This window comes from Stenotrophomonas acidaminiphila (genome assembly GCF_014109845.1).
GTDB lineage: Bacteria > Pseudomonadota > Gammaproteobacteria > Xanthomonadales > Xanthomonadaceae > Stenotrophomonas > Stenotrophomonas acidaminiphila.
This window is the reverse complement of the sequence record NZ_CP043567.1, coordinates 3,329,780-3,386,793: the sequence shown is the minus strand read 5'-3', so window position 1 is coordinate 3,386,793 and position 57,014 is coordinate 3,329,780. Positions and strand designations below refer to the sequence as shown.

45 protein-coding genes and 1 riboswitch (2 of these 46 running past the window's edge) are annotated in these 57,014 nt (G+C 70.8%); of the genes, 21 read left to right on the top strand and 24 right to left on the bottom strand.

Going from position 1 to position 57,014, the window contains the following annotated elements; all coding sequences use genetic code 11:
• Together F0P95_RS15425 and F0P95_RS15420 are read right to left on the bottom strand one after the other, a co-directional pair.
• A protein-coding gene (locus F0P95_RS15425; RefSeq protein WP_182334967.1) for an acyl-CoA dehydrogenase crosses the window boundary here: on the bottom strand, positions 1-2,249 show its 5' portion. 223 nt of this gene lie to the left of the window's left edge; the window shows 2,249 of its 2,472 coding nt (coding positions 1-2,249); its start codon is at positions 2,247-2,249; its stop codon lies off the left edge, out of view.
• A complete protein-coding gene (locus F0P95_RS15420) occupies positions 2,246-3,136 on the bottom strand; it encodes an alpha/beta fold hydrolase (RefSeq protein WP_182334965.1) in 891 nt (296 codons plus the stop codon). The genes F0P95_RS15425 and F0P95_RS15420 overlap by 4 nt, the downstream gene beginning before the upstream one ends.
• A 182-nt stretch (positions 3,137-3,318) precedes the next feature.
• Between F0P95_RS15420 and F0P95_RS15415 the strand changes: the two genes are divergently transcribed.
• Entirely contained in the window at positions 3,319-3,921 is a 603-nt protein-coding gene (locus F0P95_RS15415) for a TetR/AcrR family transcriptional regulator (RefSeq protein WP_182334963.1), read from the top strand.
• 134 nt (positions 3,922-4,055) lie between these two features.
• On the opposite strand, the gene F0P95_RS15410 is transcribed toward F0P95_RS15415, so the two are convergent.
• The 3 genes from F0P95_RS15410 to hslO form a co-directional block, all read right to left on the bottom strand.
• Positions 4,056-6,884, bottom strand: coding sequence for a TonB-dependent receptor (locus F0P95_RS15410; RefSeq protein ID WP_182334962.1), 2,829 nt, complete (start codon positions 6,882-6,884; stop codon positions 4,056-4,058).
• A 244-nt stretch (positions 6,885-7,128) separates the two neighbouring features.
• Positions 7,129-7,992 (bottom strand): XOO1806 family protein, encoded by an 864-nt coding sequence (locus tag F0P95_RS15405; RefSeq protein WP_182334961.1) that lies wholly within the window; start codon positions 7,990-7,992, stop codon positions 7,129-7,131.
• Positions 7,993-8,111: 119 nt separating this feature from the next.
• Entirely contained in the window at positions 8,112-9,005 is an 894-nt protein-coding gene (gene hslO, locus F0P95_RS15400; protein ID WP_182334960.1) for an Hsp33 family molecular chaperone HslO, read from the bottom strand.
• Positions 9,006-9,079: 74 nt separating this feature from the next.
• On the opposite strand from hslO, the gene mtgA reads away from it, so the two are divergent.
• From mtgA to F0P95_RS15385, 3 genes are read left to right on the top strand one after another with little or no spacing between them, the layout of a single operon-like run.
• Positions 9,080-9,811: a monofunctional biosynthetic peptidoglycan transglycosylase gene (gene mtgA, locus F0P95_RS15395; RefSeq protein ID WP_182337035.1), complete on the top strand. Its 732-nt coding sequence runs from the start codon at positions 9,080-9,082 to the stop codon at positions 9,809-9,811.
• A 54-nt stretch (positions 9,812-9,865) separates the two neighbouring features.
• Entirely contained in the window at positions 9,866-10,885 is a 1,020-nt protein-coding gene (locus tag F0P95_RS15390; protein ID WP_182334959.1) for a glycosyltransferase family 2 protein, read from the top strand.
• Complete coding sequence (locus F0P95_RS15385) at positions 10,845-11,276, top strand: CBS domain-containing protein (RefSeq protein ID WP_182334958.1); 432 nt, start codon at positions 10,845-10,847, stop codon at positions 11,274-11,276. The genes F0P95_RS15390 and F0P95_RS15385 overlap by 41 nt, the downstream gene beginning before the upstream one ends.
• A 16-nt stretch (positions 11,277-11,292) precedes the next feature.
• Here F0P95_RS15385 and F0P95_RS15380 read toward each other — a convergent pair whose 3' ends face one another.
• From F0P95_RS15380 to F0P95_RS15365, 4 genes are all read right to left on the bottom strand, one after another.
• Entirely contained in the window at positions 11,293-13,203 is a 1,911-nt protein-coding gene (locus F0P95_RS15380; protein ID WP_182337033.1) for an AsmA family protein, read from the bottom strand.
• Between the two features lie 162 nt (positions 13,204-13,365).
• Positions 13,366-14,019, bottom strand: a complete 654-nt coding sequence (trhA, locus tag F0P95_RS15375; protein WP_182334957.1) for a PAQR family membrane homeostasis protein TrhA — start codon at positions 14,017-14,019, stop codon at positions 13,366-13,368.
• Between the two features lie 120 nt (positions 14,020-14,139).
• Positions 14,140-15,744 (bottom strand): peptide chain release factor 3, encoded by a 1,605-nt coding sequence (locus tag F0P95_RS15370; RefSeq protein WP_182334956.1) that lies wholly within the window; start codon positions 15,742-15,744, stop codon positions 14,140-14,142.
• A gap of 58 nt (positions 15,745-15,802) precedes the next feature.
• Positions 15,803-16,630: a M23 family metallopeptidase gene (locus F0P95_RS15365; RefSeq protein ID WP_182334954.1), complete on the bottom strand. Its 828-nt coding sequence runs from the start codon at positions 16,628-16,630 to the stop codon at positions 15,803-15,805.
• Positions 16,631-16,743: 113 nt separating this feature from the next.
• Positions 16,744-16,863, top strand: a riboswitch (SAM riboswitch).
• A gap of 67 nt (positions 16,864-16,930) precedes the next feature.
• Between F0P95_RS15365 and metX the strand changes: the two genes are divergently transcribed.
• From metX to F0P95_RS15350, 3 genes are read left to right on the top strand one after another with little or no spacing between them, the layout of a single operon-like run.
• Entirely contained in the window at positions 16,931-17,959 is a 1,029-nt protein-coding gene (metX, locus tag F0P95_RS15360) for a homoserine O-succinyltransferase MetX (RefSeq protein ID WP_182334952.1), read from the top strand.
• Complete coding sequence (locus F0P95_RS15355; RefSeq protein WP_182334950.1) at positions 17,956-19,200, top strand: O-succinylhomoserine (thiol)-lyase; 1,245 nt, start codon at positions 17,956-17,958, stop codon at positions 19,198-19,200. The genes metX and F0P95_RS15355 overlap by 4 nt, the downstream gene beginning before the upstream one ends.
• A complete protein-coding gene (locus F0P95_RS15350; RefSeq protein WP_182334949.1) occupies positions 19,197-20,261 on the top strand; it encodes a homoserine dehydrogenase family protein in 1,065 nt (354 codons plus the stop codon). The genes F0P95_RS15355 and F0P95_RS15350 overlap by 4 nt, the downstream gene beginning before the upstream one ends.
• Before the next feature lie 18 nt (positions 20,262-20,279).
• Here F0P95_RS15350 and F0P95_RS15345 read toward each other — a convergent pair whose 3' ends face one another.
• The 3 genes from F0P95_RS15345 to F0P95_RS15335 all read right to left on the bottom strand — a co-directional run bounded on the left by F0P95_RS15345 (position 20,280) and on the right by F0P95_RS15335 (position 25,811).
• The gene (locus F0P95_RS15345) at positions 20,280-21,149 is read right to left on the bottom strand and encodes a hypothetical protein (RefSeq protein ID WP_182334948.1); all 870 of its coding nucleotides are present in this window, start codon (positions 21,147-21,149) and stop codon (positions 20,280-20,282) included.
• A gap of 104 nt (positions 21,150-21,253) precedes the next feature.
• On the bottom strand, positions 21,254-24,277 hold the full coding sequence (locus F0P95_RS15340) for a ligand-binding sensor domain-containing diguanylate cyclase (RefSeq protein ID WP_182334947.1): 3,024 nt from the start codon (positions 24,275-24,277) through the stop codon (positions 21,254-21,256).
• A 151-nt stretch (positions 24,278-24,428) separates the two neighbouring features.
• A complete protein-coding gene (locus F0P95_RS15335; protein WP_182334946.1) occupies positions 24,429-25,811 on the bottom strand; it encodes an L-serine ammonia-lyase in 1,383 nt (460 codons plus the stop codon).
• Positions 25,812-25,909: 98 nt separating this feature from the next.
• Between F0P95_RS15335 and F0P95_RS15330 the strand changes: the two genes are divergently transcribed.
• Together F0P95_RS15330 and F0P95_RS15325 are read left to right on the top strand one after the other, a co-directional pair.
• The gene (locus tag F0P95_RS15330; RefSeq protein WP_054667076.1) at positions 25,910-26,134 is read left to right on the top strand and encodes a glutaredoxin family protein; all 225 of its coding nucleotides are present in this window, start codon (positions 25,910-25,912) and stop codon (positions 26,132-26,134) included.
• Positions 26,131-26,601: a hypothetical protein gene (locus F0P95_RS15325; protein WP_182334945.1), complete on the top strand. Its 471-nt coding sequence runs from the start codon at positions 26,131-26,133 to the stop codon at positions 26,599-26,601. The genes F0P95_RS15330 and F0P95_RS15325 overlap by 4 nt, the downstream gene beginning before the upstream one ends.
• A 24-nt stretch (positions 26,602-26,625) precedes the next feature.
• Here F0P95_RS15325 and F0P95_RS15320 read toward each other — a convergent pair whose 3' ends face one another.
• The 3 genes from F0P95_RS15320 to F0P95_RS15310 are packed head-to-tail and all read right to left on the bottom strand — an operon-like array spanning position 26,626 to position 28,492.
• Positions 26,626-27,192 carry a YceI family protein gene (locus F0P95_RS15320; RefSeq protein WP_182334944.1) on the bottom strand — a complete coding sequence of 189 codons (567 nt, stop codon included), beginning with the start codon at positions 27,190-27,192 and terminating at the stop codon, positions 26,626-26,628.
• The gene (locus F0P95_RS15315; protein WP_182334943.1) at positions 27,189-27,767 is read right to left on the bottom strand and encodes a cytochrome b; all 579 of its coding nucleotides are present in this window, start codon (positions 27,765-27,767) and stop codon (positions 27,189-27,191) included. The genes F0P95_RS15320 and F0P95_RS15315 overlap by 4 nt, the downstream gene beginning before the upstream one ends.
• Positions 27,764-28,492: a YceI family protein gene (locus F0P95_RS15310; protein WP_182334942.1), complete on the bottom strand. Its 729-nt coding sequence runs from the start codon at positions 28,490-28,492 to the stop codon at positions 27,764-27,766. The genes F0P95_RS15315 and F0P95_RS15310 overlap by 4 nt, the downstream gene beginning before the upstream one ends.
• Positions 28,493-28,775: 283 nt before the next feature.
• Between F0P95_RS15310 and F0P95_RS15305 the strand changes: the two genes are divergently transcribed.
• Positions 28,776-32,333 carry a hybrid sensor histidine kinase/response regulator gene (locus F0P95_RS15305; RefSeq protein WP_182334941.1) on the top strand — a complete coding sequence of 1,186 codons (3,558 nt, stop codon included), beginning with the start codon at positions 28,776-28,778 and terminating at the stop codon, positions 32,331-32,333.
• On the opposite strand, the gene mdtD is transcribed toward F0P95_RS15305, so the two are convergent.
• The 5 genes from mdtD to F0P95_RS15280 all read right to left on the bottom strand — a co-directional run bounded on the left by mdtD (position 32,334) and on the right by F0P95_RS15280 (position 36,993).
• Positions 32,334-33,755 (bottom strand): multidrug transporter subunit MdtD, encoded by a 1,422-nt coding sequence (gene mdtD / locus F0P95_RS15300; protein WP_182334940.1) that lies wholly within the window; start codon positions 33,753-33,755, stop codon positions 32,334-32,336.
• A gap of 133 nt (positions 33,756-33,888) precedes the next feature.
• On the bottom strand, positions 33,889-34,962 hold the full coding sequence (gene hemE / locus F0P95_RS15295) for a uroporphyrinogen decarboxylase (protein WP_182334939.1): 1,074 nt from the start codon (positions 34,960-34,962) through the stop codon (positions 33,889-33,891).
• A gap of 59 nt (positions 34,963-35,021) precedes the next feature.
• Positions 35,022-35,273 (bottom strand): WGR domain-containing protein, encoded by a 252-nt coding sequence (locus tag F0P95_RS15290; protein ID WP_054667062.1) that lies wholly within the window; start codon positions 35,271-35,273, stop codon positions 35,022-35,024.
• A gap of 71 nt (positions 35,274-35,344) precedes the next feature.
• Complete coding sequence (gene aroB / locus F0P95_RS15285) at positions 35,345-36,454, bottom strand: 3-dehydroquinate synthase (RefSeq protein WP_182334938.1); 1,110 nt, start codon at positions 36,452-36,454, stop codon at positions 35,345-35,347.
• On the bottom strand, positions 36,451-36,993 hold the full coding sequence (locus tag F0P95_RS15280) for a shikimate kinase (protein ID WP_182334937.1): 543 nt from the start codon (positions 36,991-36,993) through the stop codon (positions 36,451-36,453). Before F0P95_RS15280 ends, aroB begins: the two co-directional genes overlap by 4 nt.
• A gap of 98 nt (positions 36,994-37,091) precedes the next feature.
• On the opposite strand from F0P95_RS15280, the gene F0P95_RS15275 reads away from it, so the two are divergent.
• The gene (locus tag F0P95_RS15275; protein ID WP_054667057.1) at positions 37,092-37,295 is read left to right on the top strand and encodes a dodecin family protein; all 204 of its coding nucleotides are present in this window, start codon (positions 37,092-37,094) and stop codon (positions 37,293-37,295) included.
• Positions 37,296-37,301: 6 nt separating this feature from the next.
• On the opposite strand, the gene F0P95_RS15270 is transcribed toward F0P95_RS15275, so the two are convergent.
• The gene (locus tag F0P95_RS15270; protein ID WP_182334936.1) at positions 37,302-38,117 is read right to left on the bottom strand and encodes a kinase; all 816 of its coding nucleotides are present in this window, start codon (positions 38,115-38,117) and stop codon (positions 37,302-37,304) included.
• A gap of 42 nt (positions 38,118-38,159) precedes the next feature.
• Between F0P95_RS15270 and pdxH the strand changes: the two genes are divergently transcribed.
• From pdxH to F0P95_RS15255, 3 genes are read left to right on the top strand one after another with little or no spacing between them, the layout of a single operon-like run.
• Positions 38,160-38,759: a pyridoxamine 5'-phosphate oxidase gene (gene pdxH / locus F0P95_RS15265; protein WP_182334935.1), complete on the top strand. Its 600-nt coding sequence runs from the start codon at positions 38,160-38,162 to the stop codon at positions 38,757-38,759.
• Positions 38,756-39,121: a YqfO family protein gene (locus tag F0P95_RS15260; RefSeq protein WP_232528700.1), complete on the top strand. Its 366-nt coding sequence runs from the start codon at positions 38,756-38,758 to the stop codon at positions 39,119-39,121. The genes pdxH and F0P95_RS15260 overlap by 4 nt, the downstream gene beginning before the upstream one ends.
• Positions 39,118-39,909 (top strand): cobalamin-binding protein, encoded by a 792-nt coding sequence (locus F0P95_RS15255; protein WP_054667052.1) that lies wholly within the window; start codon positions 39,118-39,120, stop codon positions 39,907-39,909. The genes F0P95_RS15260 and F0P95_RS15255 overlap by 4 nt, the downstream gene beginning before the upstream one ends.
• Positions 39,910-40,044: 135 nt before the next feature.
• Here the strand turns inward: F0P95_RS15255 and bla are convergent, their stop codons facing one another.
• Positions 40,045-40,908 carry a subclass B3 metallo-beta-lactamase gene (gene bla / locus F0P95_RS15250; RefSeq protein WP_182334934.1) on the bottom strand — a complete coding sequence of 288 codons (864 nt, stop codon included), beginning with the start codon at positions 40,906-40,908 and terminating at the stop codon, positions 40,045-40,047.
• Positions 40,909-41,138: 230 nt separating this feature from the next.
• The gene (locus tag F0P95_RS15245; RefSeq protein ID WP_182334933.1) at positions 41,139-42,362 is read right to left on the bottom strand and encodes a citrate synthase family protein; all 1,224 of its coding nucleotides are present in this window, start codon (positions 42,360-42,362) and stop codon (positions 41,139-41,141) included.
• A gap of 113 nt (positions 42,363-42,475) precedes the next feature.
• Between F0P95_RS15245 and prpB the strand changes: the two genes are divergently transcribed.
• From prpB to pbpC, 7 genes are all read left to right on the top strand, one after another.
• The gene (gene prpB / locus F0P95_RS15240; protein ID WP_182334932.1) at positions 42,476-43,363 is read left to right on the top strand and encodes a methylisocitrate lyase; all 888 of its coding nucleotides are present in this window, start codon (positions 42,476-42,478) and stop codon (positions 43,361-43,363) included.
• 31 nt (positions 43,364-43,394) lie between these two features.
• Positions 43,395-43,994 (top strand): DUF1003 domain-containing protein, encoded by a 600-nt coding sequence (locus F0P95_RS15235; RefSeq protein WP_182334931.1) that lies wholly within the window; start codon positions 43,395-43,397, stop codon positions 43,992-43,994.
• A 25-nt stretch (positions 43,995-44,019) separates the two neighbouring features.
• Entirely contained in the window at positions 44,020-45,180 is a 1,161-nt protein-coding gene (gene prpC / locus F0P95_RS15230; RefSeq protein WP_054667045.1) for a bifunctional 2-methylcitrate synthase/citrate synthase, read from the top strand.
• Between the two features lie 154 nt (positions 45,181-45,334).
• A complete protein-coding gene (gene acnD, locus F0P95_RS15225) occupies positions 45,335-47,953 on the top strand; it encodes a Fe/S-dependent 2-methylisocitrate dehydratase AcnD (RefSeq protein ID WP_182334930.1) in 2,619 nt (872 codons plus the stop codon).
• 51 nt (positions 47,954-48,004) lie between these two features.
• Positions 48,005-49,192, top strand: a complete 1,188-nt coding sequence (gene prpF / locus F0P95_RS15220) for a 2-methylaconitate cis-trans isomerase PrpF (protein ID WP_182334929.1) — start codon at positions 48,005-48,007, stop codon at positions 49,190-49,192.
• Between the two features lie 124 nt (positions 49,193-49,316).
• Entirely contained in the window at positions 49,317-54,212 is a 4,896-nt protein-coding gene (locus tag F0P95_RS15215; RefSeq protein ID WP_425515939.1) for an alpha-2-macroglobulin family protein, read from the top strand.
• 153 nt (positions 54,213-54,365) lie between these two features.
• Positions 54,366-56,735 carry a penicillin-binding protein 1C gene (gene pbpC, locus F0P95_RS15210; RefSeq protein ID WP_182334927.1) on the top strand — a complete coding sequence of 790 codons (2,370 nt, stop codon included), beginning with the start codon at positions 54,366-54,368 and terminating at the stop codon, positions 56,733-56,735.
• A gap of 135 nt (positions 56,736-56,870) precedes the next feature.
• Here pbpC and F0P95_RS15205 read toward each other — a convergent pair whose 3' ends face one another.
• On the bottom strand, positions 56,871-57,014 hold the 3' end of the coding sequence (locus F0P95_RS15205; RefSeq protein ID WP_182334926.1) for a ferritin-like domain-containing protein. Its footprint extends 432 nt past the window's final position; 144 of the gene's 576 nt are visible here — the last part of the coding sequence; its start codon lies beyond the right edge, outside the window; its stop codon occupies positions 56,871-56,873.

Here is a 57,014-nt window from a genome sequence, read left to right as displayed (position 1 = left end):
AACTTGCGCTCCACCGGCTCGGCCATGACCGCCTTGGTCAGGTAGCTGGCGATGCGGCCACCGGGGTTGTTCTCGCACGGGGTCAGGAACACGCCCTGGGCCAGCCGGTCGCGGGCTTCGTTGGGCGACATCAGGGTGGCGGCGACGCGGCGGCTCAGGCGGTCGCCCGGGGCCTCGGCGCGGCGGCCGAACGGGAAGATCAGCGCCCACATCAGCCAGCCGATCGGGCGGATCGGGAAGTTGCGCAGCGCCGCCGACAACGCTTCCTCGATGCGGTGCACGCTGTCGTGGAACGCCCACGCCAGCAGCGGCTGGTCGGCCGTCGGCGCGCCTTCGTCGTGATAGCGCTTGAGCATCGCGCTGGTCATGTAGATGTGGCTGAGCACGTCGCCCAGGCGGCCGGACAGCGATTCCTTGAACTTTAGCTTGCCGCCCAGGGTCATCATCGAGATGTCGGCCATCAGCGCCAGGTTGGCGGAATAGCGGTCCAGCTTGCGGAAGTAGCGGCGGGTGTAGGCGTCGCCCGGGGCGGCACCGAAGCGTGCGCCGGTGAGCCCGAACCAGAACGAACGCACGGCGTTGGAGATGCCGAAGCGCACGTGGCCGAACAGCGCCTGGTCGAACTCGCGCAGGCCGGCCTTGCGGTCCTCGTCCTGGGCGGCCTTCATTTCCTTCAGTACCCACGGATGGCACAGGATCGCGCCCTGGCCGAAGATCAGCAGGCTGCGGGTCATGATGTTGGCGCCTTCCACGGTGATCGCGATGGGCGCGGCCTGCCAGCTGCGGCCGGCGAAGTTGCGCGGGCCGAGGATGATGCCCTTGCCGCCGATGACGTCCATCATGTCGCTGATGCACTCGCGGCTCATGTTGGTGCAGTGGTACTTGGCGATGGCCGAGGGCACCGACGGCACGTCGCCGCGGTCCACCGCCGCAGCCGTGGCCTGGGACAGCGCGCTGATCTTGTAGGCCTTGCCGCCGATGCGGGCCAGCGCTTCCTCCACGCCCTCGAAGCGGCCGACCGACAGGCCGAACTGCTTGCGGATGCGGGCGTAGGCGCCGGTGATCACCGCGCCGGCCTTGGCACCGCCCGAGGCGGTGGACGGCAGGGTGATCGAGCGGCCCACGGCCAGGCACTCGTTGAGCATGTTCCAGCCCAGGCCGCGCTTCTCCGGGCCACCGATGATCTGGCTGAGCGGAATGAACACGTCCTTGCCGCGGATCGGGCCGTTCTGGAACGGCGAGTTCAGCGGGAAGTGGCGGCGGCCGACCTCGACCCCGGGGGTTTCGCGCGGCAGCAGCGCCAGGGTGATGCCGATGTCCTTGGTATCGCCGAGCAGGCCATCGGGGTCGTACATGCGGAACGCCAGACCGATCAGCGTGGCTACCGGCGCCAGGGTGATGTAGCGCTTGTCGAAGGTCAGCCTGAGGCCCAGGACTTCCTCGCCGTTCCAGGTACCCCGGCAGACGATGCCGAAGTCGGGGATGGAGGTGGCGTCGGAACCGGCGAACGGGCCAGTCAGGCCGAAGCAGGGCACTTCGGTGCCTGCCGCCAGCCGCGGCAGGTAGTAGTCCTTCTGTTCCTGGGTGCCGTAGTGGTTGAGCAGTTCACCCGGGCCCAGCGAGTTGGGCACGCCGACGGTGGAGCTGACCACGCTGGAGATCGAGGCCAGCTTCTGGATGACCTTGTGGTGCGCCAGCGCGGAGAAGCCCAGGCCGCCGTACTGCTTGGGAATGATCATGCCGAAGAACTTGTTGTTCTTGATGAACGTCCACAGCTCCGGCGGCAGGTCGGCATGGACGTGGGTGATCTCCCAGTCGTTGACCATCCGGCACAGCTCCTCGACCGGGCCGTCGAGGAAGGCCTGTTCCTCGGCGGTGAGCTGCGGCCTCGGGTAATCCAGCAGCTTCTGCCAGTCCGGGTCGCCGGTGAACAGTTCGCCTTCGAAGCCGACCGAACCGGTCTCCAGCGCGATGCGCTCGGTCTTGGACAGCGGCGGCAGCACCTTGCGGAACACCCCCATGAACGGCGAGGTGATCAGCGGCTTGCGCAGGAACGGCAGCAGCACCAGCGCGCTGACCAGGGCCAGGATCGCCGTGGCGACGATGACCGCGGTCGGGTTGACGCCGGCGAACCAGCAGATGCCCAGCAGCACGGCGCCGATCACCGTCCAGGCGACCAGCCGCATGCGGTGGTAGGCAACGAAGGCCGCTGCCAGCAGCAGGGCCAGGAAGGGAACGACAGTACTCATTGACTTGCTCCGGTAACGTGCTCGGTTCGGGCGGACGCTGCGGCGGCAGCCGGGGGCAGTGCGTCCAGATAGTTCAACACGGCGGCGGTAAACGCGTCGTTGTCATCGCCTGCCACCATATGCGTGGCGTCGGGCAGATGCACGTGCCGCGCATGCGGCACCAGCGCCAGGAATTCTGCCACCGTCTGCGGGGTGACGAGGTCGCTGCGGCCGCCGCTGACCAGCATCACCGGGCATTCGACGCGGCGTGCGGCCTCGGCGATGGCGTCCTGGTGCTGCTCGCTGTCGCGCGCCAGTTCCTCCACCAGCCGCGGATCCCAGTGCCAGCTCCAGCGGCCGCTGCCGGTGGGGCGCAGCAACGCGCGCAGCGCGTCCTCGCTCTTGCGCGGGCGGTGCGGCATATAGGCGGCGATGCTGTCGGCGGCCGCTTCCAGCGATGCGAAGCCGTCCGGATGCGCGCTCATGAAGGCGAGGATGCGCTCGACACCGCGGGTTTCCCAGCGGGGGGTGATGTCCACCAGCACCATGGCCGCGAACAGGCCCGGCCAGCGCGCTTCGGCCATCAGCCCGAACAGCCCGCCCATCGAAGCGGCGACCAGCACCGGCGGCCGCCGCAGCTCGCCGGCGACCACGATCAGGTCATCGGTGAATTGTTCGCCGTGATAGGGCAGGTCGGACGGATTCCAGTCCGAGCCGCCGTGGCCGCGTGCATCGAAGGCCAGCGTGGCATGGCCGGCGGCATGCAGCGCCGCGGCGGTCGCGGTCCAGGCGCCACGGGTCTGGCCGAAGCCGTGCGCGAGCAGGATCGGCGACTTGCTTCCGCTGGTTTTCGAGGCGGCCAGTCCGATGCCGTGGGCACCTTCCAGCCGGGTGTCTTGCGCGTGCATGCGGCTCTCGGGGATATAACCGTACCCGATGGTATGGATACGCGGGGGCGTCGTCAATACTGGTGGGTATGGATTGGCGCGCCTTGTCCGGCAGGGCTTTGCCGGGTATCGATGGCCTGTCGCGCAGGACGCGGGTGCGGCGCATACTGCAACCAGTCCCCGGCGTATGGTTAAATCAGCGGATGAACGAATCTTCAGCTTCCCCGGCGGAACCCCGCGGTACACGCAACAGCCGCCTCAGCGCGGACGACTGGGCCCAGGCCGCCCTGGACCTGATCGCGGAGCAGGGGGTCGGCGCGGTTGCGGTGGAGCCGCTGGCCCGCCGCCTCGGCGTTACCAAGGGCAGCTTCTACTGGCACTTTCCCTCGCGCGACGCGCTGCTGCAGGCCGCGCTGGAGCGCTGGGAGCTGGTCGAGCAGCAGCAGGTGTTCGGCAGCCTGGAGGAAGTGCCCGATCCACGCACGCGCCTGCGCGCGCTGTTCCAGCTGGTCGCGCACGAAGTGACCCCGCATGTGATCTACAGCGAGCTGCTCAAGGCGCTCGACAACCCGCTGGTGCGGCCGGTGATCGACCGTGTCTCGCAACGCCGGCTGGAGTACCTGATGGCCTCGTTCCGCCAGGCCGGGCTGAGCTCCACCGACGCGCGCCACCGCGCGCGCCTGGCCTACGCGGCCTACGTGGGCTTCCTGCAGTTGTCGCTGCAGCTGCAGCAGCCGAAGCAGGCGCGCGAGGAATTCGAGTCCTACGTCGAGCACGTGATCGAGACGCTGATCCCGAACGGGTGAATGCAGCTGCGATGGACGATGGAAGAGCCGCGCATGTCGCGGCTTTTTTTTGCGTCCTCGCCGCGTTCTGCTTCCCGCAAAAAGACAACGGCCCCTTGCGGGGCCGTTGCTTGAAACGCTGATCAATCAGCCGATCAGAACTTCTGGTTGTACTTCAGGTACAGGAAGCGGCCGGTATCGAAGCCACCGTAGTACGAGAAGTTCGACGCAGCCTGGCTGTACATGATCGGACCAACGCGGTTGAACACGTTGTTCGCGCCGATGGCGATGCGGGCATTCCACGGAGCCTGCCAGGAGACCTGCACGTCGTGGAACGTGGTGGCACCCAGGCGGTTCTGCGGAAGGACCTTGTTCGCGGTCGGGCTGAAGTAGTTCGGATCCGAGCAGATGTCGTCGTAGGAGCAGTCTTCCTTGGTGCTGGAGTAGTAGCGGATGCCGTAGTTGGCAGACCAGTCACCCTTGTTCCAGCCCAGGCTCAGGTTGGAACGAATGCGGAAGTACTCTTCGAAGCCATTGACCTGGCTCGGCTTCGTGCCCGGGTCATTGGTGCTCTTGATCTCGAACTTGCTGACGTAGGTCGTCGCCCACTTGGCGCTGAAACGACCCCAATCGGTGTCCAGCGAATAGTTGGCGTCGAAATCGAAACCTTCGGTCAGGTAGTAACCGGCGTTGCGGGTGCCGTAAGTGAGTTCGCTGACGATGTTGCTCTGGGCCGGATCACGCTTGAACATGGCGCAGCGCGACTCGATCAGGTTGACATAGCAGTCGTCCATGATCGCGTTCGGCGAGTCCGAAACCACGGTGTCGTCGATGCGCACCTTCCACCAGTCCAGCGCCATGGTCAGGCCCTGCACGAACTTCGGGCTGTAGACCAGGCCGATGGTCTTGGAGGTGGACATTTCAGGCTGCAGGTTGGGATTGGAACCGGACACGAACGGAACCGGGGTCTGGTTGCCATTCGGGCCGGTGATCGGCACGAAGCCCTGCTTCAGCTGGCGGAAGTTCGCACCGACGTCCTTGAGGCAGCGTGCCGAGTTGGCGGCCTTGCCGTAAACGACGTCGCACGGATCCTGGAAGCCGGTGGCGAAGGTCTGCGAGCCGCCGCCGTACAGGTTGCCGATGGTCGGGGCGCGGAAGCCCTCGGCATAGGTGGCACGGACCAGCAGGTCGTCCATCGGGCGCCACTTCAGGCCGAACTTGTTGTTCGTGGTGTTGCCGAAGGTATCGAACTTCGAGTAGCGGGTAGCCGCGTTGAAGGTCAGTTCCTTGGCGCCCGGCAGGTCGGCCAGGACCGGCACGTTCAGTTCCAGATAGCCTTCATCGACCTTGTACGAGCCGTAGGTCGGGCCCGAGGCGAGGTTGGTCGAATTGCCGGACTGGGCGATGGCGTCCGGGGTGAAGCCACCTTCTTCCTTGCGGTGCTCGTAGCCCAGTGCGAAGCCCAGGTCGCCGGCCGGCAGGGTGATGATCGAACCCGCCAGGTTGACGAAGTAGTCCTGCGTCTTCGTCTTGCCCACGGCGTGTTCTTCCTTGTACAGGAAGTTGCGCACCGCCGGGTCGTCCAGCGAATTCTCGACGGCACCGGTACCGAAGCCGGCGAACGGGTTCCACGGCACGCAGCCGGCGATCACGTTGCCCGGCGTACCGCAGACGATCTTGCCCGTGGTCGGATCCTTGAACGACGGACCCACGGCAGCCTTGACCGACGGGATGTAGAAGTTGCCGTTGTTGATGATGCTGGTGTCGGCCTCATTGAACATATAGCCGGCGTCCCAGTCGAAATACCGGTCACCAATCTCGAACGAACCTTCCAGCGCCGCGGTGAAACGCCAGGTCGTCTGGTCGGTATTGGTGGTGCGCGGAATTTCCCAGCCACGACGACGCCAGTCAACCGCGCTGGCACCCGCGGTCGGGTTGAAGTAGCTGTCCTTCGACATCGGAGCGCCGACCGCAGCGGACTGCAGTGGGTAGCCCGCGATCTGACGGTCCGACGACCGCTTGGTGTAACCCATGTCGCTGGTGAAGCGCACGTTGTCGGTGATGTCGTAGCTCGCGTTGACGAACAGCGAGCGGCGCTCCAGCGGCGTCAGCAGCTGCATCTGGTCGATGGAGTTGCTGGTGTCATTGCTGTTCTGCGGGTGGAAATTGCCAGCGCCGATGGCGCTGCTGCCGCGGTTCGGAGCCTGCCAGGCGCCGGTGCTACCAGACGGACGCCAGTTGCCCCACTGGCCGACGGTGGTGTTGTTGCCACCCGGATCACGCGGATCGGCTTCGGCGGTGTACCAGCGGTCGCGTGCCCACACCGGATCTTCCTTGTGGTATTCGGCACCGATGGTGACCGAGCCGCGCTCGCCGGAGAAGCCGACCATGAAGTCGTAGGTCTGCTTCTGGCCATCGCCTTCGCCATACTGGCCGGTGTAGACATTGGCTTCGGCACCGTCGAAGTTCTTGCGGGTGATGATGTTGATCACGCCGGCCATCGCGTCGGAGCCGTAGATCGCGGAGGCGCCGTCCTTCAGGACCTCGATGCGCTCGACGATGACGGACGGGATGGAGGAGATGTCCTGGTAACCGGCCGGGCTGATGCCCAGGCGCTTGCCATTGACCAGCACGAGGGTGCGCTGGGCGCCCAGGTTGCGCAGGTCGATGTACTGGCCGCCCGCTTCCTGGTTGGAGGTCAGCGGCGAGGCGCGGCTGAACGTGGGGCTGCCGGCTGCGGAGATGTTCTGCAGGATGTCGGCGACGGAGCTGAAGCCCTGGTTCTCGATTTCCGCACGGGAAATGGTCAGAACCGGCTGGGCGGTTTCGACGTCGACCTGACGGATGCGCGAACCGGTGACTTCGATGCGGTCGAGGTTGGTGGCGCCGCTGGTGTCCTGGGCGAAGGCAGTGCCGGTGCTGCCGACGCCTGCGACCAGGGCCAGCACCACTGCGTCACGCAGCTTGTTGGACTTGCAATACATGGGCTCTCTCTCCAAGTGATCTTGGTAGTTACAAGTGGTAGCGCCTGCGCGGCGGGGCGAAAGATTCGGTCCCAAAATCCGTGAGGCTGACCCGATAGTACTTCCGTCTCTTCTGAAATTAAAGCTTCGTTAATGAATTGCGTGGGTTTGGTGAAATTCGGCAAAGTGAATGTTGCAGGTGCAACAAAAACGCCTCCTTGCGGAGGCGTTTTGATGAATACGGGAGCCGTCTGACGAAGAGAGTTCAGAGATCCTGCTCGTAGCGCACGTAGGGGATCGCCCCCTCGTCGTTGTTCTCGTTGCGCGGGGAGAACGGGTTCTTGCCGCGGGTGATGACGTTCTCCGCGCCCACGGTGAGCTGCCCGCTCCAGGGCGTGCGCCAGGTCAGGCCGAGGCCGATGCCTTCCCACTTGCCGGCCTGGCCGGGGACATCGACGACGCGGCCGATGATGTTGGCGCTGAACGGGCCGTAGCCGCCGCCGATGCTCAGGCTCTTGCTGTCCCATTGGTCGACGAGGGCGGGCGAGGCGTCGCTGAGCGGAACCAGGCGCGCCTTGGCGTAGGTACCGCCGATGGAGACGAAACCCTCGCGGCCGATGTTCTTCTGGCCGAACACGGTCAGGTCGTTCTGCTCCACCCGCGCGGCCGGCGCCTTGGCGTTGCCCGACAGCCATGCGGGCAGCGTGTCGCGGCCGGTGCCGGCGCTCAGGCCGACGCGCCCGCCGGGGCGGTTGAAGGTGGTGGTCGCCGACAGGTGGCGGCCGGGACCGGCGTCGTCATCGTCGCCCAGGCTGGCCAGCATGCAGTGGCTGGCCAGTCCGCTGATGCTGCTGCCGCGGCTGCTGTTGCACAGCAGGCCGAGCGAGTCGCCGGAGGAGAGCCCGAAGGCGGCGTCGAGCGAATTGCGGCCGAAGTTCCAGCGCGCGCCGGCCACCTGTTCGCCGGTGGGCTCGAGGTACAGCAGGGCCTCGACCTTGCCGCTGCCCTTGTTCCATACCGGCAGCACGGTGCTGTCCTGGGGGGCGCGCGGCTTGCTCTGCGCATGCGCGCCCGTGGCCACCCCAAGGGCGATCAGCAAGGCCAGCGGCAGGCGCAGGAAGGTGTTCATGGACTCAATCAGACAGGGCAGGGGCCGGGAAGTTCCCGGCGCGTGAGATTCTGATCGTATGTTGTTTATGTTTTCTTAACAAGTCTCCGTCCTCCCCGGAACGTAGCTCGTCGGTGCCGTTACTGCAGCCGCTCTGGAGCGGCCTGACTGGCAGGTATGACGGCAAACAATACGCCGAATTCGGTCAAAGGGAAGTGATACTCGCGCCCGCAGAACTCGCAGCGCACCTCGACCTGGCCGCTGTCCGCGGCGGCGGCGCGGGCTTCCTCCTCGCCCAGCGACTGCAGCATGCCGATCACCCGCTCGCGCGAACAGGAGCAGCCGAAGCGCAGCGGCTTGTCGCCCATCGTCTCGACCTGTTCGTCGTGGAACAGGCGATGCAGCAGCTCGGGGCCGCCCACCGCCAGCAGCTCGTCGCGTCCCAGGGTGTCGAACAGCGCCCCGGCGCGGGCCCAGCCGTCCTCGTCGCCCTGGTCGCCCGGGAGCTTCTGCAGCAGCAGGCCCGCGGCGCGGTCGCCGTCGGCGGCCAGCAGCAGGCGCGTGGGCAGCTGCTCGGAATGGCGGAAGTAGTCCTCGAACGCTTCGTCCAGGCTGCTGCCCTGCAGCGCCACAAGGCTCTGGTAGCGCTGCGGTTCGCGCGGGTCCAGGCCCGGGTTCTCGATGGTGATGGCCAGCAGCGCGCCGTCACCGAGCCGGGACAGGTCGGGCGGGGCGTCCTGGCCGTCCTCGACCTGGGCGATGCCGCGCAGGGTGCCGGCCGAGGTGCACTCGGCGAACAGGGTGCGCAGCGGCGAACTGCTGCGCAGCTGCACGGACAGGCGGCCGTCGATCTTGATGTGGCCGGTGAACAGGGCCGAGGCGACGCAGGCCTCGCCGAGCAGGCGCGTGGCCGAGGGGCGGTAGCTGCCGTGGGACAGGATTTCGCGCCAGCTGCCGGCGAGCTGGACATGGACGCCGCGCACGCCGGCCTCGGGCAGGAGGAAGCGGACAAGGAGGTCGGACGTTTCGGTCATGGGAATCTGCACGTATGGGGACGCCGGTGCCGGATAATGCACCGATGTCGGGATTCATGGGGTCAGGCGACCAGATGGGGACGGAGCAGGACAAGCGCAAGGTGCGGCCCCGGCGCAGGTGGCGGCGCTGGTTGTGGATCACCCCCTGCGCGCTGGCGGTGTTCAGCATCGTGCAGGTGGCGGTGTTGCGGTTCGTCGACCCGCCGTTTTCCACGGTGATGGCGCTGCGCCAGGTCGAAGCCTGGGGGCAGGGCGACTGGGGATTCCGCATCCACTACCAGTGGCGCGACCTGGACGCGATGGCGGCCAGCGTGCCGATCTCGCTGGTGGCGGCCGAGGACCAGCGGTTCCCGCTGCACAACGGGTTCGACCTGGACGCGATCGAGAAGGCGATGGACCACAACGCCCGCGGCAAGCGCCTGCGCGGTGGCAGCACGATCAGCCAGCAGGTCGCCAAGAACCTGTTCCTGTGGCAGGGCCGCAGTTGGCTGCGCAAGGGCCTGGAGGCCTGGTACACGGTGCTGATCGAGGCGCTGTGGTCGAAGCGGCGGATCCTGGAGATGTATGCCAACGTCGCCGAGTTCGGCGATGGCGTCTACGGCGTGCAGGCCGCTTCGCGGCAGTTCTGGGGCAAGGATGCGGCGCGGCTGTCGGCGGCCGAGAGTGCGCGCCTGGCGGCGGTGCTGCCATCGCCGCGGCGCTACAGCGCGACCCAGCCGGGCCCGTTCGTACAGCGCCGCGCCGCCTGGATCCAGCGCCAGGCGCGGCAGTTGGGCGGTCCGGGCTATGCCGTGGATGGAGAGTGACCCCGCCGCCGTGACGGGGCGGGGCGTGCGTTCCATCTTCCGTAGAATGCGCGCATGACACACCGCGACCGGCTGACCGTCGTCATCGCCGCCTGCAACGAGCAGGACGCCCTGCCGTTGCTGCACCAGCGCCTTGGCGCCGAGCTCGAACGCCTGCCCGATATCGATGGCCGGGTGCTCTACGTGGACGATGGCAGCACCGACGCGACCTGGTCGCTGATGCAGCAGCTGGCGGCGGGCGACCCGCGGGTGGCGGCGCTGCGGCTGTCGCGCAATTTCGGCAAGGAGGCCGCGCTCACCGCCGGGCTGGACCTGGTGGACGAAGGCGCGGCGCTGATCCTGGACGCCGATGGCCAGGACCCGCCGGAGCTGATCGCGCAGTTCGTCGCGCTGTGGCGGCAGGGCCATGACGATGTGTATGGCGTGCGCCTGGCGCGCGAGGGCGACGGATGGGTGAAGCGCGCCACCGCGTCCGCGTTCTACCGGGTGATGGGGCGCCTGTCGAAGACGCCGATTCCCGCCGATACCGGCGATTTCCGCCTGTTGTCGCCGCGCGCGCTGGCGGCGCTGCGGCAGCTGCGCGAGCGCCAGCGTTTCATGAAGGGCCTGTTCGGCTGGGTCGGCTTCCGCCGGGTGGCGCTGCCTTACCGGCGCGCGCCGCGCGTGGCCGGGCGCAGCAAGTTCGGTCTCTGGAAGCTGTGGAATTTCGCGCTGGAAGGCATCACCAGCTTTTCCACCGCGCCGCTGCGGGTGGCGACCTATCTCGGGCTGCTGACCGCCGCCTCCTCCTTCCTCTTCGCCGCCTGGGTGGTGGGCAAGGCGGCGCTGTATGGCGACCGCGTCGCCGGCTGGCCGACGATGATGGCGGTGATCCTGTTCCTGGGCGGCGTGCAGCTGATCGCGCTGGGCCTGATCGGCGAGTACCTCGGCCGCCTGTACGTGGAGGCCAAGCAGCGGCCGCTGTACCTGGTTGACACCTGGCGGCCGGCCGACGTGGCACTATCGGACGCATCCGCCAGCAAGGGAGAACGCCATGCAGACCGTTCGTCAGTTGCTCGGGACCAAGTCCCCTGAGATCCATGCGGTAGCGCCGGACAGCGCGGTGATCGATGCGATCCGGCTGATGGCCGAAAAAGGCATCGGCGCGGTGCTGGTGATGGACGGGGCACGGCTGGCCGGCATCCTTTCCGAGCGTGATTACGCGCGCAAGATCGTGCTGCGCGACCGCTCCTCGCGCGATACCTCGGTGGCGGCGATCATGACCGCCGAGGTGGTCACCGTGACGCCTGCGGACACGGTCGAGGACTGCCTGCAGCTGGTGACCGACCGCCGCATCCGCCACCTGCCCGTGGTCGAGGGCGCTGCGGTGCTGGGGGTGATTTCCATCGGCGACCTGGTCAAGTCGGTGATCGAACAGCAGCGCCGCGAGCTGGGCCAGCTGCAGCAGTACATCGTCGGCGGCTGAGCCGGCAGCGGCGGCCTCACCGGGCGTACCGCCCGCCGCAGTCGACATCCTTGCCGGGCCCGGTCTCGACGGTGGCCAGCAACGCCGCCGGCGGGGTGATGCTGCCCAGGGTCAGGGCGATGGCGCCGCGCAGTCCCAGTGCCTTGAAGTCGGGGCGGAACGACGGGTCCTTGAAGGTGCCGCCGATGCGCAGCGGCGAGCGCAGGGCGAGAATGCTCCTGTCCTTGGGCCGCGGCCGCAGCAGCAGGTCCAGGGTTTCGCGCCCGAGGCTGATGCTGCCTTCGCCCACCACCAGGGTGTCGCTGGTGTCGAAGGCCAGTGCGCGCGCCTGCATCAGGCCGTCCTGCACCTGGAAGTCGGCGAAGGCGCAGCGCAGCGGGATCTGGCGGTCGCCGGTGAACAGGAACTTCAGCGATTCGGCCACGTCCAACCCGGCCAGTTCCATCAGCAGGTTGCCGACATGGCCGCGGCCCATGCCGATGGCCACCTCGCCATCGCTGCTGCCGAGCATGGCGGCCACCGAGTTGCCGTGGCCGGACAGGCGCAGGTGGCCGCCGATGCCGCCGGAGGCCTGCTGCGCAAGGCGCGCGCCGGGAAACAGCCGGCCCAGCTGCACGCCGCGCACGCGGGCGCCGAGCGTGGTGGCGATGCGCGGCTGTCGTGCATCCATGCGCACGCTGCTGCGGATGTCGCCGCCGGCGACGCCGACGTTCAGCGGTTCCAGGCGCAGCAGGCCGTCGTCCAGCAGCAGGTGCGCATCCATGTCGTCCAGCGGCAACGACGGCGAATCGATGCGATGGGCCTTCCAGCGCACGTCCGCGTCCATCGCGCGCAGCTTGGCCAGGTCGTAGGGCGTATCGGGCAGTACCGTGGGCCTGGCGTCCCGCGCCGCGGCCGCGGCCTTCTGCCCGGCGTTGGCGCTCTCGCCGCCAGCGGTTGCCGGGGGCGCGCCGACGAAACCGGCGAGGTCGTCGAAGTCGAGCCGGCGCGAGACCAGCTCGGCGGTCAGCCGCGGGCGTTCGCCGCCGACGTCGATGCGCACATCGCCGGCCAGATCGCTGTCGCCCACCAGGCCGCTGAACTGCTCGTAGCGCCAGGTGTCGTGGTCGCGCCTGAGCCGGCCGTCGAGGCGATACGGGGGCGAGGAGGGCATGGCGATGCCGAGCAGGGGATACAGGTCGCCCAGGTCCTTGCCGCCGAGGCCGAAGCGCAGGTCGAACACCTGCAGCTGGAACGGATTGGTCAGCGTGCCGCTGGCCGTGGCGTGGGTGTCGCCGGCATGGGCATCGAGGTGCAGGCGGAACGGGTGGTCGCTGTCGGACAGTTGCAGCGGCGATTCGGTGCCGCCGCGCACGCTGAACGAGACGCCGCGCCAGCGCCCATTGCCCTGCAGCAGCAGCGGTGGCGCGGCGTTGGCCTGCTTCGGCGCACCGCTGTGGACGGCAAGCTGGATGTCGGTTCGACCCGGCGCGTCCACGAACCGCAGGGTACCGTTGTCTACGCGCAGTCGCTTGAGCGGCAACGGCCGGTCTGCGTCGCCGCCGCCGAGGAAATCCCAGTTCCCCGGTTCGCCGGGGCGCGGTGCGGTCTGCAGCAGCACGTCCGGGCGGACCAGGCGCACCTCGGGCAGCTGCAGGTCGCCAAGCAGCAGCGGCCACAGCCGCAGGTCGATCTCCACGCGGTCGGCGCGCGCCATGTCCGCCTGTTGCGCCCACGGCGCATTGGCGAAACCGACGCGGTCGGCGCGCAGCGTGCTGGTACTGCCCAGTTCGACATCGAGGTGGCCGATATGCAGGGCGCGGCCGGTGCGCGCCTGCACCATGCGTTCCAGCGGCCCCTTTAACCAGTTCCAGTCCCACAGCAACAGCAGCACGACGAACGCGGCGAGCAGCAGGCCGGCCACGGCCAGCCAGCGCTGGCCACGCATGCCGGGACGGCGGAGGCGCCAGCGCGACGCGCGCGGCGTGGCGGGGGCAGGTGCGGTATCCACGCGGGCATGGTTGCCGTGCGCTCGTGCACGCGGCGCGAAGCGTTCATTGGCATGGCGTGCAGGCGGTGTCGCCGCGGCGTGCGCGGCGCGCGCCGGGTGCTACAGGATCTGCGCGGTCACCGAGACGAAATGGCAGACGCTGCCGGCGATCACGAACAGGTGCCAGATGGCGTGCGAATAGCGCACCGATTCGCGGTGGTAGAAGTACGTGCCCAGGGTGTAGAACACGCCGCCGGCCAGCAGCCAGCCCAGGGTGAATCCATCCAGCGAATTCCACATCGGCTCGATCGCGACCACCACCAGCCAGCCCATGGCGATGTAGATGGCCGTGGACAGCCGCTTGAAACGGCCGGTGTAGAACAGCTTGAAGATCACCCCGCCCACGGCCAGCGTCCAGATCGCGGCGAACAGCCCCCAGCCCCATGGCCCGCGCAGGCCGATCAGGGTGAACGGCGTATAGGTGCCGGCGATCAGGATGTAGATCGCGCAGTGGTCGAAGATCTTCAGCCGGCCCTTGGCCACCGGGTGCTGGATGGCGTGGTACAGGGTCGAGGCGGTGTAGAGCAGCAGCAGCGCGATGCCGAAGACGATGGCGCTGGCCAGTTGCCAGCCGTCGCCGTAGATCGCGGCCAGCGTGATCAGCACCGCACTGGCGCCCAGGGCGGTGACTGCGCCCAGGCCGTGGGTCAGGGCGCTGGCGATTTCCTCGCGGATGTTCACGACGTGCTGCGGCAGGGGGGCGACGGTAGGCATGGACAGCAACTTACCGCAATGCAGCACGGGGTGCATCCCCATGCCCGCCGGCGGTTGGGGATGCCGTCATGCAGGGGGCAGGAGCGCACCGTGGCGCGCCTGCCGCCTGCCGCCTGCCGCTTACGCCACCGAGACGGTATGCGCGGCTTCGCGCGTGGCCGAGAAGCGCACGTCCGGCGCCCGTTCCTGCGCCAGCTGCAGGTTGACCCGGGTCGGGGCGAGGTAGACCAGTTGCCCGGCGGCGTCCACCGCCAGGTTGTTGGCGTTCTTCTCGCGGAACTCCTCCAGCTTCCTGGCGTTGTCGCAATGCACCCAGCGCGCGGTGACCACGCCGACCGGCTCGAAGATGGCTTCCACCCCGTACTCGTCCTTCAGGCGGTAGGCGGCGACGTCGAACTGCAGCACGCCCACCGCGCCCAGGATCAGGTCGTTGCTCATGATCGGGCGGAAGAACTGGGTGGCGCCTTCCTCGGACAGCTGCGCCAGGCCCTTCTGCAGCTGCTTGAGCTTGAGCGGATCCTTCAGGCGCGCGCGCCGGAACAGTTCCGGGGCGAAGTTGGGGATGCCGGTGAAGGTGACCGGCTCGCCCTCGGTGAAGGTGTCGCCGATCGAGATGGTGCCGTGGTTGTGGATGCCGATCACGTCGCCCGGCCAGGCCTCGGCGGCGATCTCGCGGTCGCTGGCCATGAAGGTCAGCGCGTTGGCCAGCTTCATCTCCTTGCCGGTGCGCACGTGGAAGGTCTTCATGCCGGCGCTGAACCGGCCCGAGCACACGCGCATGAACGCCACGCGGTCGCGGTGCTGCGGGTCCATGTTGGCCTGGATCTTGAACACGAAGCCGCTGAGCTTGTCTTCCTGCGGGGCGATGGTGCGGCCGGTGGTGGCGCGCGGCTGCGGCGCCGGCGCGTGCTCGACGAAGAAATCCAGCAGTGGCTGCACGCCGAAGTTGTTCACGCCCGAGCCGAAGAACACCGGGGTCTGCTGGCCGCGCAGGTAGGCGTCCTTGTCGAACGGGTGGCTGGCGCCCTGCACCAGCTCCAGTTCCTCGCGCAGGTCGGCCAGCATCTTCTCGCCGATGCGCGCGGCCAGGCCGGGCGCGTCCAGCGACGGGAAGATCGTCGAATCCTGGCGGGTGAAGTTGCGGCCCGGCTCGTACAGGTGCACCTCGCCGGTCAGCAGGTGCACCACGCCCTTCAGGCGCTGGCCCATGCCGATCGGCCAGGTGACCGGCGCGCACTGGATGCCGAGCACGGTTTCCACCTCGTCGAGCAGCTCGATCGGGTCCTTGCCCTCGCGGTCGAGCTTGTTGATGAAGGTCATGATCGGGGTGTCGCGCAGGCGGCACACCTCCATCAGCTTGATGGTGCGCTCCTCCACGCCCTTGGCCACGTCGATCACCATCAGCGCCGAATCCACGGCGGTGAGCACGCGGTAGGTGTCCTCGCCGAAGTCGGCGTGGCCGGGGGTGTCGAGCAGGTTGACGATCTTGCCCTCGTACGGGAACTGCATCACCGAGGAGGTGACCGAGATGCCGCGCTCCTTTTCCAGCGCCATCCAGTCCGAGGTGGCGTGGCGGCTGGTCTTGCGCGACTTCACCGAGCCGGCCATCTGGATCGCGCCTCCGAACAGCAGCAGCTTTTCGGTCAGCGTGGTCTTGCCGGCGTCGGGATGGGAAATGATGGCGAAGGTGCGGCGGCGCGCGGCTTCGGATGCGACTTCGGACATGGCGGCTGCGCCCGCGGCGGGCGCGCATTGGGAAAGGGAAGCCGGCGATTATAGCCGTTCAGGGCGGGGCGCCCGTCTCGCGGGCGAAGCGCAGCTCGCCGCGCGGGCCGGCCATGCGGAACGGGATCGAGGCCAGCGCCAGCCCGGTGTTGGCCTGCACCGCGAAGTGCAGGTGCGGGCCGGTGCTGCGGCCGGTGTTGCCGGAGCGGGCCAGCACCTGCCCGGCCTGCACCGCCTGCCCAGGCCGGACCGCCAGGCTGTCCGCCTGCAGGTGGGCATACAGCGCCATGCCGCCGTCGGCGTGCAGGACCCGGACCAGGCAGCCGTCGACGGGCGCATCGGCCACCACCTGCATCACCGTGCCGGCGCGGGCGGCGAGCACCGGCGTGCCTTCGGGCAGGGGAAAGTCGATGGCATGGCGGTTCTGCGCATCGCCGTGGCTGCGCGCGCCGTCGATGCCCTGGCTGACCCGGACCGGCACGCCGGCGAACGGCAACTGGTAGAGGTGGTCGCCGGGGCGGGCGGACGGGTCGCCGGGAAAGGCATCGAGCAGCAGGCGCACGCCGCTGCCGGTATCGGCCAGCCACAGCAGGTCGCGCTGCCCGCCGGGCGGCAACAGTACCGGCGCGGCCACCGTCCTGCCGTCGGCGGCATCGCGCAGGCGCACCTGCAGCGGGCCGGCCAGCAGGTTGCGCACCTGCGCTTCGCGGCCGCCGCCACGGGCCTGGAGCAGCAGCTGCGCGAAACCGGGGGCATGGCCGCCGGCGCTTTCCGCCGTGGCCGCGCCGGTCAGCCCCCAGCTCTGGCGCCAGCGCGGCGCGGGGCCGTCGCCCCGGGCGGGCAGCGCGACCATTGCGGACAAGAGCAGGAGCGTCAGGCGGTGCATGCGGTGGCGGCGGAGGCGGTGCCGGGATTATGCCGGCATGGTTGCATCGGAAATTCCATCGCTCCATCCGAATAAAGAGATTGACACCGGCCGGGGCGACTGGCATCGTGTGTCCACCATCGAGACCGGCGGAGGGACAGGCCCTTTGATGCCGGGGCAACCAGCAGGTGCGCAAGCGCCTGTGCCTGGTGCCAAATCCTGCGGGGACCACCGCGTCCGCCGAAAGATGGTTCGATCCGTGCCCTGCACGGCGAACACGGGCCCGCGAAGCTCGATGGCTGCTCCTTACCGGATATCGCCATGCGTTTCGCCACTGCCACCGCCCTCCGCGACTACCCGCCCGCCGCGCCCGACAGCGCGGCGCATGCCGCTGCCGCCGTGCGCGGTGAAATCGACGTGCGCCTGGCCATGCGCCATGCCGGCGAGCGCACGCTGCGGCTGCGCTACGAACTGGTCGGCCGTGCCGATGCGCCGGTGGTGCTGGTGGCCGGCGGCATTTCCGCGCACCGCCACATCGCCGCCAACGCGGTGTTCGGCGAGAAGGGCTGGGCCGACGGGCTGGTCGGCTGCGGCCGCGCGCTCGACCCGGCGTACCGCCGCCTGCTGGGCCTGGATTTCATCGGCGCCGACGGCGAGCTCGACGTGCCGATCGATACCGCCGACCAGGCCGATGCCGTGGCCCTGCTGCTGGACGCGCTGGGCATCGACTGCCTGCACGGCTGCGTCGGCTATTCCTACGGTGCGCTGGTCGGCCAGCAACTGGCCATCCGCCACCCGCACCGGCTGGGCCGGCTGGTGGCGGTCAGCGGCGCGCATCGCCCGCATCCCTATGCCTCGGCCTGGCGCGCGCTGCAGCGGCGCGCGGTGGCGCTGGGCCAGCTGCAGTGCGCCGAAAGCCATGGGCTGGCGCTGGCGCGGCAGTTCGCCATGCTCAGCTACCGCACCCCGGAAGAGTTCGGCGAGCGCTTCGACGCCCAGCCCGAAGTGGTGAACGGCCGCGTGCGCGTGGCCGCCGAGGATTACCTCGACGCTGCCGGCGCGCAGTACGTGGCGCGCACCCGGGTCAATGCCTACCTGCGCCTGTCCGAGTCCATCGACCTGCACCGCGTCGAACCGGCCGCCATCGGCGTGCCGACGCTGGTGGTCGCGGTCGAGGGCGACCGCCTGGTGCCGCTGTCCGACCTGGTCAGCCTGGTCGAGGGCCTGGGCACGCGCGGAAGCCTGCGCGTGCTGCGTTCGCCCTACGGCCATGACGCCTTCCTGAAAGAGACCGATCGCATCGACGCGATCCTCGCCAACGCCCTTCGCCTTCCCGGAGAAAACGCATGAGCCTGTCCACCGCTTCCGATGTGTCCTGTTGCCGCACCACGGCGGCCGTGCGTGCCGGCATCGATCGCGATACCGCCTATGGCGCGGTGACCCCGCCGCTGGTGCTGTCGTCCAATTTCAGCTTCGATGGCTTCGGCAACAAGCGCCAGTACGACTACACCCGCAGCGGCAACCCGACCCGCGACCTGCTCGGCGAAGCGCTGGCGGAACTGGAAGGCGGTGCCGGCGGGGTGATCACCTCCACCGGCATGGGCGCGATCAACCTGGTGCTCAATGCGCTGTTGCAGCCGGGCGACAGGCTGGTGGTGCCGCATGACGCCTACGGTGGCAGCTGGCGCCTGTTCAACGCGCTGGCGAGCAAGGGTCATTTCGAGCTGATCACCGCCGACCTGACCGACCCGCGCGCACTGGCCGAGGCGTTGGCGCAGGCGCCGAAGCTGGTGCTGGTGGAAACCCCGTCCAATCCGCTGCTGCGCATCACCGACCTGCGTTTCGTGATCGATGCCGCGCACCGGGCCGGTGCCCGGGTGGTGGTGGACAACACCTTCCTGTCGCCGGCGCTGCAGAACCCGATCGCCTTCGGCGCCGACCTGGTGCTGCACTCGACCACCAAATACGTCAACGGCCACAGCGACGTGGTCGGCGGCGCGGTGGTCGCGCGCGATGCCGAGCTGCACCAGCAACTGGCGTGGTGGGCCAATGCGCTGGGCCTGACCGGCTCGCCGTTCGATGCGTTCCTGACCCTGCGCGGCCTGCGCACGCTCGATGCACGCCTGCGCGTGCACCAGGAAAACACCCGCGCGCTGGTCGACCTGCTCGCCACCAGCGAGGTCGTGGCCAGGGTCTACTACCCGGGGCTGGAATCGCACCCGGGCCACGCGCTGGCCGCGCGCCAGCAGAAGGGTTTCGGCGCGATGCTGTCCTTCGAGCTGGCCGCATGCGACGGCGCCGATCCGCACGCGGCGGTGCGCGCCTTCGTCGAAGGCCTGCGCTATTTCACCCTGGCCGAATCGCTCGGTGGCGTGGAGAGCCTGGTCGCGCACCCGGCGACCATGACCCATGCGGCGATGACCCCGGAGGCACGGGCCAAGGCCGGCATCAGCGATGGCCTGCTGCGGTTGTCGGTCGGCATCGAAGCCTGCGAGGACCTGGTGGCCGACCTGCAGGCCGGGCTGCTGCGCGCCGCGCGGGCGCTGGCCGACAGCCGCCGCGACGCCCTGCGGAAAACGGTGGACGCATGAGCGCGCAGCTGCGTCCGCAGGCGGCGGCGGTGCGGCTGGTGCTGCTGGGTACCGGTACGGTCGGCTCGGCCTTCATCGCCCGCTACCAGGCCCTGCGGCAGCGGCAGCTCGACCTGCCGCTGCTGCACGTGGTGGCCAACTCGCGCATCGCGCTGGCCTGCGGCGACGCACCCGAGGCGGTGCTGTCGCGCGCGCGCGCGGCGACCCGGCAGGGCGACGCGCCGGCCCACGCCGAGGAAACCGGGCGCCTGCAGCCCGGCGACATCGTGGTCGACGCCACCGCCAGCGGGGACATCGCCGCCGAACATGCGCACTGGCTGGCACGGGGCATCCACGTGGTCACCGCCAACAAGCTGGGCAATGGCACCACGCTCGCGCGCGCGCGCCGGATCGGCGGGATCGTGGCCGCGGGCAGCGTACGTTATGGCGATTCGGCCACCGTCGGCGCGGGCCTGCCGCTGCTGTCCAGCATCCGCGCGCTGGTGGCCGGTGGCGACCATGTGCATGCCATCGAAGGCGTGCTGTCCGGTTCGCTGGCATGGCTGTTCCATCGTTTCGACGGCAGCCAGCCGTTCTCCGCCTGCGTGCGCGAAGCGGCGGCGGCCGGTTACACCGAACCCGATCCGCGCATCGACCTGTCCGGCGAGGACGTGCGCCGCAAGCTGCTGATCCTGGCGCGCGCGGCCGGGGTGGCGCTGGAGCCGGAACAGGTGGAGGTCGAGTCGCTGCTGCCGCCGGCGCTGGCGGCATTGCCGGCCGCGCAGGTGGACGCCGCGCTGGCGCAGCTGGACGCGCCCCTGGCGGCGCGCCTGCAGCAGGCGCGCGGGCAGGGGCTGTCGCTGTGTTTCGTGGCGCGCCTGGACGGGCACGGCGCCAGCGTCGGCCTGCGCGCGTTGCCGGCCGACCATCCGCTGGCCGGCGGCCGCGGCACCGACAACCGGGTGGCGATCCGCAGCGACCGCTACTGCGGGCAGCCGCTGCTGATCCAGGGGCCGGGTGCCGGTGCCGACGTCACCGCGGCCGCGCTGCTGGACGACGTGCTGGGCATCGCCAGGCGCTGAACGCCGCGCGCATGCGCTTCAGCGGCCCGCCGATCGCGCGGCGAGGCGGCGTTCGACTTCGGCGCGGCCGAGGCGTGTGCCATCGCGGTCGACGACGCTGAACTCCACGCCGTTGTCCCACAGCGCCGGCGCGCCGAGCACCGCGATGTCCTCCGAGGCGGTGCGCGCCTGCAGGTCGAGCAGGTGCTGGTTGAAACCTGCCGCCTGCAGCCAGGCGCGGTAGCTGGAGTCGTGCTCGGTGGCGAACTGGTCCTGGTAATGGCATTCCTCCCGCGCCGGCGAGGGCAGGGCATCGCACTGTGCGTTGCGCTGGTGCAGGCCGATCACCGCGTCCGGCTCCATCTGCCGCTGCGCGGCCGCGGCCCAGAGCGCGACGCAGATGCTGGCGCAGTAGCCGTGCACGCGCACGGTGAGGTTGTTCCTGCGCACGATGCGCGCCGCTTCCAGGCCGGTGATGGCGTAGCCGCCGCCGCTGGTGATGTCGATCCGCCGCACCGACGGCGCCGCGTCCAGCCGTGCCGCCAGCTCGCTGGCGAAGGTGCGGCCGACGCCGCCTTCCACCCGCAGCGCGGTGCCGTGGTCGTGCAGGGTCATGCGCGCTTCGCCGATCTCCGCCAGCGTGGTCGATTTTTCGCCACGCACGACCTGCGCCTGCGCCGGGGGCGCGGCCACGGCGGCCGCAGCAGGCGCATCGGGCGTGGCCGTGGTGGCGGGTGGGTCCAGCGCCGGCGGCCGCTTGCCGATGAACCAGGCGATCACCAGCAGCGCGATCGCCGCCAGCACCAGCCGGGTCAGGGTCAGGCCACCGCCGTTGCGCGGCGCGGCCGGTGTCGCGGTGCGCGGACGTCGGGGTGGCAGCGGTCCGTCGGGTTGCTGTGCGCCCTGCATCCTTGCCCCCGCTGCTGGCTGGTGATGCGTGATTCTGGTGCGCTGCCGGCCGCCGGTGCAATACACGGCCGCCGTGCGCGTCGCCGGCCAGCGGCGCGCGGCGGTTACGGCGGGGTGCCGACGTCGATCCTGCCGTCGATGCCGAACATCTCCAGCACGCCGTTCTCCACCAGCCACCAGGGATCGCCGGCCACCACCGACAGGTCGTCGGGCGGCTGCGCGCCGGGGGCCGGCTGGTAGGCGATCCAGCCGTTGCGCCCGGCGGTCTTGGCCCGGTACAGGGCGCGGTCGGCGAGGGTGACCAGCTGCTCCCAGCCCAGCAGCCGCGGGTGCCTCGGGAACAGCGGGCACTCGATCAGGCCGACGGAGGCGGTGAGGCGATGCTGCTGGCCATTGCCCAGGTCGAAGCTGTGGGCGGCGATGCGGGTGCACAGGCGCTGGCCCAGCCGCCCCAGGCTGCCGCGCGGCAGCGGGCGGAACACCAGCAGGAATTCCTCGCCGCCCCAGCGCGCCACGTAGTCGCCGCTGCGCTTGAGCTCGCCGAGCAGCTGGCCCATCTGCTCCAGTACACGGTCGCCGGCGGCGTGGCCATGGGTGTCGTTGATCGACTTGAAGTGGTCCACGTCGAGCAGCGCGAACACCACCGCTTCGCTGCCGTTGGCATAGCCCTCGTCGCGTTCGTAGAACGACAGGTCGGTGGGAATCTGCTGGGTCAGGTAGCGCCGGTTGTGCAGGCCGGTGAGCGGGTCGGTGAAGCTGATGGCCTTCAGCTGCGCGTTGGCCGCCTGCAGGTCGCGGGTGCGCTCCTGAACCAGGCGTTCCAGCTGCGCGCGCTGGCGCGCGTAGCGATGCTGCAGGCCGAGGTAGCCCAGCCAGATCAGCCCCGCCAGCCCGAACATGGCCAGCAGGCGGAAGGCGAGGGTTTCGTACAGCCGCCGCGGAATCTCCACCGCGACATGGGCGGCGTGGCGCAACGGTTCGGCCTGGCTGAAGTCGGCGACCTCGAAGGTGTAGTACCCGGGCGGCAGGCTGGCGTAGCCGGCGCTGCGCAGGGTCGGGTTGTCCAGCTCGTGCCAGTCCTTCTCGTAGCCGGCCAGCCGGTAGCGCAGCTGCGGGGCATGCATCGGCTGGAAGTCGGGCAGGCTGAACTCGAAGCGCAGGTCGCGGGCGTCGAGCGGCAGCTTGAGCGTGCCGTGTCCGGTGGCCAGGCGCCGGCCCTGGACCTGCACGTGGTCGATCCTGATGTTGCGCGGCGCGCTGTCGGTGTCGGTGCCCACGTCCACCAGCAGGGTGCCGTCGCGGGTGGGCAGCCACAACTGGCCGTCGCGCAGCACCCCGCGGCTGTTGCCGGCGCCGTTGCAGCATTTGTCCTGCTGCCCGCCGGTGCGGTCGGTGCCGGAATTGATGACGATCTGCGCCGCCAGCGGCTGCCGCGGGTTGGCCAGCGCCTGGTCCAGCGAGGCCAGCGGCAGGCGGTAGACGCCGCGCATGCCGGCGACCCACAGGTCGTTGCCGTTCTGCGCCAGGTGGAAGGCGACATTGGCCGGCAGTTCGCGTTCGCGGTCCAGCCAGTGCCAGCGATGGCCGTCATGGACGCGTAGGCTTTCGCCGTTGCTGGTGCCCAGCAGCCAGCGTCCATCGCCCAGCTCGAGGAACGCGGTGACCGGGGTGTCGTCGGACAGCCCGCCGAGCCGGCCGGTCGGCAGGATGCGGCCGTCGCGCCACTCGTACAGGCCCTTGTAGGTACCCAGCAGGATGCGCCCGTCGCGGGTCTCGTAGACCAGGCGGATGCGCGGGTCGGCCAGTCCCTCGCGCTCGCCGTAGCGGGTCAGCCGCTTGCCGTCCTCGAGCAGGAACAGCCCGTGGGTGGTGGCGAACCACAGCCGTCCGGCGCGGTCGCGGACGATGCCGTTGATCTGCGCGTCGCGCAGCGGGGCCAGTTCGGCCGGTTGCTCGAGCCGGTCGCCGCGCAGCACCGCGACCCCGGCGCGGGTGCCGATCCAGGTCTGGTCGCGCTCGGGCAGCAGGCTGTAGGCCTCCGGGTGCGGCAGCCGGTTGCCGGCGACGCGGCTGGAGAAGCGTCCCTGCTGCCAGACGGCCACGCCGTTGCTGCTGCCCACCCAGATGCTGCCGTCCGGCGCCGCGGCGACCGACCACAGCAGCGGGTCCTGCAGCCCGTCGGCCTGGCTCAGGCGCCGGGTCCAGCCGTTCCAGGCCCGGGTCACGCCCTCGACCATGCTGCCCAGCCACAGGTTGCCGTCGCGGTCCTCGAAGATCGCGCGTACCGCGATGGCGCCGGGCGTGTTGTGGATGCGTTCGGGCGGCTGGCCGGGGCGCAGCCGTTCCAGGTACTGCGGCGTGGCCACCCACAGGTTGCCGTCGCGGTCGGCCTGCATCGCTTCCACGGTCAGCACGTCGCCCGGATGCGGGTTCGCCGCCTGCCAGCTGCCGTTGCGCAGGCGGAAGAGGCCGTTGCGGGTGCCGGCCCACAGGTCGCCATCGGCGTACGCCAGCGCGGTCACCGCGGCGGTACTGGCCGCCGGCGGCAGCGGCAGGGTGCGGACCTCGCCGTCCGCGATGTGGAATACCCGGCCCTGGCCGCCGGCCCAGACCCCGTCCTCGCGCGCCAGCAGGCTCAGCGCCGGATCGGGCAGGGCCTGCACGCGCCGCAGCTTGCCTTCCCGCGGCGTGCAGATGCCTTCCGCGCAGCCGGCCAGGATGCGGCCGTCGACCTTCAGCAGCGCGCTGGCGGGGGCCGGATGGTCGGCGACGGTGGGGGCGATGGTGTGGAAGCGCTGGTCCTCCAGCAGCAGCAGCCCCTGCGCGGTGCCGATCCACAGCCGGTCGTCGTCGTCGGCCAGCAGCGCCAGGATGTTGTTGCCCAGTTCCGGGGCGTCGCGCTGGGTGTAGCGCACGAAGCGCACGCCGTCGAACCGCGCCAGTCCGGTCTGGGTGCCGAACCACAGGTAGCCGGCCGGGTCCTGGGTGATGGCCAGCACGCTGATCTGCGGCAGCCCCTGGTCCACCCCCCAGGTATCGGTGACGTAGTCGCGGAAGGGCTTGCCCGTGTCCAGGGCGGCAACGGGCTGGGAAACCGCCAGCAGGAGCAGCAGCCACAGGCGAGCCAACAGTCCGGTGCCGGTTGCCAGCGACCGGCGCGGGTGGCGGATGATGAATGGATGGTCGATCGAGATTCCCCCTGAATCCCGCACTGACGTCAGGTTACAACGAAAGCCTTAGCGGCCCGGCCCGGGCCCACTTGAATGGAGGCGGTCGCGTTCAGCATTCGATGACGTTGACCGCCAGCCCGCCGCGGCTGGTTTCCTTGTATTTGTCCTGCATGTCGCGGCCGGTGTCGCGCATGGTCTTGATGACCTTGTCCAGGCTGACCTTGTGCTTGCCGTCGCCGCGCATGGCCATGCGTGCGGCGTTGATCGCCTTGACCGCGCCCATGGCGTTGCGCTCGATGCAGGGAATCTGCACCAGCCCGCCGATCGGGTCGCAGGTCAGGCCCAGGTTGTGCTCCATGCCGATCTCGGCGGCGTTCTCGATCTGCCCCGGCTTGCCGCCGAGGGCGGCCATCAGCCCGCCGGCGGCCATCGAACAGGCCACCCCGACTTCGCCCTGGCAGCCGACTTCGGCGCCGGAAATCGAGGCGTTCTCCTTGTACAGGATGCCGATCGCCGCGGCGGTCAGCAGGAAGTCGAACACGCCCTGCTCGTTGCTGCCCGGGCAGAAGCGGTCGTAGTAGTGCAGCACCGCCGGGATGATGCCGGCCGCGCCGTTGGTGGGCGCGGTGACCACGCGGCCACCGGCGGCGTTCTCCTCGTTGACCGCCAGCGCGTACAGGTTGACCCAGTCCAGGGTGGTCAGCGGGTCGCGCATGGCCGCTTCCGGGCGCGCGGACAGTTCGCGGTGCAGCGCCGGGGCGCGGCGGCCCACGTGCAGGCCGCCCGGCAGCGTGCCTTCGGAACGGATGCCGCGCGCCACGCAGGCCTGCATGGCGTCCCAGATCTCGCGCAGGCCGGAGCGGATCTCGTCCTCGCTGCGCCAGCACTTCTCGTTCTCGAACATCAGCGCGGCGATGCTCAGGCCGCTGCGCGCGGCCTGGGCCAGCAGTTCGTCGCCGCTCTTGAACGGATACGGCAGCGGCGTCTGGTCGGGCACGATGCGGTCGTCGGCGGCATCGTCGGCATTGACCACGAAGCCGCCACCGACGGAGTAGTAGTCGCGGGTGGCGATGACCGCGTCGTTGGCGTCGAACGCGGTGAAGCGCATGCCGTTGGTGTGGTACGGCAGCTTCTGGCGCTTGTTCAGGGCCAGGTCGCGCTTCTCGTCGAAGGCGATCTCGTGCTGGCCCATCAGGTTGATGCGCCTGGACGAGCGGATGCGCGCCAGCGTGGCCGGGATCACGTCCGGGTCGATCAGGTTGGGGCGGTGGCCTTCCAGGCCGAGCAGCACGGCGGTGTCGGTGCCGTGGCCGCGGCCGGTCAGGGCCAGCGAGCCGAACACCTCGGCGCGGATGCGGGTGACGTCGGCCAGCTGGCCGGGGTCGAGCAGCCAGCGGTGGACGAAACGCTCGGCCGCGCGCATCGGGCCCACGGTATGCGACGAACTCGGGCCGATGCCGATCTTGAACAGGTCGAACGTGCTGACGGACATTGCGTTGTGCGTGCTGCCTGGAGGAGTGGCTATTCTACGGGTTCGCCGCTGACGGCCCTGCCCGCAGCGCAGCATCGGACCTGGATGGGGTGTAGGGAATGGGCTTGATTCTGTACCAGCGCGACGATTGCCACCTGTGCGACCTGGCGCTGGAGGTGCTGGCGCAGGCCCGCGCGCCGGCATTCGACAGCGTGTTCATCGACGACGACGACGCGCTCGAAATGCGCTACGGCACGCGCGTGCCGGTGCTGCGCGACAGCGCCAGCGGCGCCGAGCTGGAATGGCCGTTCGATGCCGACGGCGTGCGCCGGTGGTTGCGATGAGCGTACGCGCCTGCTCGCCACTGCTTGCCGTGCTGGGCATGGCCGCGGCCGGCGCCGGTGCGGCGGACGTGGACCTGGCCAAGGCGCTGCCGGCGGATCGTGCCGGTTTCGCGTGGCAGGGGCGCACCCTGGCGCAGGTGCTGCCGGTGGAAGGCATCGAGCGGCTGGTGCTGTTGAAGGCGGTCACCAGCGCACCGGCAGGGCTGGACATGCGCAACCTGCGGCGCATGCTGCACGACGCCGCGGCCATGCCCCTGCAGGCGCCGGCGCAGGGCGAGCGGCAGCCGCTGCAGGCCGGCGGCCCGGACACGGTGTGGGAGGCGGTGCTGCTGATGCGCGACGGCGGGGTGTTCGGCCTGGCCGTGCGTCCCGGCCAGGACGGGCAGGCGCACCGGCATCGCGCCTGTCTCACCGACGCCTCGGGCCGGCGCGGTTGCTTCGACATCCCGGGCCAGACCCCCGGCTGAACGCGGTGCCGGGGGCGCGTGCGCTTACTTGGCGCGCAGCACGACCTTGGTGCTGATGGCGGTTTCGTCGGGAATGGTCTTGGTGTCGGCCCAGTCGCCACCGCCGACGCCGAAGTCCAGGCGCTTGACCGTGGCCTTGCCGGTCAGCACCGGCTGCGCGCCGGGCGTCCAGGTGAAAGTGAGGGTGACCGGCTTGCTGACCCCGCGCAGCTGCAGCGTACCGTCGGCCGCGAACTGGTTTCCGCCCACGGCGCGGAAGCCGCTGGCGGTGTAGCGCGCCTGCGCGAACTGCGCGACGTTGAAGAAGTCCTTGCCCTGCAGCGTCGAGTCGCGGTCGCTGTTGCCGCTGCGCGCGCCGGCCAGCGGGATGGTGACGTCGAGCTTGCCGGCGGCCGGGTTGGCCGGGTCGAAGCTGAGCTGCGTCTGGAAGCCCGGGAAGGTGCCGGTGAATACCTCGCCGTCGTACTTGGTGGCGAACACCAGGATCGAACCGGGCGCCTGTTCGTAGTCCGCGGCCATGGCCGGGGCGGCGGCCAGCATGCCGGCCAGGGCGGCCGCCACGGCGGTCGGGGTGGTGAGCTTGATTTTCATGCGGATTCCTTCTGTGGGGTATCGAGCCAGCCCTGCGGCAGCATGCGCACAAGCGTGGCGTCGCGCTGCTGGAGATGGTGGTAGAGGGCGGCGCCGGCATGCGCCAGCACCACCAGGATCAGCAGCCAGAAGCCCCATTCGTGGAGCGCGTGCGAGAACTGCGCGGCGCCTTCGTCGGGCGCCACCAGCTTGGGCATTTCCAGCAGCCCGAACAGCTTGAACGGGCGCAGCCCGCTGGCCGAGTCGTACAGCCAGCCCGACAGCGGGATGGCGAACATCATCGCGTACAGCAGCCAATGGGTGGCACTGGCGATGCGCTCCTGCCAGCCCGGGGTGCCCGGGACCGGCCGCGGCGCGCCGGCATACAGGCGCCACGCCAGCCGCAACACCACCAGCGCCAGCACGGTGATGCCGATCGACTTGTGCGCGGTGTAGACCCAGAAATACTTCGGCGTCTTGGGCAGCTCGCCCATGAGCAGGCCGACGATGCCCAGGGCGAGGATCAACAGGGCGATCAGCCAGTGCAGGCTCTTGCTGACGCTGCCCCAGCGGTCAGGCGTGTTCTTCAGGCTCATGGACGGGATTCCGGTTGCGGGGAAAGTCGGGTGGCGGCCTCGGCCGCGGCGGGCGTGTCGTCGTCGGCGGCCGGCGCCGGGTCAGTGGCCTCCGGCGCCCTGGCATCGTCGTCGCGTACCGCCTCGGCTTCGATGCGCAGTTCGACGCGGTTGCCGATCACCGACTGCCAGGCGTCGATGCCGAAGTCCGAGCGCTGCACGCTGGCGGTGGCGGAAAAGCCGGCGGTGCGGCGGAACGGTGGCAGCGGATGCCGCGCGACCGCGTTGAGGTGGACGTCGAGCACGACCTCGCGGGTGACGCCGCGCAGGGTCAGCAGGCCATGCACGCGCGCGTTGCGCGCATCCACCGGCTCGATGCGGGTGGAGACGAAGCGCGCCTGCGGGTAGCGCTGGCCGTCGAGCAGGTTGCGCGCCAGCGTGGCCTGGTTCCACTTGTCGTTGCCCAGGTCGAGCCGGGCGACCGGGACCACCACCTCCAGGCGCGCGCCGGACCAGTCGTCGGGATCGAACTCCAGCACGCCCTCGCTGCCGGACACGGTGCCCAGCGCCTGCGAGAATCCGGCATGTTCGACCGCGAACAGCACCCGCGTATGCACCGGGTCCAGCCGGTAGCGGTCGGCGGCCTGCGCCGACAGCGGCAGCAGGCAGGCCAGCAGCAGGACGAGGGAACGGGGCAAGGGGCGGCTCCGGCGGGGGTTGGTGGATTCTAGGCATATGCCCGTCATGGTTTGTTGCCTGGCGGCGCAATGGATTGTTGCGCGTTTCCTGCTGCGCCGGCCTGGCCGCGTGCCCGCAGCGTGGTGCCGCGGCAACGCCTGCCGGCGCGGACCGGCCATCGTGCGGCGCGGATGGTATTTTTCCCGCTGGCAGGGAGAGCGACGGGCGACGGATGGGAACCAGGGGCGACAACCAGACCAGCGGGCCGGCACCGGCGGGCACGGCCGCAGCCGCCGTGGCTGGCGGTAGCGCCCTGTCCCGGCCCGCGGCCGCGTGCGCGGAGACCGGGCGATGAGGGCGTGGTGGCGCGGGTTGCTGTGCCTGTTGCTGGTGCTGGGGGCGGCGCAGGCCGCGGCCGAGGTGCCGATCACCCCGCAGCCGCGTCGGCTGGGCGTGGCCGATGGGCTGCCGTCGGCCAACATCAATGCGTTCGCCGAGGACCGGCGCGGCTACATGTGGCTGGCCAGCCACGACGGACTGGCGCGCTTCGACGGGCGCAACTTCCGCATCTGGCGCGCCGAGGACGGCCTGCGCGACAACCTGATCTGGAGCCTGCACGTGGACGCCGGCAACCGGCTCTGGTTCGGTACCCAGAACGCCGGCCTGGGGATGCTGTCGGCCGATCGCCGCAGCTTCCGCTTCTTCGACCGCGAGACGTACCCGCAGATCGCCAGCAATACCGTGTGGAGCATCGCCTCCACGCCCGATGGCAGCGTCTGGTTCGGCACCCCGACCGCCGGCCTCTACCGGGTGGCCGTGGACGGCACGATCCAGCGCTTCATGCCGGTCCCCGGGCAGCCCGACAGCCTGCCGTCGGCGTCCATCGCCTACCTGGCGGTCACCCCGGACGGCGTGCTGTGGGTGGGCAGCAAGGGCGGGCTGGCGCGCTGGACCGGCAGCGGCTTCGAGCGCGAGGGCGAGGCGGTGCTGCCGTCGCCACGGATCAACGGCCTGAAGGTCGACGGCGCCCAGCGGCTGTGGATCGCGACCAACGGCGGGGTGGTGGTGCGCCATCGCGACGGGCGTTTCGAGCGCATGCAGTGGCCCGGTTCGGAGTACGGCCACGTGCTCAACGTGCTGCAGTACGCGAGCGACGGCAATTACTGGCTGGACACGCTGCAGGGCCTGGGCCGCAGCCGCAACGGCGCGGAGGTCAACAACGTGCCGCTGTACAGCGCGCAGGAACGCGGGATGGTCAAGCCCAACTGGAGCACCGCCTACGAGGACCGCGACGGGGGCCTGTGGTTCGCCAGCACCAATGCCGGCCTGTGGCACCTGTCGCCGAACTGGCGGCAGTTCTCGGTGCTGGCGCGGCACCTGGACGATCCGTCCTCGCTGCGCAATCCGTATGCGCTGGCGATGGCCGCCTCCGCTTCCGGCGGCATCTGGGTGGTGGGTACCCGCGGCGCGCTGGACCGGCTCGATCCGGCCAGCGGCGCGGTCGAACACCACCTGCAACCGGTCGACGGCATCCACTGGCCGCAGTCGGTGGCCGAGGACCCGCAGGGCCGGGTCTGGATCGGCAGCCTGGACACGCTGGTGCGCTACGACCCGCGCGACGGCGCGGTGCGCCGCTGGCGGCATGACGATGCGGTGGACGCGGCGATGGTCGGCGATGGCGACATCGTGCGGATCTGCGATGGCCAGGTATGGATCTATTCGGAGGACGGCGGCATCCAGCAGCGCGATGCGCAGGGCCGCGTCATCCTGCACCTGGCGCCGGGCCAGCATGGCCTGCCGCAGGGCGCGCTGCAGGACATGCAATGCGGCCCCGGCAACCGCTTGTGGCTGTCCGGCGCCACCGGGCTGTCGGCCTGGCAGCCGCAGGCCGGCGCCTTCGCGCCGGTGCCCGGTGGACCGCAGGTACCGGCGCACGCCTTCAACGTCGGCGCCAGCGGCACTGTATGGGTGGCCCTGCTCGGGCGCCTGGAGCGCTACCGCTGGGACGGCGGGCAACTGCACTGGGAGGACGGCATCGGCGCCGACCAGGGCTTCCCCATGCTGGCGGCCGGCGGGCTGGTCATCGACGACCGCGGCATTGCCTGGGCGAGCAGCGCGCGCGGCCTGATCCGGGTCGATCCGCAGCGGCGTTCGGTGCGCCTGTATGGCGTGCACGACGGCCTGCCGGGGCAGGAGTTCCGGCGCCGCGGCCTGGTGCAGGCGCGCAGCGGCCAGATGGCCGGCGGCACCCCCGAAGGCGTGGTGCTGTTCGACCCGGCCCAGGTCGGGCCGCCGGCGCGGCGGCCGCCGTTGGTGCTCGAGCGGATCAGCGTGCACCGCGGCGACCGCATGCACGACCTCTCCGGGCAGCCGGTGCTGCGGATCAAGGACGGCGACCGCGACCTGCATGTGGTGGCGCGGTTGCTGGCGTTCGCCGACTCCACCAACAACCAGTACCGGTTCCGGCTGAGTGGCTACGACCCGGACTGGGTCAATGCCGGCGCCAGCGGCGAGCGCGTGTTCCCGCGCCTGGCGCCGGGCAGCTACACCCTGCAGATCCAGGGCGCGGTGCCCGGCGGCGGCTGGATCGCCACCCCCGACGTGCGGATCGAGGTCGCGCCGCCCTGGTGGCGCAGCGGCTGGGCGATGGCCGCCTACGCGCTGGCCGCGGCCCTGGCGCTGGGCATCGCGGTGCTGGCCTACCGCGCGCGCCTGCAGCGGCGCAGTGAATGGCAGCTGGCCGAGCAGCGGCGCGAACTGGCCGAACAGGCCTCCTCGGCCAAGACCCGCTTCCTGGCCACGTTCGGGCACGAGGTGCGCACGCCGATGACCGGCGTGCTGGGCATGACCGAACTGCTGCTCGATACCCGGCTGGACGATACCCAGCGCCGCTACGCCGGTTCGATCCAGCAGGCGGGCATCCACCTGCTGCAGCTGGTCAACGATTCGCTCGACCTGGCGCGCATCGAGGCCGGCCGCCTGGAGCTGGACAGCCAGCCGTTCGAGCTGGCGCCGCTGCTGGACGAGGTCGCCGCGCTGATCGCGCCGGTGGTGCGCAAGCGCGGGCTGCTGTTCGTGCAGGAGCCGCGCCTGCCGATGCCGGTGCGGGTGACCGGGGACGCCATGCGCCTGCGCCAGATCCTGATGAACCTGCTCGGCAATGCCGCCAAGTTCACCGGGCATGGCCAGGTCGGGCTGGGGGTGGAACTGCTGCTGGCAGGCGCGGGCATCCGCCTGCAGGTCAGCGATACCGGCCCGGGCATCACCGCCGAGCAGCAGGCGCGGCTGTTCCGCCGCTTCGAACAGGCCGAAGGGCCGCAGACCGCCTCGCGCTACGGCGGCAGCGGGCTGGGACTGGCGATCTGCCAGGAACTGGCGGCGGCCATGGGCGGCAGCATCCGCATCGACAGCCGGCTGGGCGCGGGCGCGCGCTTCATCGTCGAGCTGCCGCTGCCGTGGACGCCGCTTGCCGGCGAAGGACCCGGACCGGCGCGTGCGCCGGGGCAGGGCCCGGAAGGCAGCCTGTGCATCCTGCTGGTCGAGGACGACCCGACCGTGGCCGATGTCATCGCCGGCCTGCTGCGCGCGCGCGGCCACCAGGTGGTGCATGCGCTGCACGGGCTGGCGGCGCTGGGCGAAGTGGCGGCGTGGTCGTTCGACATCGGCCTGCTCGACCTGGACCTGCCGGCGCTCGATGGCATGGCGCTGGCGGCGCAGCTGCGCGGCCAGGGCCATCACTTCCCGCTGGTGGCGGTGACCGCGCGTGCCGACGGCGCCGCCGAACAGCAGGCGCGCGCGGCCGGCTTCGACGGGTTCCTGCGCAAGCCGGTGACCGGCGAGATGCTGGTGGCGGCCATCGCCGCGGCGTGGCGCCCGAAGGACGCACCGGCGGCGCCGGCCGCGGACTGACTACTCCACCACTTCCTCGACCGCGCGCGGGTGCGGTCGGTTTTCCGGCAACTGCCAGAACACCAGGGTCGAGCTGAGCGTGATCGCGCCGACGCAGACGAAGGTGGCGTGCAGCGCGGCGCTGGCGCCGTGGCCACCGAGATGGGTGCCGAAGGCGGACAGCAGGCTGCCGGCGGCGGCTGCGCCGAAGCCGGTGGCCAGCATCATCACCATCGACAGCAGGCTGTTGCCGCTGCTGGCCTGCACGGCATCGAGGTCGCGCAGGGTGACCGTGTTCATCACCGTGAACTGCATCGAATTGAAGGCGCCGAACAATGCCAGTTGCAGCAGTTGCAGCGGCAGCGGCTGTCGTTCGCTGACGAACATGAAGCTGGCCATCGCCAGGCCCACGCACACGGTGTTGATCATCAGGATGCGGCGGTAGCCGAAACGCTCCACCAGGGTCACCGCCATGCGCTTGGCGGCCATGCCGGCCAGCGCCACCGGGATCATCATCATGCCCGCCGCCATCGGGTTCATGCCCAGGCCCACCTGCAGCAGCAGCGGGATCAGCAGGGGCATGGCGCCGCTGCCGATGCGCGAGAACAGGTTGCCGAGGATGCCGATGCGGAAGCTGGCGATCCGGAACAGGGTCAGCGGGAACAGCGCATCGCTGCGCCCGGCCGCGTGCAGCCAGTAGCCGGCCAGTGCGGCGATGCCGACCACCGCCAGCAGCAGCACCAGCGCATGCGCCGAGCCGAAGCCGGAGGCGCCATCCAGCGCCAGCGACAGCGCGACCATGCCGAAGGCCAGCATCAGGTAGCCGGCCAGATCGAAATGATGCCGTTCCTGGCCGTAGTGGTCGGGCATGATCCGCAGCGCGGCCAACAGCCCGGCCAGCCCGATCGGCAGGTTGATCAGGAAGATCCAGTGCCACGATGCGGCCTGCACCAGCCAGCCGCCCAGCGTCGGGCCCAGCAGCGGACCGACCAGCGCCGGGATCGCGATGAAGCTCATCGCCGACAGGAACTGCTCGCGCGGCACCGAGCGCATCACCGCCAGCCGCCCCACCGGCAGCAGCATCGCGCCGCCGATGCCCTGCAGCACGCGCGCGGCCACCAGCCAATGCAGCGTCGGCGACAGCGCGCAGGCCAGCGAGCCCAGGGTGAACAGCACGATCGCCGCCAGGAACGTGCGCCGGGTGCCGACCCGGTCGGCGATCCAGCCCGAGGCCGGGATGAAGCTGGCCACCGCCAGCGCATAGCTGAACACCACCGACTGCATCTGCAGCGGGCTTTCGCCCAGGCTGCGCGCCATCGCCGGCAACGCGGTGTTGACGATGGTCGAATCCAGCATCTGCATGAAGATCGCCAGCGACACCAGCCACAGCAGTGGCTTGTGCGGATCAGCGGCGGGCAGGGGGCTGGACGGGGGCGTGGGCATCAGGCGCGCTCATGGCCGGGGCGGGGCCGCCATTGTCCGGGTCCGCGCGTGCAGGTACCGCGCACGCGCCGGTACCGGGGCGCGGCGCCGGGTGTGGATCGGGACGGCCCGGGCCGCACCCGGGCCGGAGCGCTCAGCGGCGGCTGAGCCGGTGCACGGCGTCCACCAGCACCGCCACATGCTCGGGGTTCATGTCCGGCGACATGCCGTGGCCCAGGTTGAACACGTGGCCCTCGCGCGAGCCGCCGTTGCCGGCGGCATAGCTGTCCAGCACCTTGCCGGCCTCGCGGGCGATGGCCTCCGGCGCGCCATACAGCGTGGTCGGGTCCAGGTTGCCCTGCAGCGCCACCTTGCCGGCGGTGGCGCGCGCGGCGTCCTCCAGCGAGATGGTCCAGTCCACGCCCACGCCTTCGGCGCCGGTGGCGGCCAGCTCGGCCACGTACTGGCCGGTACCCTTGCCGAACAGGATCAGCGGCGTGCGCTGCGCGCCCTGGCCGCGCTCCAGCTCATGGGCGATGCGCGCCAGGTAGGGCAGCGAGAATTCGCGGTACATCGCCGGCGACAGCACGCCGCCCCAGGTGTCGAAGACCTGCAGCGCCTGCGCGCCGGCCGCGCGCTGCGCCGCCAGGTAGGCGACGACCGCGTCGGTCACCACCCGCAGCAGCTGGTGCAGCGCCGCCGGTTCGTTCAGCGCCATCGCCTTGATCCGCGCGTAGTCCTTGCTGCCGCCGCCCTCGACCATGTAGCAGGCCAGCGTCCACGGACTGCCGGAGAAGCCGATCAGCGGCACCTTGCCGTCCAGCTCGCGACGGATCAGCCGCACCGCGTCCATCACGTAGCCCAGCTCGGTCTCCATGTCCGGCACCGCCAGCCGGGCGATGGCCGCGGTGTCGCGCACCGGGTGGTGGAACTTCGGGCCCTCGCCCTCGGCGAAGTACAGGCCCAGGCCCATCGCGTCGGGCACGGTGAGGATGTCGGAGAACAGGATGGCCGCGTCCAGGTCGAACCGCTGCAGCGGCTGCAGCGTCACCTCGCAGGCGACCTCCGGGTTCTTGGCCATCCCCAGGAAGCTGCCGGCGCGGGCGCGGGTGGCGCGGTACTCCGGCAGGTAGCGGCCGGCCTGGCGCATCAGCCAGACGGGCGTGCAGTCCACCGGCTCGCGGCGCAGGGCGCGCAGGAAGCGGTCGTTGCGAAGGGGGCTGGTCACGGAAAACTCCTTGGAACGTGGCCGTTGGGCCGGGGCGGCGCGCACGGCGCCGGGGCCGGTCAGGGGTGCGGCTCGCCGCTGGCGAACACCACCTGGAAACCGCGCTTGATCTGCGCGTCGCGTGCCTTCTCGAAGGCGTGGCGGGCTTCGTCCTGCTGCAGGAACAGCTCGCGGCGCAGCTGCGCGCGGCCGCCGGTCTGCCCGGTCTCGCGCAGCAGCTCCCAGCCGCCGAGCAGGTCCGGCAACAGCGAAAGCTGCACGTAGCGGGGGGATTCGTTGCCGCTGGGCGGCTGCTGCAGGTAGACGCGCATGGTGCTGATTGTAGCCGGCCGCGTCGGGGCCGGGTGGCATTGCCACGCCGGCGCCGGCCGCCGGCGCGGCGTCAGCCGGCGCGCAGCACCGCCAGCACCGCCGCCTCGTCCACGTCCGGCACCACTTCGGCCCGGCCGACGCCGCGCCACAGCACCAGGCGCAGGCGCCCGGCGATGTTCTTCTTGTCCAGGCGCATGTGCGCGAGCAGGGCCCCGGGGTCGAGCCCGGCCGGGATCGCCACCGGCAGGCCGTAGGCCCGCAGCAGGTCGCGCAGCCCGTCGGCGGCATCGGCGCCGGCCATGCCCAGCGCGGCCGACAGCCGCGCCGCCAGCACCATGCCCACCGCCACCGCTTCGCCGTGGTTGAGGTTGTCGTTGCCCGGCGCGCCGTAGCCCTGCGCGGTCTCGATGGCGTGGCCGAAGGTGTGGCCGAGGTTGAGCAGGGCGCGCTCACCCTTTTCCAGCGGGTCGCGCGCGACGATTTCGGCCTTGTGCTCGCAGCTGCGGGCGATGGCCTGCGCCAGCGCCGCATCGTCGCCGGCCAGCAGCGCGTCGCGTTCGGCCTGCAGCCACTGGAAGAACAGCGGATCGCGGATGCAGCCGTACTTGATGACCTCGGCCAGCCCGGCGCGCAGTTCGCGCGCGGGCAGGGTGCGCAGCGCGGCGGTGTCGGCGATCACCGCGCGCGGCGGATGGAACGCGCCGACCAGGTTCTTGCCCTGGGCGATGTCCACCGCGGTCTTGCCGCCGACCGAGGAGTCCACCATCGACAGCAGGGTGGTGGGCAGCTGCACGCAGTCCACGCCGCGCATCCAGCAGGCCGCGGCGAAGCCAGCCAGGTCGCCGACAACGCCGCCGCCCAGCGCCAGCACGCAGGCGTCGCGGGTGGCGCCGAGCGTGGCCAGCGCGTCGATCGCGCCGCCGAAGTGGTGCAGGGTCTTGGATGCTTCGCCGGCGGGAATCAGGTACTGGCCGATCGCCAGGTCCGGGCGTGCCTGCAGCAGCGCGGCGCGCACCCGCGCCAGGTACAGCGGCGCCACGGTGTCGTCGCTGACCAGCAGCACGTGGCGGCCGCGGATGGCGCCGGCCAGCAGCTCGCCCACGCCGAGCAGGCCGGGGCCGATGTGGATCAGGTACGGGCAGTCGCCGCCGACGGCGACGGTGCGGGGGGCATGGCTCATGCGCGGAGTTCCGGGTTCTGCCACTGCGCGGCCAGGCGCACGACCAGGTGTGCGGTGGCCTCGGCGGGGGAATAGGGATCGGTGTCGACGACCAGGTCGGCGACCTCGCGGTACAGCGGATCGCGCAGCGTGGCCATGGCTTCGAGCACCTGTTCGCGGTCCTCGCGCTGCAGCAGCGGGCGGGTCTTGTCGCGCTGCAGGCGCTGCAGCTGCGAGGCCACGCCCACCCGCAGCCACACCACGAAGCCACGCTGGCGGATCCGCTGGCGGTTGTCGGCATCGAGCACCGCGCCGCCGCCGGTCGAGACCAGCTGCCCGCCACGCTCCAGCAGCCGGGCCAGCACGCGCTTTTCGTGTGCGCGGAAACCGGCCTCGCCGACGTTCTCGAAGATGGCCGGGATCGATGAACCCACCTCGTCGACGATGGCCTGGTCGGCATCGACGAACTCCAGCCCGAAACGCTCGGCCAGGCGGCGGCCGATGCAGGTTTTGCCGGCGCCCATGGGGCCGACCAGGATGACGTTGGGGGCGGGATTCATTGCCGGTCGATGCTAGCACCGTGTCGGTGCGTTAACACGGTAGCAGCCAAGCTCGCGGGCACCACGAGTGGTTCGTGGTGCAACCAACGGAGGCGGACATGGCAGTGGCGAAAATCATCGAAGTCAGCGCGTCGTCGAGCGCCAGCGTCGAGGACGCGGTGCGCAGTGGCCTGAAGAAGGTGGCCGAGACGGTCAAGGGCATCCAGGGCGCATGGATCAACGAGACCAAGGTGGTCACCGATGGCGACGGCAACATCACCGAATGGCGGGTCAACCTGCGGGTGACGTTCCTGGTGCAGTAGCCCGCGCTACAGCACGCGGCGTTGCGCATCCAGCGCGATGCTGCGGTCGGCGATGCCCGGCAGGCAGCGCAGCGCCTGCCGGCTGACGCGTTCGTAGAACTGCACGAACCGCTCGACCTGCGCGCGGTTCATGCCGGTGCGCCCGGGCGCGGCCTGCTGCAGCGCCTGCTCCTGCTGCCAGCGCCAGTTGGGCACCACCGAGAAGCCCGGGGGCTGCAGGAACCACAGCCGGTCGCAGCGCTGCCACAGCGCGGGGTAGCCATCGGCCAGCGCCTGGTTGCACCAGCGCCGCCAGGTGCCGTCCGCATCGGCATCGCGCTCCAGCGCGTTCAGCGGCGCGCGCAGGGCGTCGTCGGTTTCCGGTGGGGTGCCCAGGAACCAGCCTTCGAACACCAGCAGGTCCAGGCGCTGGACCGGCTGCCACTGCGCCTGCGCCACGCGCTCGTCGGCGAGCTTGTCGAAGCGTGGCAGCGCGAATGGCCGGCCGGCGCGGGCCGCATCCAGCGTTGCCAGCGCCAGCGGCAGGTCGTGCGTGCCCGGCGGGCCGCGCGTGGCCAGCAGCGGATGCACGCGCCCGGCCAGGCGCTGGCGCTCGGCGCGGGTCAGGTAGACATCGTCGATCGACAGCGCCGCGGCGCGCAGCCCGCGCGCCTGCGCCAGCTCCACCACCTGTGCCGCCAGCGTGGATTTGCCGCTGCCCTGCAGGCCGCTGATCGCCAGTACCGGGGTGTCGCCGCCGCTGGCCAGCGCCTCGTCCAGCGCCTGTGCGGCCAGGGCCTGCGGGAAGCGGTGTGCGGAGAAGCGGTGCGGAACGGACGACATGGCGCCACAATAGCCCAAACCCGTGCCGTACGAAGTGGAGCCATGACCGATCTGTACGCAGAAGCGCTTTCGACCTTCGCCGAGTTGTTCGAGGAGGCCAAGGCCAGCAATGAAATCGAGCCCGGCGCGATGACCGTGGCCACGGCCGACGTCGATGGCCGGCCATCGGCGCGCACCGTGCTGCTCAAGGCCTTCGACGAACGCGGCTTCGTGTTCTACACCCACCTGGACAGCCGCAAGGGCCGCGAACTGCACGCCAACCGCCAGGCGGCGCTGCTGTTCCTGTGGCGCAGCCTGCGCGCGGCCGGCATCCAGGTGCGGATCGACGGCGATGCGCAGCTGGTGTCCGCGGCCGAGGCCGACGCCTATTTCGCCTCGCGCCCGCGCATGAGCCAGATCGGCGCGTGGGCCTCGATGCAGTCGCAGACGCTGGGTTCGCGCGAGGAGTTCGAGGAGCGCCTGCGCAACTTCGAGGCGCGCTTCGAGGGGCGCGACGTGCCGCGCCCGGATGGCTGGAGCGGCATCCGCGTGGTCCCGCAGCGCATCGAGTTCTGGTACGGCGTGAGCTTCCGCCTGCACGAGCGCTGGTGCTACGAGGCCGATGCCGCCGGTGCCTGGAGCAAGCGGCTGCTGTATCCGTGAGCGGCCTGCGCCTGCACCCGGTCTACCGCGTCACCGTGTTCGTGCCGCCGGCGCACCTGCAGGCGCTCAAGCGCGGCATCCTCGCGGTCGACGACCTGGCCGCCGGCGGTTATGCCCACGGCATGTGGGAGTCGGCGCCGGGGCGTGAGCAGTTCCGCGCGCTGCCCCGCACCGCCAGCGTGGTGGGCGAGGTCGGCGAGCTGGTGAGCGAACCGAGCGTGCGGCTGGAGTTCTGCCTTCCGCGCGGGGTGGCGGGCGACCGCGCGCGGCTGCAGCGCGTGCTCGACCAGGGCATCGCCGCGCATCACCCGTGGAACAGCCCGGCGGTGTTCGTCGAGGCGCTGGAGTTCGCCACGCCATGAGCGGACCGCGCCGCATCGTCTGCCTGACCGAGGAGCCGACCGAGACCCTGTACGCACTGGGCGAACAGGACCGCATCGTCGGCATCAGCGGCTTCACCGTGCGCCCGCCGCAGGCGCGCCGCGACAAACCCAAGGTCAGCGCCTTCACCAGCGCCAAGGTGGAGGAGATCCTCGCGCTGCGGCCGGACCTGGCGATCGGATTCTCCGATATCCAGGCCGACATCGCCGCCGAGCTGATCCGCCGCGGGGTGGAGGTGTGGATCGCCAACCACCGCAGCGTGGCCGGCATCCTCGACTACATCCGCCGGCTCGGCGCGCTGGTCGGCGTGGCCGCGCGCGCCGACGCCTATGCCGGCGAACTGCAGCGCGGGCTGGACGCAATCGCCGCACAGGCGGCGCGGCTGCCGCGGCGGCCACGGGTGTACGTGGAGGAGTGGGACGAGCCGATCATCACCGGCATCCAGTGGGGTGCGGAGCTGGTGGAGATCGCCGGTGGCATCGACGTCTTCCCCGAGCTGTCGCGCGAGCCGCTGGCCAGGGCGCGGATCCTCGCCGATGGCGCGCCGGTGATCGCGCGCGACCCGGAAATCATCATCGGTTCGTGGTGCGGCAAGAAGTTCCGCCCCGAACGCGTGGCCGCACGCCCGGGCTGGGCGGCGATCCGCGCGGTGCGCGACGGCGAGCTGCATGAGATCAAGTCGCCGCTGATCCTGCAGCCGGGGCCGGCGGCACTGACCGATGGCGTGCAGGCCATCGCCGCCATCATCCAGCGCTGGGCGCAGCGGTAGCGCGTCCGCCGGGCAGCGATCCCATGCCGTTGTCGGGCGTGGGCCGGCAGGGGTGCCCGGCGTCGTGGCAGCTACTGGCGTGCGCCCACCGCGCGTGAGCGCGCCGCCGCCGGATGCGCGGCGCGCAGGCCGGGCTCAGGGCAGGCTGCCGGCGCGCTCGGCCGCGAGCCGTGTTTCCAGGTTGGCGCGGCCCGCGTCGGCGTAGCGGCGGCAGGCGCCGGAATCGACCAGCGGCGCACCATCGCTGCCCTGCATGCGCGCGAACAGGTTGCTGGCCAGCGGGTGCGGGGTGATCTGGATGTCGCAGGGCAGGGCGGCGAGGGTGTCCAGGCCGCGGCGGAAGGCGGCGACCATCGCCGGATGATCGCCGTAGCGGTACTCCCGGTCGGAGAGCGCGCTGACGCTGTCGGTATAGGCCATGTCCAGGCAGCGCGTGCCCTCGCAGGCGCGCCAGGTCCAGCTGGTGCCGCCGGGGGTGTGCCCGGGGGTCGCGTGCGGGGTGAGGACCAGGGCGCCGACCCGCACCGGCTGGCCATCGTCGAGCGCGCGCACCACCGGTACCGCCGGAAAGCCGGTCTTGAACTCCAGCTGCTGCGGATCGCTGCGCCCGCTCACCCCGGTATGCAGGGTGTGGACGGCCGGCGCGCGCGCCAGCAATGGCGCCCCGGTCACGCCCTGCAGGTAGGCCAGGCCCGCCGCATGGTCATGGTGTTCATGCGAGTTGAGCAGGTACTTCACGTCGCCGGGGTCGAAGCCCAGGGCGCGGATGTTGGCGTCGATCAACGGTCCGGCCGGTGCGGTGGCGCCATCGATGAGGATGTGGCCCTGATCGGAGGTGACCAGCAGGGCGGTCAGGCCGCAGGTGCCCACGTACCAGGTGTTGCCGAAGATGCGGCGCGGCGGCGCGCGCTCGTTCCAGCCGTCCATGGCGCTGTCGCTGGCCGCGCAGGCCGGCACGTCGGTGCCGCGGGTTGCGGAGGGCGCACGTGCGGCAGGCACGGGCGTGGCGACTGCAGTGGCCGGCGTGGCGTCCTGCGGGGCGTGGCAGGCCGCCAGCAGGACGAGGCCGAGGACGGGTGTGGCAAGGCGGCAGGGCCGCCGCAGGGCTGGGCGCATGGCTGGCATCGGCATGGGGCAACAGGTGCCGCAGCATAGGCAGCCCGCGCCGCGGCGACCAACGCGAATAAGCTGCGGCAGGCATGAGCCCGATGCATGCCTGGGCGCCGGGGTCAGCGCCCAGGCGCCAGCCCGGTGTAGCGTGCGCGCGGTCGGATCAGGGTGCCCAGCGCCTGCTGCTCCAGCGCGTGCGCCAGCCAGCCGGTCAGGCGCGCGGCGGCGAACATCACCAGCGCGTGCGCGCCGGGCAGGCCGTGCACGTAGCAGATCGCCGCCAGCAGGCCGTCGATGTTCGGGTGCTGGCCGCTGTGCTCGGCGGTGGCGGCCAGTACCGCTTCGACGTGGCGCATGCGCGGCTGTTCGCCGCACAGTTCGCGCAGCTGGCGCAGCACCTCGGTGCCGCGCGGGTCGCCGTCGGGATAGAGCAGGTGGTTGAAGCCGGGCAGTTCGTCGCCGCGGCGCCAGCGTTCGGCGATGAACGCGGCCGGCGCGCCGCTGGCCTCGGCATCGAGCAGCAGCGCATGCGCGCGCGCGGTGGCGCCGCCGTGGCGCGGCCCGGACAGCGCGGCCAGGCCGGCGCTGACGGTGGCGTGCAGGTGCGCGCCGGTGGAGGCGACCACGCGCGCGGCGAATGCCGAGACGTTCAGCTCGTGGTCGGCGCACAGCACCAGTGCCGAGCGCACCAGTTCGGCGAAGCCGGCATCGCCGGGCCGCCACGCATCGGCCAGCAGGCGGTGCACCGGCCGCGCATCGGGCTGGACGCCGACCAGCAGCGCGGCGTTCTGCCGCAGCAGCATCGCCGCCACCTCGCGCCGCACCGGCGCGGCGGCGTTGAGCGACTGCCGCTGCTCCAGCGCCAGCAGCGGAATGCAGGCCATGGTGCGCTCCAGCGGCGGCAGGCCGGTATCCAGCGCCAGCGCCGCCACCCGCGGCGGCCAGGCCGGCGGCGGCGCCGCGGCGAACGGGTCCTGTTCCTCGCATTCCCACAGCAGCCGCGCGATGTCCTCCAGGGTGGCGCCGGCGCGCGCCGCCGCCACCGCCGAACGGCCGCGGTAGTACGGGCCGTCCGGGCGGATCAGCGAGATCCGCGTTTCCAGCACCGGCAGGCCACGGTCCAGGCTCTGCGCCGCGCCGCGTTCCGCGCCGCGGCCGGCGCGCTTGCGCTGCGCCAGCCGTTCCACCTCGGCGCGCAGGTAGACGCGGCTGCGCGGGTCCGGCCCGGGCCGCGAGCTGAGCTGGCCGCGGCTGACATAGGCGTACAGCGTGGCCGGGCTGATCCCGAGCAGGGCGCAGGCATCGCTGGCGGGGATCAGTTCGGGGGCGGCGGGCTCGGTCATGGCGTTCGATATGTTGATTGTTTGAATCAAGATTGATCAATGGTTTGGATGGTGCCAGATTGTGCGCCATCGCGGAACGGCGCTTTCGCCGCCGCCATACCAGGAGTCCCGCCATGTCCGTTTCCTCCGCCGGCGCCGCGTTCCGCGCCGCCCTGGCCGCCGAAAAGCCCCTGCAGGTGATCGGTGCGATCAACGCCAACCACGCGCTGCTCGCCAAGCGCGCCGGCTACAAGGCCATCTACCTGTCCGGCGGCGGCGTCGCGGCCGGCTCGCTGGGGCTGCCGGACCTGGGCATCAACACCCTGGAAGACGTGTTGATCGACGTGCGCCGCATCACCGACGTGTGCGACCTGCCGCTGCTGGTGGACATCGACACCGGCTTCGGCCCGAGCGCGTTCAACATCGCGCGCACGGTGAAGTCGCTGATCAAGGCCGGTGCCGCCGCCTGCCACATCGAGGACCAGGTCGGCGCCAAGCGCTGCGGCCACCGCCCGGGCAAGGAAATCGTGTCGCAGGGCGAGATGGTCGACCGGGTCAAGGCCGCGGCCGATGCCAAGACCGACCCGGGCTTCTTCCTGATCGCCCGCACCGACGCCATCCAGATGGAAGGCGTGGAGGCGGCCATCGAGCGCGCCATCGCCTGCGTCGAGGCCGGTGCCGACGGCATCTTCGCCGAGGCCGCCTACGACCTGGACACCTACCGCCGTTTCGTCGACGCGGTGAAGGTGCCGGTGCTGGCCAACATCACCGAGTTCGGCAAGACCCCGCTGTTCAGCCGCGACGAGCTGGCCTCGGCCGGCGTCGCCATCCAGCTGTTCCCGCTGTCGGCGTTCCGTGCCGCCAACAAGGCCGCCGAGAACGTGTACGAGGCGATCCGCCGCGACGGCCACCAGCGCAACGTGGTCGATGCCATGCAGACCCGCGACGAGCTGTACGACCGCATCGGCTACCACGCCTTCGAAGCGCAGCTGGACAAGGTATTCGCGCAGAAGGGCGCATGATGGCCGTTCCTGCGGCCACCTGATACCTGCCATGGCGACCCCGTCCTCCCACCGCACCCGTGTCGACCGCCGCGAAGCCGCGCGGCGCCTGCTGCAACGCGACCTGGAGCAGCTGACGCCCGAGGAACGGGTGGTGGTCGAACGCTTCATCTCCGGCGGGCGGGTCTCGCGCAACGTGCGCCGCGAGCTGCACGAGTCGCGCACGCTGGGCGAGCGGGTCGCCGACCGCGTCGCCGAGGTCGGCGGCAGCTGGACCTTCATCATGTGCTTCGGCGTGGTGCTGGTGGTGTGGATGGTGGTCAACACCTTCCTGTTGGCCAGGGCGTTCGACCCGTACCCCTACATCCTGCTCAACCTGGTGCTGTCGTGCCTGGCCGCGGTGCAGGCGCCGATCATCATGATGAGCCAGAACCGGCAGGCGGCGGTGGACCGCATGCGTGCCGAGAACGACTACCAGGTCAACGTGAAAGCGGAGCTGGAAGTGCTGCAGATCCACGAGAAGCTGGACGTACTCCGCTCCCACGAATGGGCGCTGCTGGTCGAACAGCAGAACCGCCAGATCGAAATGCTGCAGCGACTGCTGGAATGCGCCACCGCGGCCCCCGCTGGCGACCCGCAGAAACAACCGTAAACCTTCCCTCGAAAGGCAGAAGACCATGTCAGAACAGACCACCGCCACGCCCGGCTTCAAGCCCAAGAAGTCCGTCGCCCTGTCCGGCACCGCCGCCGGCAACACCGCGCTGTGCACCGTCGGCCGCAGCGGCAACGACCTGCACTACCGCGGCTACGACATCCTGGACCTGGCCAACACCAGCGAGTTCGAGGAGATCGCCCACCTGCTGGTGCACGGCAAGCTGCCGAACAAGGCCGAGCTGCGCGCCTACAAGGCCAAGCTGAAGGCGCTGCGCGGCATCCCCGCCGCGGTCAAGGCCGCGCTCGAGGAACTGCCGCCGTCGGCGCACCCGATGGACGTGATGCGCACCGGCGTGTCGGTGCTCGGCTGCGTGTCGCCGGAGAAGGACGACCACAACCACCCGGGTGCGCGCGACATCGCCGACAAGCTGATGGCCTGCCTCGGCTCGATGCTGCTGTACTGGTACCACTGGAGCCACAACGGCCGCGCCATCGACGTGGAGACCGACGACGACTCCATCGGCGGCCACTTCCTGCACCTGCTGCACGGCGAGCAGCCGCGCGCGTCCTGGGTCAAGGCGATGCACACCTCGCTGATCCTGTACGCCGAGCATGAGTTCAACGCCTCCACCTTCGCCTGCCGCGTCATCGCCGGCACCGGCAGCGACATGTACAGCGCCATCACCGGCGGCATCGGCGCGCTGCGCGGGCCCAAGCACGGCGGCGCCAACGAGGTCGCGTTCGAGGTGCAGAAGCGCTACGAGACGCCGGACGAGGCCGAGGCCGACATCAAGGCGCGGGTGGAGCGCAAGGAAGTGGTGATCGGCTTCGGCCACCCGGTCTACACCGTGTCCGATCCGCGCAACAAGGTGATCAAGGACGTGGCGCGCGAGCTGTCGGCCGAACAGCAGAACCTGAAGATGTACGACATCGCCGAGCGCCTGGAAACGGTGATGTGGGACATCAAGAAGATGTTCCCGAACCTGGACTGGTTCAGCGCCGTCAGCTACCACATGATGGGCGTGCCGACCGCGATGTTCACCCCGCTGTTCGTGATCGCCCGCACCGCCGGCTGGAGCGCGCACATCATCGAACAGCGCATCGACGGCAAGATCATCCGCCCCAGCGCCAACTACACCGGTCCGGAAGACCAGGCCTTCGTGCCGCTGGACCAGCGCGGCTGACGCGCCCGCGCCCTCTCCCCCCTGCGGGGAGGGGGCGTCGCCATTCCCCGGGAGCGGGCCCTGTCCGCTCCCCGCCGGCACCCCGGCGATCACCGCGAAGCACGGGCGTGTCGCTGCCGCCCCCCACGCAAGCCACCCGACCCACAGGCCAGCCATGAACACCGATCACCGCAAGCAACTTCCCGGCACCGCGCTGGACTACTTCGACGCCCGCGAGGCGGTCGATGCCATCGCCCCCGGCGCCTACGCCACCTTGCCGTACACCTCGCGCGTGCTGGCCGAGAACCTGGTGCGCCGCTGCGATCCGGCCACCCTGGCCGATTCGCTTAGGCAGCTGGTCGAGCGCCGCCGCGACCTGGATTTCCCGTGGTTCCCGGCGCGCGTGGTGTGCCACGACATCCTCGGCCAGACCGCGCTGGTGGACCTGGCCGGCCTGCGCGACGCCATCGCCGAGAAGGGCGGCGACCCGGCCAAGGTCAACCCGGTGGTGCCGGTGCAGCTGATCGTCGACCACTCGCTGGCGGTGGAGTGCGGCGGCTTCGACCCGGACGCGTTCGCCAAGAACCGCGCCATCGAGGACCGCCGCAACGAAGACCGCTTCCACTTCATCGACTGGACCAAGCAGGCCTTCGAGAACGTGGACGTGATCCCGCCGGGCAACGGCATCATGCACCAGATCAACCTGGAGAAGATGTCGCCGGTGGTCTACGTGCAGGACGGGGTGGCGTTCCCGGACACCTGCGTCGGCACCGACAGCCACACCCCGCACGTCGATGCGCTGGGCGTGATCGCCATCGGCGTCGGCGGCCTGGAGGCCGAGAACGTGATGCTCGGCCGCGCCTCGTGGATGCGCCTGCCGGACATCGTCGGCGTCAGGCTCGGCGGCAGGCCGCAGCCGGGCATCACCGCCACCGACGTGGTGCTGGCGCTGACCGAGTTCCTGCGCAAAGAGCGCGTGGTCGGGGCCTACCTCGAATTCTTCGGCGAAGGCGCCGCGGCGCTGACCATCGGCGACCGCGCCACCATCTCCAACATGTGCCCGGAATACGGCGCGACCGCGGCGATGTTCTACATCGACCAGCAGACCCTGGACTACCTGCGCCTCACCGGCCGCGAGGAAGCCCAGGTGGCGCTGGTGGAGAACTACGCCCGCACCACCGGGCTGTGGGCCGACGCGCTGGCCACCGCGCAGTACGAGCGCGTGCTCGAGTTCGACCTGTCCACGGTCGTGCGCAACATGGCCGGCCCGAGCAACCCGCACCGGCGCCTGCCGGTGTCCGACCTGGCCGAGCGCGGCATCGCCGACGAGGCCAAGCTGGAAAGCGGCAAGGGCGAGGAAGCCCAGGGGCTGATGCCCGACGGCGCGGTGATCATCGCCGCCATCACCAGCTGCACCAACACCTCCAACCCGCGCAACGTGATCGCCGCCGGCCTGCTGGCGCGCAACGCCAACGCGCGCGGGCTGGTGCGCAAGCCGTGGGTGAAGTCGTCGCTGGCGCCCGGTTCCAAGGCGGTGCAGCTGTACCTGGAGGAGGCCGGCCTGCTGCCGGAGCTGGAAAAGCTGGGCTTCGGCATCGTCGCCTTCGCCTGCACCACCTGCAACGGCATGAGCGGCGCGCTGGACCCGAAGATCCAGCAGGAGATCATCGACCGCGACCTGTACGCCACCGCCGTGCTGTCGGGCAACCGCAATTTCGACGGCCGCATCCACCCGTACGCCAAGCAGGCGTTCCTGGCCTCGCCGCCGCTGGTGATCGCCTACGCCATCGCCGGTACCGTGCGCTTCGACATCGAGAAGGACGTGCTGGGCGTGGACGCCGACGGCAACGCCGTGCGGCTGAAGGACATCTGGCCGTCGGACGCCGAGATCGACGCGGTGGTCAAGGCCGCGGTCAAGCCGGAACAGTTCCGTCGCGTCTACAACCCGATGTTCAACGTGCGCGTCGAGCATGGCGCGCCGGTCAGCCCGCTGTATGACTGGCGGCCGCGCAGCACCTACATCCGCCGCCCGCCGTACTGGGAGGGCGCGCTGGCCGGCGAGCGCACGCTGCGCGGCATGCGTCCGCTGGCGGTGCTGCCGGACAACATCACCACCGACCACCTGTCGCCGTCCAACGCGATCCTGCGTTCCAGCGCCGCCGGCGAGTACCTGGCGAAGATGGGCCTGCCGGAAGAGGACTTCAATTCCTACGCCACCCACCGCGGCGACCACCTCACCGCGCAGCGCGCCACCTTCGCCAACCCGAAGCTGTTCAACGAAATGGTGCGCAACGACGACGGCAGCGTGAAGCAGGGCTCGCTGGCGCGGGTGGAGCCGGACGGCAAGGTCATGCGCATGTGGGAAGCGATCGAGACCTACATGGCGCGCAAGCAGCCGCTGATCATCATCGCCGGCGCCGACTACGGCCAGGGCAGCTCGCGCGACTGGGCGGCCAAGGGCGTGCGCCTGGCGGGCGTGGAAGCGATCGTCGCCGAGGGCTTCGAGCGCATCCACCGTACCAACCTGATCGGCATGGGCGTGCTGCCGCTGGAGTTCAAGCCGGGCACCGACCGCAACACCCTGGGCATCGACGGCACCGAGACCTTCGACGTGGTCGGGCAGCGCACCCCGCGCGCCGACCTGACCCTGCTGATCCACCGCCGCGACGGCAGCACCGTCGAGGTGCCGGTGACCTGCCGCCTGGACAGCGACGAGGAAGTGGCCATCTACGAGGCCGGCGGCGTGCTGCAGCGCTTCGCCCAGGATTTCCTGGAAGGCGCCCGGGTGGCCTGATACCCCCGACGGCCCGGCAACGGGCCGTCTTTCATTGCAAGGAACCGTTCCATGGCATTTCTCCCGCAACTCCGCATTCCCGCCACCTACATGCGCGGCGGCACCAGCAAGGGCGTGTTCTTCCGCCTGCAGGACCTGCCGGAAGCGGCGCAGGTGCCCGGCCCGGCGCGCGACGCGCTGCTGCTGCGGGTGATCGGCTCGCCCGATCCGTACGGCAAGCAGACCGACGGCATGGGCGGGGCGACGTCGAGCACCAGCAAGTGCGTGATCATCGCCCCGGCCTCGGTGCCGGACCACGACGTCGACTACCTGTACGGCCAGGTTTCCATCGACAGCGCGTTCGTCGACTGGTCGGGCAACTGCGGCAACCTCAGCACCGCGGTGGGGCCGTTCGCCATCGCCAACGGTTTCGTCCCGGCCGCGCGCATCCCGCGCGACGGCACCGTGGCGGTGCGGGTGTGGCAGGCCAACATCGGCAAGACCATCATCGTGCACGTGCCGGTGCGCGACGGGCAGGTGCAGGAAACCGGCGATTTCGAACTGGACGGGGTGACCTTCCCGGCGGCGGAGATCGTGCTGGAGTTCATCGATCCGTCCGACGACGAAGGCGACGGCGGCTCCATGTTCCCCACCGGCAATCTGGTGGACGACCTGCAGGTGCCGGGTGTCGGTACGCTCAAGGCGACGATGATCACCGCCGGCATTCCCACCGTGTTCGTCGATGCCGCGGCCATCGGCTACGACGGCACCGAGCTGCAGCCGGCGATCAACGAGGACAAGGCCGCGCTCGCCAGGCTCGAGGCCATCCGCGTGGCCGGCGCGCTGCGCATGGGCCTGATCCGGGCGCCGGAGGACGCGGCCACCCGCCAGCACACGCCCAAGGTCGCGTTCGTGGCGCCAGCCAGGGACTATGTCGCCTCCAGCGGCAAGCACGTCGCCGCCGCCGACATCGACCTCAACGTGCGCGCCATGTCGATGGGCAAGCTGCACCACGCGATGATGGGCACCGCCTCGGTCGCCATCGCCACCGCCGCGGCGGTGCCGGGCACGCTGGTCAACAGCGCCGCCGGTGGCGGCCTGCGCGAGGCGGTGCGCTTCGGCCACCCCTCCGGCACCCTGCGGGTGGGCGCGGCGGTAGCCAGCGTCGATGGCCAGTGGGTCGTGACCAAGGCGGTGATGTCGCGCTCGGCGCGGGTACTGATGGACGGTGCGGTGCGGGTGCCCGGCGACACGCTCTGAAGGGGCCGGGCGCAGCCGGTACGCCGCAGCGGGCGTGCCGTCGCGCACACGAGGTGTTCCCGGGCGGCGGCTATACTCGCCGCGTCTGCAGGAGAACGCCATGGGCAACAGGAAGTGGAAGCACATGCGCTGGGGCGCCGCCGCGCTGGTGGCGCTGGTGGTGCTGGCCGGCTGCAAGCGCAACGAGACCGGGCAGCTGCCCGGCGCCAGCGGCGAGGCGATCCAGGCCAAGCGCGACGAGGTCAAGGGCTTCGCGCTGGTGCGCGTGTGGCCCGACCAGAAGGGTGGCGACGGGCTGTCGCTGGCGGTGGAGTTCTCGCAGCCGCTGGTCGGCACCCAGGACTTCGACAAGCTGCTGCGCTTCGAGGAGAAGGTCGGCACCGAGGACAGCAGCTGGTCGCTGTCCGATGACGGCAGGACCCTGCGCTATCCCTACGTCGAGGCGGCCCGGGACTACACCCTGGTCGTGTCGGCCGACCTGCTCGCCGCCGACGGCAGCCGCCTGGGCCGCGAAGTGCGCCAGCAGGTGTTCACCGGTGAACTGAAGCCGGCCGCCGGCTTCGCCTCGCAGGGCAGCGTGCTGCCGGCGCGCGAGAGCCGCGGCCTGCCGGTGGTGTCGGTCAACGTGCCGGAAGTGGACGTCGAGTTCCTGCGCGTGGGCGAGAAGAACCTGCCCACCTTCTTCAGCCAGTACCAGCGCGGCGGCCGTCGCGGCAGCTGGGAACTGGACAGCGAATACGGCGAGCACACGCCGATCTCGCAGCTGGCCGAGCCGGTCTACCTGAACCGCTTCGTGCTCGGCGGCAAGCCCAACGAACGGGTGCTGACCTACCTGCCGATCCAGGAGATCCGCGAGCTGCAGCAGCCGGGCCTGTACTTCGCGGTGATGAAGCGCGCCGGCCGGTTCGAGGGCGAGTACGACACCGCGTTCTTCACCGTCAGCGACATCGGCCTGCACACCCGCGCCTACAAGGAGCAGTTGTTCGTGCACACCGCCTCGCTGGCCTCGGGGGCGCCGCTGAAGAAGGTCGAGCTGCGGGTGCTCGACGGTAAGGGCGAGACCATCCTCAAGGGCCAGACCGATGCCAACGGCAACGCGCTGCTGAACTACACCCTGGACGCATCGCACGTGCTGGTGGCCACCAGCGGTGCCGACACCACCCTGCTGCCGTTCAACCAGCCGGCGCTGGACCTGAGCGAGTTCGCCGTGGCCGGGCGCCAGAACGCGTGGTTCGACGTGTTCGCCTGGTCCGGCCGCGACCTGTACCGCCCCGGCGAGACGGTGCGCGTATCGGCGCTGCTGCGCGACAACGACGGCAAGCCGGTCGCCGGCCCGGACAAGGGCGCGCAGCCGGTGTTCCTGCGGCTCAAGCAGCCCGACGGCAAGGTGTTCCGCGAAACCCGCCTGCAGCCGGGCGCGCAGGGCTATTTCAGCTTCGAACAGGCGATCCCGGCCGAGGCCCCGACCGGCCGCTGGCAGGTCGAGTTCCGTACCGACCCGGCCAGCAAGGAAGCGGTGCAGGGCCTGACCCTGCGCATCGAGGAATTCCTGCCCGAGCGCATGAAGCTGGACCTGGACAGCGCGCAGAAGACGCTCAAGCCGGGCGAACCGCTGAAGCTGCAGGCCGATGCCGCGTACCTGTACGGCGCGCCGGCCGATGGCAACCGCTTCACCGCCAAGCTGGCGGTGGCGGTGGAGCAGCACCCGCTGGAATCGATGCCGGGCTGGTTCTTCGGCGACCCGACCGTGAGCTTGCCGCGCGAAGCCAACGACGTGATCGACACCTCCCTGCCCAGGGACGGCAGGCTGCGCCAGGACATCGCCCTGCCGGAAGAGGTCGGCAAGGGCACGCCGGTGGCGGCGCTGGTCTCGGGCAGCGTCTACGAGACCGGTGGCCGTACCGTCACCCGCACCCTCAAGCGCGTGCTGTGGCCGGCACCGGCGCTGGTCGCGGTGCGCCCGCTGTTCAGCGACACCGATGGCGCCGATGCCAACGCCAACGCGCGTTTCGAGCTGCAGCGCGTGGATGCCGACGGCAAGCCGCAGCCGGCCAAGGGGCTCAAGGTCACCCTGGTGCGCGAACTGCGCGACTACCACTGGACCTTCACCGACAACCGCTGGGACTACGATTTCACCCGCCGCTTCGAGAACAAGGAAACCCGCACCCTCGACGTCGGCGCCACCGCCGCCCGGTTCGATTTCCCGGTGGAGTGGGGCGAGTACCGGGTGGACGTGTTCGACCCGGCCACCGGGCTGACCATGCGCTACCCGTTCCGCGCCGGCTGGAGCTGGAACGACGACAACCGCGGGCTCGACGCGCGCCCGGACAAGGTCAAGCTGGCCCTGGACAAGACCGGTTACAAGGCCGGCGACACGCTGAAGGTGACCCTGACCCCGCCGCATGCCGGGCGTGGCGTGCTGATGGTCGAAAGCGACCGCATGCTCTACGTGCAGGACATCCAGGCCAAGCCGGGCAGCACCTTCGAGATCCCGGTCACCGAGGACTGGGAGCGGCACGACGTGTACGTCACCGCCCTGGTGTTCCGCGGCGGCAGCGCGTCCAGCAAGATCACCCCGGCGCGCGCCGTGGGCGTGGCGCACGTGCCGATGGACCGCCGCGACCGCCGCATCGCGGTCGGCCTGGTGGCGCCGAAGCAGATGCGCCCCGAACAGCCGATGACGGTCACCGTCAGCGCGCCGGAGCTGGCCGGCAAGCCGGCGCACGTCACCGTCTCGGCGGTGGACGTGGGCATCCTCAACATCACCCGCTTCGCGGTGCCCGATGCCAACGCGCATTTCTTCGCGCAGCGCCGGCTGGGCGTGGACGCCTACGACATCTACGGGCGCGTGATCGAGAGCTTCGAGGGCAACAGCGGCAAGCTCAAGTTCGGCGGCGACATGGCGCTGCAAGCGCTGCCGCAGGCGCGGCGCCCGACCGCCCGGGTGCAGACCGTGGACCTGTTCTCCGGCCCGGTCGCGCTCGATGCCCGCGGCAATGCGCGCATCACCCTGCCGGTGCCGGATTTCAACGGCACGCTGCGGGTGTCGGCGCTGGTGTATTCGGATACGCGCTACGGCAACCGCGACGTTGAAACGGTGGTGCGCGCGCCGATCCTGGCCGAGGCCAGCATGCCGCGGGTCATGGCCCCCGGCGACCGCAGCACGGTGACGCTGGACGTGCAGAACTTCACCGGCAAGCCCGGCGAGTTCACGGTGCGCGTGGATGGCGAGGGCCCGCTGGCGATCGGCGAGGCCGCGCGCCGGCTGCAGCTGGCCGCCGATGCCAAGCAGACCCTGAGCTTCCCGCTCACCGCGCAGGAGGGCTACACCGTGGCCAAGGTGCGGGTGCGGGTGGACGGCAACGGCTTCAAGGTCGACCGCCGCTACGACCTGCCGGTGCGCGCGGCCTGGCCGCAGGTGCTGCGCTCGCAGACCCGCACGCTCGACCCGCTGGCGCCGGTCACCCTGGACAGCGCCTTCGCCGGCGGGCTGATGGCCGGTTCGGTCAACGCGCGCATGCTGGTCAGCCCGCTGCCGCCGATCCCGTTCGCCTCGGCCCTGCAGGGGGCGCTGAACTACCCCTACGGCTGCGCCGAACAGACCACCAGCAAGGGCTATGCGGCACTGCTGCTGGACCAGGCCACCTCGGCCATGCTCGGCGCCGACGGGCTGGACGCCAAGGCCCGCCGCGAGCGCATGGAAGGCGCGTTCGGGCGGCTGGCCTCGATGCAGGTGGCCAACGGCAACTTCTCGATGTGGGGCAACGACGACTACGTCAACCCGGCGCTGACCCCGTACATCGCCGAGTTCCTGCTCGATGCCAAGGACGCCGGCTTCGCGGTGCCGGACAACGTGCTGCAGAAGGCGTTGAACCGGATCAGCGAGGACCTGCTCAGCGGCGGCAACCAGTTCTACGGGCAGGAGCGCCGCGATGCGCTGAAGTTCGCCAACCAGGCGTATTCGGGCTACGTGCTGGCGCGGGTCAACCGCGCCCCGCTGGGCACGCTGCGCGCGCTGTACGACAACGAGCGCGGCAAGGCCGCCACCGGCTTGTCGCTGGTGCACCTGGGCGCGGCGCTGTCGCTGCAGGGCGACGGCAAGCGCGGCCAGGCCGCCATCGCCGCCGGCTTCGGCATGGCCGGCAAGGACCGCCCGGCGTATTTCGGCGACTATGGCAGCCCGCTGCGCGACGACGCGCTGATGATCGCGCTGCTGCACGAGCGCGGCCTGGCCAAGCCCGAGTACGACGCGCGCGCGGTCAGTCTGGGCCGCGAGCTGGACGCGCGCCGCAACGGCGGCTGGCTGTGGCTGAGCACCCAGGAGCAGGTGGCGCTGGCGCGGCTCGGCAAGGCGCTGATGGTCGACCAGAAGAAGCAGGTGTCCGGCGAGCTGGCGGTCGGCCAGGCGCGCGAAGCCATCGACGCGCGCAAGCTGTTCGCGCGGGTGTTCGACGCCACGCAGCTGGCGCAGGGCGTGCGCTTCACCCCGCAGGGCCAGGCGCCGATGTTCGCCAGCCTGGAAGTAGCCGGCATCCCGCGGCAGGCACCGGCGCCGGACAACAGCGTGATCGGCATCGAGCGCGCCTGGTTCACCACCGACGGCAAGCCGTGGACCCCGCGGCCGCTGAAGGAGGGCGAGGCGCTGATCGTGCGCCTGAGCGTCACCGCCAACACCGCCATGCCCGACGCGCTGCTGACCGACCTGCTGCCGGCCGGCCTGGAGATCGAGAACTTCAACCTCGGCGATGCCCGGCAGTGGGCCGACGTGGTGGTGGACGGCATCCAGATCAACGACCGCGCCGGCGCCGCCGATGCCCGCCACGAGGAGTTCCGCGACGACCGCTACGTGGCGGCGCTGAACCTGTCGCGCGGCAGCACCGCGCGGGTGTTCTACCTGGTGCGCGCGGTCACCCCGGGCACCTACACCGTGCCGCCGCCGCTGGCCGAGGACATGTACCGTCCCGAGCTGCGCGGCGTGGGCCGGTCCAACCCGACCACGATCACCGTCGTGCAGCCGTGACAATTACCGCGGGCGCGTGCCACCGCACGCGCCCGCGCTGCAACGAATGGACGATGGATGGCGAGCGCTACACCACGCACACAGGCCCCCGCCGGCCCCGCTCCTGGCGTGAGCGCCGCCGGCGCCGGACCCGGGCGCGGCACTGATCCGGCAATGCGCCCGCCGCGCGGGCGCCTGCGGCGCTGGCTGCGGTACCTGCTGCCGTGGCTGCGCTGGGGCACGGTGGCGGTGCTGTCGTTGCTGCTGGTGCTCGACCTTGCGTTCCCGCCACCGCTGCCACGATCCCGCGACACCGGCACCCTGGTGGTGGCCGGCGACGGCACGCCGCTGCGCGCCTTCGCCGATGCGCAGGGCGTGTGGCGTTACCCGGCCGACGCGCGCAGCGTGTCGCCGCTGTACCTGCAGGCGCTGCTGACCTACGAGGACCGCTGGTTCTGGCGCCATCCGGGCGTCAACCCGTGGGCGCTGCTGCGCGCCGGCAGGCAGATGCTGGCCGAGCGCCGCATCGTCTCCGGCGGCTCCACCCTGACCATGCAGGTGGCGCGCATCCTCGATCCGCACACGCGCACGCCATGGGGCAAGGCCAAGCAGCTGCTGCGCGCGCTGCAGCTGGAAGTACACCTGGACAAGGCGCAGATCCTGGGCCTGTACCTGGAACGGGCGCCCTACGGCGGCACCATCGAAGGCGTGGAGGCGGCCAGCTGGGCCTACCTGGGCAAGCCGGCGGCGCGGCTGTCGCATGCCGAGGCGGCATTGCTGGCGGTGCTGCCGCAGTCGCCGAGCCGGCTGCGCCCGGACCGCCATCCCGAGGCCGCGCGCCGCGCCCGCGACAAGGTGCTGGCGCGCATGGCCGAACTGGGCGCCTGGTCGGACGAAGCGGTGGCCGACGCGCGCATCGAGCCGGTGGTCGCGCGTTCGCTGCAGCAACCGCTGCACGCGGCCCTGCTGGCGCAGCGGCTGCGCAGTGCGCAACCGCGCGCGGCGCACATCCAGACCACCCTGGACAGCGGCCTGCAGCGCACCCTGGAAGAGCGCGTGGCCGCGTATTTCTCGCAGTTGCCCGAGCGCACCTCCGCCGCGCTGCTGGTGATGGACAACGCCTCGCTGGAGGCGCGCGCCTATGTCGGCTCGGTGGCGTTCGGCGACAAGGCGCGGCTGGGCCACGTGGACATGGTGCAGGCCTGGCGCTCGCCCGGCTCCACGCTCAAGCCGTTCCTGTACGGCATGGCGCTGGACGACGGGCTGATCCATTCCGAAAGCCTGCTGGTCGATGCGCCGCAGAGCTTCGGCGGCTACCGCCCCGGCAACTTCGACGCCGCGTTCAACGGCCCGGTCGGCGCGGCCACCGCGCTGCGGCTGTCGCTGAACGTACCGGCGGTGGATCTGCTCGACCGCGTCGGCCCGTCGCGCTTCGCCGCGCGGCTGGGCAATGCCGGCATCAAGCTGCGCTTCCCGCACGGGGTGCAGCCCAACCTGGCGCTGATCCTGGGCGGCACCGGCGCGCGCCTGGAGGACCTGGTCGGCGCCTTCGCCGCGCTCAACCGGCAGGGCATCGCCGGGCGCGTGCGCTACACCCCCGACGCCCCGCGGATCGAACGCCGGCTGGTGTCGCCGGGCGCGGCGTGGATCGTGCGCGACATCCTGCAGTCCAACCCGCGCCCCGGCTACGGCCTGGGCACCTTCGACACCGGCAGCCGCCCGCCGGTGGCATGGAAGACCGGCACCAGCTACGGCTACCGCGACGCCTGGGCGATCGGCAGTACCCGCCGCTACACCGTCGGCGTCTGGGTCGGGCGCCCGGATGGCACGCCGTTGCCCGGCCAGTACGGTGCGGTGACCGCGCTGCCGCTGATGTTCGAGGTGATCGACAGCCTGCCGCGCCAGCCCGGCGACGGCGACGCACCGCCGATGCCGGCCAGCGTCGGCGCGGTGGACGTGTGCTGGCCGCTGGGCCTGGCCGCGGCCGCCACGCCGCCGGCGCTGTGCCAGCGGCGACTGCAGGCGCTGGCGCTGGACGGCACCGTGCCGCCGACCTTCGCCGAGCGCGATGCGCGGCTGTGGCAGTCCGGGCAGGTGCGCTTCGAGGTGGATGCGCGCAGCGGCCAGCGCCTGTCGGCCGGCTGCGACGGCCACCCGCAGCGGCAGGCGCGCGAGGTGGCGCGCTGGCCGGCGCTGGCCTCGCCATGGCTGTCGCAGGCGCAGCGGAAGGCGCAACAACTGCCGCCGCTGGCGCCGGATTGCCCGGACGACGGCCGCGGCCATGCTGCGGCGCTGCATATCGACGGCCTCACCGACCGCGCCACGCTGGCGCGTGCGCCCGGCGCCACGCATGGGCCGCGGCTGCAGCTGCGGGCGGTCGGCAGCGAGGCGACGGTGCAGTGGCTGCTGGACGGGCGCTGGATCGCGCAGACCGAGGGCGCGCGCAGCTTCGTGCGCGATTTCGACGAACCCGGCGAGCACAGCCTCACCGCGCTGGCCGCGGACGGCGCCTGGACCCGCATCCGCTTCCGCGTGGCGCATTGAGCGCGCCGCTGCCGGCACGCGCGCCCAATGCGGTCGTGCGCGGCCGAGGCTGAGGTCGGGACTTGGTCTGAGGCTGAGGCTGAGGCTGAGGCCAGCGTGGCGTGGCGGACGGCGTTCAGCCGTCCGCCCTCACGGTTACTCGCCGATCCAGCCGTCGAGCAGGTCGGCGAAGTCGTCGGCGTGTTCCTCTTCCTGCGCCAGGATCTGCTCGAGGATGCGCTTGGTGGTGGTGTCCTTGTCGCCGACGAAGTTGATCATCTCGCGGTAACTGTCGATGGC

Bases quoted from the DNA above. Each gene is read 5' to 3' on its own strand.
- mtgA (WP_182337035.1), top strand. From the start codon at position 9,080: ATGGGGACGGAGCAGGACAAGCGCAAGGTGCGGCCCCGGCGCAGGTGG.
- F0P95_RS15325 (WP_182334945.1), top strand. From the start codon at position 26,131: ATGAGCGTACGCGCCTGCTCGCCACTGCTTGCCGTGCTGGGCATGGCC.
- F0P95_RS15350 (WP_182334949.1), top strand. From the start codon at position 19,197: ATGAGCGCGCAGCTGCGTCCGCAGGCGGCGGCGGTGCGGCTGGTGCTG.
- F0P95_RS15415 (WP_182334963.1), top strand. From the start codon at position 3,319: ATGAACGAATCTTCAGCTTCCCCGGCGGAACCCCGCGGTACACGCAAC.
- F0P95_RS15305 (WP_182334941.1), top strand. From the start codon at position 28,776: ATGAGGGCGTGGTGGCGCGGGTTGCTGTGCCTGTTGCTGGTGCTGGGG.
- F0P95_RS15380 (WP_182337033.1), bottom strand. From the start codon at position 13,203: ATGCGTGGCCAGCGCTGGCTGGCCGTGGCCGGCCTGCTGCTCGCCGCG.
- F0P95_RS15385 (WP_182334958.1), top strand. From the start codon at position 10,845: ATGCAGACCGTTCGTCAGTTGCTCGGGACCAAGTCCCCTGAGATCCAT.
- F0P95_RS15365 (WP_182334954.1), bottom strand. From the start codon at position 16,630: ATGCACCGCCTGACGCTCCTGCTCTTGTCCGCAATGGTCGCGCTGCCC.
- trhA (WP_182334957.1), bottom strand. From the start codon at position 14,019: ATGCCTACCGTCGCCCCCCTGCCGCAGCACGTCGTGAACATCCGCGAG.
- aroB (WP_182334938.1), bottom strand. From the start codon at position 36,454: ATGAGCCATGCCCCCCGCACCGTCGCCGTCGGCGGCGACTGCCCGTAC.
- F0P95_RS15280 (WP_182334937.1), bottom strand. From the start codon at position 36,993: ATGAATCCCGCCCCCAACGTCATCCTGGTCGGCCCCATGGGCGCCGGC.
- F0P95_RS15330 (WP_054667076.1), top strand. From the start codon at position 25,910: ATGGGCTTGATTCTGTACCAGCGCGACGATTGCCACCTGTGCGACCTG.
- F0P95_RS15235 (WP_182334931.1), top strand. From the start codon at position 43,395: ATGGCGACCCCGTCCTCCCACCGCACCCGTGTCGACCGCCGCGAAGCC.
- F0P95_RS15255 (WP_054667052.1), top strand. From the start codon at position 39,118: ATGAGCGGACCGCGCCGCATCGTCTGCCTGACCGAGGAGCCGACCGAG.
- F0P95_RS15335 (WP_182334946.1), bottom strand. From the start codon at position 25,811: ATGTCCGTCAGCACGTTCGACCTGTTCAAGATCGGCATCGGCCCGAGT.
- F0P95_RS15355 (WP_182334950.1), top strand. From the start codon at position 17,956: ATGAGCCTGTCCACCGCTTCCGATGTGTCCTGTTGCCGCACCACGGCG.
- mdtD (WP_182334940.1), bottom strand. From the start codon at position 33,755: ATGCCCACGCCCCCGTCCAGCCCCCTGCCCGCCGCTGATCCGCACAAG.
- hslO (WP_182334960.1), bottom strand. From the start codon at position 9,005: ATGACCGAAACGTCCGACCTCCTTGTCCGCTTCCTCCTGCCCGAGGCC.
- F0P95_RS15345 (WP_182334948.1), bottom strand. From the start codon at position 21,149: ATGCAGGGCGCACAGCAACCCGACGGACCGCTGCCACCCCGACGTCCG.
- acnD (WP_182334930.1), top strand. From the start codon at position 45,335: ATGAACACCGATCACCGCAAGCAACTTCCCGGCACCGCGCTGGACTAC.
- F0P95_RS15245 (WP_182334933.1), bottom strand. From the start codon at position 42,362: ATGACCGAGCCCGCCGCCCCCGAACTGATCCCCGCCAGCGATGCCTGC.
- F0P95_RS15215 (WP_425515939.1), top strand. From the start codon at position 49,317: ATGCGCTGGGGCGCCGCCGCGCTGGTGGCGCTGGTGGTGCTGGCCGGC.
- F0P95_RS15405 (WP_182334961.1), bottom strand. From the start codon at position 7,992: ATGAACACCTTCCTGCGCCTGCCGCTGGCCTTGCTGATCGCCCTTGGG.
- F0P95_RS15420 (WP_182334965.1), bottom strand. From the start codon at position 3,136: ATGCACGCGCAAGACACCCGGCTGGAAGGTGCCCACGGCATCGGACTG.
- prpF (WP_182334929.1), top strand. From the start codon at position 48,005: ATGGCATTTCTCCCGCAACTCCGCATTCCCGCCACCTACATGCGCGGC.
- prpB (WP_182334932.1), top strand. From the start codon at position 42,476: ATGTCCGTTTCCTCCGCCGGCGCCGCGTTCCGCGCCGCCCTGGCCGCC.
- F0P95_RS15320 (WP_182334944.1), bottom strand. From the start codon at position 27,192: ATGAAAATCAAGCTCACCACCCCGACCGCCGTGGCGGCCGCCCTGGCC.
- F0P95_RS15270 (WP_182334936.1), bottom strand. From the start codon at position 38,117: ATGTCGTCCGTTCCGCACCGCTTCTCCGCACACCGCTTCCCGCAGGCC.
- metX (WP_182334952.1), top strand. From the start codon at position 16,931: ATGCGTTTCGCCACTGCCACCGCCCTCCGCGACTACCCGCCCGCCGCG.
- F0P95_RS15315 (WP_182334943.1), bottom strand. From the start codon at position 27,767: ATGAGCCTGAAGAACACGCCTGACCGCTGGGGCAGCGTCAGCAAGAGC.
- F0P95_RS15410 (WP_182334962.1), bottom strand. From the start codon at position 6,884: ATGTATTGCAAGTCCAACAAGCTGCGTGACGCAGTGGTGCTGGCCCTG.
- F0P95_RS15275 (WP_054667057.1), top strand. From the start codon at position 37,092: ATGGCAGTGGCGAAAATCATCGAAGTCAGCGCGTCGTCGAGCGCCAGC.
- F0P95_RS15310 (WP_182334942.1), bottom strand. From the start codon at position 28,492: ATGACGGGCATATGCCTAGAATCCACCAACCCCCGCCGGAGCCGCCCC.
- F0P95_RS15290 (WP_054667062.1), bottom strand. From the start codon at position 35,273: ATGCGCGTCTACCTGCAGCAGCCGCCCAGCGGCAACGAATCCCCCCGC.
- pbpC (WP_182334927.1), top strand. From the start codon at position 54,366: ATGCGCCCGCCGCGCGGGCGCCTGCGGCGCTGGCTGCGGTACCTGCTG.
- pdxH (WP_182334935.1), top strand. From the start codon at position 38,160: ATGACCGATCTGTACGCAGAAGCGCTTTCGACCTTCGCCGAGTTGTTC.
- F0P95_RS15370 (WP_182334956.1), bottom strand. From the start codon at position 15,744: ATGTCCGAAGTCGCATCCGAAGCCGCGCGCCGCCGCACCTTCGCCATC.
- F0P95_RS15390 (WP_182334959.1), top strand. From the start codon at position 9,866: ATGACACACCGCGACCGGCTGACCGTCGTCATCGCCGCCTGCAACGAG.
- prpC (WP_054667045.1), top strand. From the start codon at position 44,020: ATGTCAGAACAGACCACCGCCACGCCCGGCTTCAAGCCCAAGAAGTCC.